Annotated in this window: 44 protein-coding genes, 2 pseudogenes and 1 riboswitch (1 of these 47 running past the window's edge); of the genes and pseudogenes, 26 read left to right on the top strand and 20 right to left on the bottom strand. The window is 69.4% G+C overall.

Translation table 11 applies throughout. The features are described from left to right. From ACIA8E_RS32975 to ACIA8E_RS32995, 5 genes and pseudogenes are all read left to right on the top strand, one after another. Nucleotides 1-149: pseudogene (locus ACIA8E_RS32975) on the top strand (4-hydroxy-3-methylbut-2-en-1-yl diphosphate synthase); the annotation flags it as partial. A 26-nt stretch (nucleotides 150-175) separates the two neighbouring features. Next, entirely contained in the window at nucleotides 176-2,077 is a 1,902-nt protein-coding gene (dxs, locus tag ACIA8E_RS32980) for a 1-deoxy-D-xylulose-5-phosphate synthase (RefSeq protein ID WP_399303648.1), read from the top strand. Further along, nucleotides 2,074-3,471: an aspartate aminotransferase family protein gene (locus ACIA8E_RS32985; protein ID WP_399303650.1), complete on the top strand. Its 1,398-nt coding sequence runs from the start codon at nucleotides 2,074-2,076 to the stop codon at nucleotides 3,469-3,471. The genes dxs and ACIA8E_RS32985 overlap by 4 nt, the downstream gene beginning before the upstream one ends. Nucleotides 3,472-3,538: 67 nt before the next feature. After that, nucleotides 3,539-4,147, top strand: a complete 609-nt coding sequence (locus ACIA8E_RS32990) for a helix-turn-helix domain-containing protein (protein WP_399303652.1) — start codon at nucleotides 3,539-3,541, stop codon at nucleotides 4,145-4,147. Nucleotides 4,148-4,180: 33 nt separating this feature from the next. Beyond that, nucleotides 4,181-4,354 carry a DUF6126 family protein gene (locus ACIA8E_RS32995; protein ID WP_356330748.1) on the top strand — a complete coding sequence of 58 codons (174 nt, stop codon included), beginning with the start codon at nucleotides 4,181-4,183 and terminating at the stop codon, nucleotides 4,352-4,354. 25 nt (nucleotides 4,355-4,379) lie between these two features. On the opposite strand, the gene ACIA8E_RS33000 is transcribed toward ACIA8E_RS32995, so the two are convergent. Further along, on the bottom strand, nucleotides 4,380-5,192 hold the full coding sequence (locus tag ACIA8E_RS33000) for a tyrosine-protein phosphatase (protein WP_399303654.1): 813 nt from the start codon (nucleotides 5,190-5,192) through the stop codon (nucleotides 4,380-4,382). 194 nt (nucleotides 5,193-5,386) lie between these two features. Here ACIA8E_RS33000 and ACIA8E_RS33005 point away from each other — a divergent pair, with 194 nt between their 5' ends. The 3 genes from ACIA8E_RS33005 (at nucleotide 5,387) to ACIA8E_RS33015 (ending at nucleotide 9,829) form a co-directional block, all read left to right on the top strand. After that, a complete protein-coding gene (locus tag ACIA8E_RS33005) occupies nucleotides 5,387-7,483 on the top strand; it encodes an alpha-galactosidase (RefSeq protein ID WP_399303656.1) in 2,097 nt (698 codons plus the stop codon). Nucleotides 7,484-7,774: 291 nt separating this feature from the next. Beyond that, nucleotides 7,775-7,935, top strand: a riboswitch (cyclic di-AMP (ydaO/yuaA leader). Between the two features lie 3 nt (nucleotides 7,936-7,938). Beyond that, nucleotides 7,939-8,799, top strand: a complete 861-nt coding sequence (locus tag ACIA8E_RS33010) for a M23 family metallopeptidase (RefSeq protein ID WP_399303658.1) — start codon at nucleotides 7,939-7,941, stop codon at nucleotides 8,797-8,799. Nucleotides 8,800-8,974: 175 nt separating this feature from the next. Further along, nucleotides 8,975-9,829: an SGNH/GDSL hydrolase family protein gene (locus ACIA8E_RS33015; RefSeq protein WP_399303660.1), complete on the top strand. Its 855-nt coding sequence runs from the start codon at nucleotides 8,975-8,977 to the stop codon at nucleotides 9,827-9,829. 195 nt (nucleotides 9,830-10,024) lie between these two features. Here ACIA8E_RS33015 and ACIA8E_RS33020 read toward each other — a convergent pair whose 3' ends face one another. The 4 genes from ACIA8E_RS33020 to ACIA8E_RS33035 form a co-directional block, all read right to left on the bottom strand. Further along, nucleotides 10,025-10,615: a TetR/AcrR family transcriptional regulator gene (locus tag ACIA8E_RS33020; protein ID WP_399303662.1), complete on the bottom strand. Its 591-nt coding sequence runs from the start codon at nucleotides 10,613-10,615 to the stop codon at nucleotides 10,025-10,027. Nucleotides 10,616-10,730: 115 nt separating this feature from the next. Beyond that, nucleotides 10,731-11,132, bottom strand: coding sequence for a hypothetical protein (locus ACIA8E_RS33025; RefSeq protein ID WP_399303664.1), 402 nt, complete (start codon nucleotides 11,130-11,132; stop codon nucleotides 10,731-10,733). A gap of 221 nt (nucleotides 11,133-11,353) precedes the next feature. After that, the gene (locus ACIA8E_RS33030) at nucleotides 11,354-12,589 is read right to left on the bottom strand and encodes a Glu/Leu/Phe/Val dehydrogenase dimerization domain-containing protein (protein ID WP_399303666.1); all 1,236 of its coding nucleotides are present in this window, start codon (nucleotides 12,587-12,589) and stop codon (nucleotides 11,354-11,356) included. Nucleotides 12,590-12,765: 176 nt separating this feature from the next. Then, on the bottom strand, nucleotides 12,766-12,969 hold the full coding sequence (locus ACIA8E_RS33035; RefSeq protein ID WP_399303668.1) for a hypothetical protein: 204 nt from the start codon (nucleotides 12,967-12,969) through the stop codon (nucleotides 12,766-12,768). Nucleotides 12,970-13,117: 148 nt separating this feature from the next. Here ACIA8E_RS33035 and ACIA8E_RS33040 point away from each other — a divergent pair, with 148 nt between their 5' ends. The 4 genes from ACIA8E_RS33040 (at nucleotide 13,118) to ACIA8E_RS33055 (ending at nucleotide 16,211) form a co-directional block, all read left to right on the top strand. Continuing rightward, a complete protein-coding gene (locus tag ACIA8E_RS33040; RefSeq protein ID WP_399303670.1) occupies nucleotides 13,118-13,558 on the top strand; it encodes a PPOX class F420-dependent oxidoreductase in 441 nt (146 codons plus the stop codon). A 99-nt stretch (nucleotides 13,559-13,657) separates the two neighbouring features. Next, complete coding sequence (locus ACIA8E_RS33045; protein WP_399303672.1) at nucleotides 13,658-14,899, top strand: MBL fold metallo-hydrolase; 1,242 nt, start codon at nucleotides 13,658-13,660, stop codon at nucleotides 14,897-14,899. A gap of 29 nt (nucleotides 14,900-14,928) precedes the next feature. After that, entirely contained in the window at nucleotides 14,929-15,108 is a 180-nt protein-coding gene (locus ACIA8E_RS33050; protein ID WP_399303674.1) for a hypothetical protein, read from the top strand. A gap of 209 nt (nucleotides 15,109-15,317) precedes the next feature. Then, nucleotides 15,318-16,211: a dihydrodipicolinate synthase family protein gene (locus tag ACIA8E_RS33055; protein ID WP_399303676.1), complete on the top strand. Its 894-nt coding sequence runs from the start codon at nucleotides 15,318-15,320 to the stop codon at nucleotides 16,209-16,211. A 391-nt stretch (nucleotides 16,212-16,602) separates the two neighbouring features. On the opposite strand, the pseudogene ACIA8E_RS33060 reads toward ACIA8E_RS33055, so the two are convergent. Then, nucleotides 16,603-17,064: pseudogene (locus tag ACIA8E_RS33060) on the bottom strand (mycothiol conjugate amidase Mca); the annotation flags it as partial. 516 nt (nucleotides 17,065-17,580) lie between these two features. On the opposite strand from ACIA8E_RS33060, the gene ACIA8E_RS33065 reads away from it, so the two are divergent. After that, nucleotides 17,581-21,771, top strand: a complete 4,191-nt coding sequence (locus tag ACIA8E_RS33065; protein WP_399303678.1) for a carboxypeptidase regulatory-like domain-containing protein — start codon at nucleotides 17,581-17,583, stop codon at nucleotides 21,769-21,771. 297 nt (nucleotides 21,772-22,068) lie between these two features. On the opposite strand, the gene ACIA8E_RS33070 is transcribed toward ACIA8E_RS33065, so the two are convergent. The 9 genes from ACIA8E_RS33070 to mtnA all read right to left on the bottom strand — a co-directional run bounded on the left by ACIA8E_RS33070 (nucleotide 22,069) and on the right by mtnA (nucleotide 31,402). Then, nucleotides 22,069-22,236 carry a hypothetical protein gene (locus ACIA8E_RS33070; RefSeq protein WP_399303680.1) on the bottom strand — a complete coding sequence of 56 codons (168 nt, stop codon included), beginning with the start codon at nucleotides 22,234-22,236 and terminating at the stop codon, nucleotides 22,069-22,071. Then, the gene (locus tag ACIA8E_RS33075) at nucleotides 22,233-23,027 is read right to left on the bottom strand and encodes a class I SAM-dependent methyltransferase (protein WP_399303681.1); all 795 of its coding nucleotides are present in this window, start codon (nucleotides 23,025-23,027) and stop codon (nucleotides 22,233-22,235) included. Before ACIA8E_RS33075 ends, ACIA8E_RS33070 begins: the two co-directional genes overlap by 4 nt. 651 nt (nucleotides 23,028-23,678) lie before the next feature. Then, entirely contained in the window at nucleotides 23,679-25,265 is a 1,587-nt protein-coding gene (locus ACIA8E_RS33080) for a condensation domain-containing protein (RefSeq protein WP_399303683.1), read from the bottom strand. Continuing rightward, complete coding sequence (locus ACIA8E_RS33085; protein ID WP_399303685.1) at nucleotides 25,265-25,993, bottom strand: alpha/beta fold hydrolase; 729 nt, start codon at nucleotides 25,991-25,993, stop codon at nucleotides 25,265-25,267. The genes ACIA8E_RS33080 and ACIA8E_RS33085 overlap by 1 nt, the downstream gene beginning before the upstream one ends. After that, nucleotides 25,986-27,575 carry an amino acid adenylation domain-containing protein gene (locus ACIA8E_RS33090; RefSeq protein WP_399303687.1) on the bottom strand — a complete coding sequence of 530 codons (1,590 nt, stop codon included), beginning with the start codon at nucleotides 27,573-27,575 and terminating at the stop codon, nucleotides 25,986-25,988. Before ACIA8E_RS33090 ends, ACIA8E_RS33085 begins: the two co-directional genes overlap by 8 nt. A gap of 26 nt (nucleotides 27,576-27,601) precedes the next feature. After that, nucleotides 27,602-28,405, bottom strand: coding sequence for an S-methyl-5'-thioadenosine phosphorylase (locus ACIA8E_RS33095; RefSeq protein WP_399303689.1), 804 nt, complete (start codon nucleotides 28,403-28,405; stop codon nucleotides 27,602-27,604). Beyond that, entirely contained in the window at nucleotides 28,402-29,124 is a 723-nt protein-coding gene (mtnC, locus tag ACIA8E_RS33100; RefSeq protein WP_399303691.1) for an acireductone synthase, read from the bottom strand. The genes ACIA8E_RS33095 and mtnC overlap by 4 nt, the downstream gene beginning before the upstream one ends. Next, nucleotides 29,121-29,699, bottom strand: a complete 579-nt coding sequence (locus ACIA8E_RS33105; RefSeq protein ID WP_399303693.1) for a 1,2-dihydroxy-3-keto-5-methylthiopentene dioxygenase — start codon at nucleotides 29,697-29,699, stop codon at nucleotides 29,121-29,123. The genes mtnC and ACIA8E_RS33105 overlap by 4 nt, the downstream gene beginning before the upstream one ends. Further along, nucleotides 29,696-31,402 (bottom strand): S-methyl-5-thioribose-1-phosphate isomerase, encoded by a 1,707-nt coding sequence (mtnA, locus tag ACIA8E_RS33110; protein ID WP_399303695.1) that lies wholly within the window; start codon nucleotides 31,400-31,402, stop codon nucleotides 29,696-29,698. The genes ACIA8E_RS33105 and mtnA overlap by 4 nt, the downstream gene beginning before the upstream one ends. A gap of 681 nt (nucleotides 31,403-32,083) precedes the next feature. Here mtnA and ACIA8E_RS33115 point away from each other — a divergent pair. The 6 genes from ACIA8E_RS33115 (at nucleotide 32,084) to acnA (ending at nucleotide 40,807) form a co-directional block, all read left to right on the top strand. After that, nucleotides 32,084-33,058, top strand: coding sequence for a TauD/TfdA family dioxygenase (locus tag ACIA8E_RS33115; protein WP_399303697.1), 975 nt, complete (start codon nucleotides 32,084-32,086; stop codon nucleotides 33,056-33,058). Between the two features lie 255 nt (nucleotides 33,059-33,313). Next, entirely contained in the window at nucleotides 33,314-34,045 is a 732-nt protein-coding gene (locus tag ACIA8E_RS33120) for a phytanoyl-CoA dioxygenase family protein (RefSeq protein WP_399303699.1), read from the top strand. A gap of 46 nt (nucleotides 34,046-34,091) precedes the next feature. Further along, nucleotides 34,092-35,474 carry a hypothetical protein gene (locus tag ACIA8E_RS33125; protein WP_399303700.1) on the top strand — a complete coding sequence of 461 codons (1,383 nt, stop codon included), beginning with the start codon at nucleotides 34,092-34,094 and terminating at the stop codon, nucleotides 35,472-35,474. Then, nucleotides 35,471-36,265, top strand: a complete 795-nt coding sequence (locus ACIA8E_RS33130; RefSeq protein ID WP_399303702.1) for a hypothetical protein — start codon at nucleotides 35,471-35,473, stop codon at nucleotides 36,263-36,265. Before ACIA8E_RS33125 ends, ACIA8E_RS33130 begins: the two co-directional genes overlap by 4 nt. Before the next feature lie 3 nt (nucleotides 36,266-36,268). After that, nucleotides 36,269-38,023: an asparagine synthetase B family protein gene (locus ACIA8E_RS33135; RefSeq protein WP_399303704.1), complete on the top strand. Its 1,755-nt coding sequence runs from the start codon at nucleotides 36,269-36,271 to the stop codon at nucleotides 38,021-38,023. A 48-nt stretch (nucleotides 38,024-38,071) separates the two neighbouring features. After that, a complete protein-coding gene (acnA, locus tag ACIA8E_RS33140; RefSeq protein ID WP_399303706.1) occupies nucleotides 38,072-40,807 on the top strand; it encodes an aconitate hydratase AcnA in 2,736 nt (911 codons plus the stop codon). A gap of 30 nt (nucleotides 40,808-40,837) precedes the next feature. Here the strand turns inward: acnA and ACIA8E_RS33145 are convergent, their stop codons facing one another. Then, nucleotides 40,838-42,082 (bottom strand): acetyl-CoA carboxylase biotin carboxylase subunit family protein, encoded by a 1,245-nt coding sequence (locus tag ACIA8E_RS33145; RefSeq protein WP_399303708.1) that lies wholly within the window; start codon nucleotides 42,080-42,082, stop codon nucleotides 40,838-40,840. A gap of 197 nt (nucleotides 42,083-42,279) precedes the next feature. On the opposite strand from ACIA8E_RS33145, the gene ACIA8E_RS33150 reads away from it, so the two are divergent. Further along, entirely contained in the window at nucleotides 42,280-43,500 is a 1,221-nt protein-coding gene (locus tag ACIA8E_RS33150; protein WP_399303710.1) for an MFS transporter, read from the top strand. 276 nt (nucleotides 43,501-43,776) lie between these two features. Here the strand turns inward: ACIA8E_RS33150 and ACIA8E_RS33155 are convergent, their stop codons facing one another. Continuing rightward, nucleotides 43,777-45,165, bottom strand: a complete 1,389-nt coding sequence (locus ACIA8E_RS33155) for an MATE family efflux transporter (protein WP_399303712.1) — start codon at nucleotides 45,163-45,165, stop codon at nucleotides 43,777-43,779. A gap of 109 nt (nucleotides 45,166-45,274) precedes the next feature. Between ACIA8E_RS33155 and ACIA8E_RS33160 the strand changes: the two genes are divergently transcribed. From ACIA8E_RS33160 to ACIA8E_RS33175, 4 genes are all read left to right on the top strand, one after another. Further along, nucleotides 45,275-45,799, top strand: coding sequence for a PadR family transcriptional regulator (locus ACIA8E_RS33160; RefSeq protein WP_399303714.1), 525 nt, complete (start codon nucleotides 45,275-45,277; stop codon nucleotides 45,797-45,799). A 395-nt stretch (nucleotides 45,800-46,194) separates the two neighbouring features. Beyond that, entirely contained in the window at nucleotides 46,195-46,689 is a 495-nt protein-coding gene (locus tag ACIA8E_RS33165; protein ID WP_399303716.1) for a winged helix-turn-helix transcriptional regulator, read from the top strand. A gap of 296 nt (nucleotides 46,690-46,985) precedes the next feature. Further along, nucleotides 46,986-48,011, top strand: a complete 1,026-nt coding sequence (locus ACIA8E_RS33170; protein WP_399303718.1) for a DNA alkylation repair protein — start codon at nucleotides 46,986-46,988, stop codon at nucleotides 48,009-48,011. Nucleotides 48,012-48,796: 785 nt separating this feature from the next. After that, nucleotides 48,797-50,038 carry a PP2C family protein-serine/threonine phosphatase gene (locus ACIA8E_RS33175; RefSeq protein ID WP_399303720.1) on the top strand — a complete coding sequence of 414 codons (1,242 nt, stop codon included), beginning with the start codon at nucleotides 48,797-48,799 and terminating at the stop codon, nucleotides 50,036-50,038. Here the strand turns inward: ACIA8E_RS33175 and ACIA8E_RS33180 are convergent. The 3 genes from ACIA8E_RS33180 to ACIA8E_RS33190 all read right to left on the bottom strand — a co-directional run bounded on the left by ACIA8E_RS33180 (nucleotide 49,989) and on the right by ACIA8E_RS33190 (nucleotide 54,473). Continuing rightward, complete coding sequence (locus tag ACIA8E_RS33180) at nucleotides 49,989-50,303, bottom strand: transposase (RefSeq protein WP_399303805.1); 315 nt, start codon at nucleotides 50,301-50,303, stop codon at nucleotides 49,989-49,991. The genes ACIA8E_RS33175 and ACIA8E_RS33180 overlap by 50 nt on opposite strands. A gap of 28 nt (nucleotides 50,304-50,331) precedes the next feature. After that, nucleotides 50,332-52,401 (bottom strand): glycosyl hydrolase family 28-related protein, encoded by a 2,070-nt coding sequence (locus ACIA8E_RS33185; RefSeq protein WP_399303722.1) that lies wholly within the window; start codon nucleotides 52,399-52,401, stop codon nucleotides 50,332-50,334. A 98-nt stretch (nucleotides 52,402-52,499) separates the two neighbouring features. Continuing rightward, the gene (locus ACIA8E_RS33190; protein WP_399303724.1) at nucleotides 52,500-54,473 is read right to left on the bottom strand and encodes a discoidin domain-containing protein; all 1,974 of its coding nucleotides are present in this window, start codon (nucleotides 54,471-54,473) and stop codon (nucleotides 52,500-52,502) included. Between the two features lie 448 nt (nucleotides 54,474-54,921). Between ACIA8E_RS33190 and ACIA8E_RS33195 the strand changes: the two genes are divergently transcribed. Further along, nucleotides 54,922-55,614 carry an IS66 family transposase zinc-finger binding domain-containing protein gene (locus ACIA8E_RS33195; RefSeq protein WP_399303726.1) on the top strand — a complete coding sequence of 231 codons (693 nt, stop codon included), beginning with the start codon at nucleotides 54,922-54,924 and terminating at the stop codon, nucleotides 55,612-55,614. 623 nt (nucleotides 55,615-56,237) lie between these two features. Then, a protein-coding gene (locus ACIA8E_RS33200; RefSeq protein ID WP_399303728.1) for an FAD-dependent oxidoreductase crosses the window boundary here: on the top strand, nucleotides 56,238-57,671 show its 5' portion. The gene runs 180 nt beyond the window's last position; 1,434 of the gene's 1,614 nt are visible here — the first part of the coding sequence; its start codon is at nucleotides 56,238-56,240; its stop codon lies off the right edge, out of view.

Here is a 57,671-nt window from a genome sequence, read left to right on the forward strand (position 1 = left end):
AGGGGCAGATCTTCGTCAAGGGCGAGATCATCAAGACGGTTCCCGAGTCGAAGATCGTCGAGACGCTCATCGAGGAAGCCCTGAAGATCGCCGAGGGCATGGAAGACGCGGGGACACCATCAGGGGTTCCCGCCGTCACCGTGAGCTGAAACAGGACCGGAGAGGGGGCCCGAGCGTGACCATTCTGGAGACCATTCGGGGGCCGCACGACCTGAAGGCACTGAGCGGACCGGAACTCGGCGAACTCGCCGAGGACATCAGGAAGTTCCTGATCGAGGCGGTGGCCAGGACCGGCGGCCATCTGGGGCCCAACCTGGGGGTGGTGGAGCTGTCCATCGCCCTGCACCGGGCCTTCGACTCACCCGTGGACCGCATCCTGTGGGACACCGGGCACCAGAGCTACGTGCACAAACTGCTCACCGGGCGGCAGGACTTCTCCAAGCTGCGTGGGAAGGGAGGCCTGTCCGGCTACCCGTCGCGCGAGGAGTCCGCGCACGACGTCATCGAGAACTCGCACGCCTCGACCGTGCTCGGCTGGGCGGACGGCCTGGCCAAGGCGAACGAGGTACTCGGCAGCCCCCACCATGTCGTCGCCGTCATCGGGGACGGGGCGCTCACCGGCGGCATGGCGTGGGAGGCGCTCAACAACATCGCGGCGGCCAGGGACCGGCCGCTGATCATCGTGGTGAACGACAACGAGCGCTCGTACGGCCCGACCATAGGCGGCCTCGCCAACCACCTGGCCACCCTCCGTACCACCGACGGATACGAGCGCTTCCTGTCATGGGGCAAGGACGTCCTCCAGCGCACACCCGTCGTCGGACAGCCGCTGTACGAGTCGCTGCACGGAGCGAAGAAGGGGTTCAAGGACGCCTTCGCCCCCCAGGGCATGTTCGAGGACCTGGGGCTCAAGTACGTCGGGCCGGTCGACGGGCACGACATCGAGGCCGTCGAGTCCGCGCTCAGCCGGGCAAAACGGTTCCACGGCCCGGTGCTGGTGCACTGCCTCACCGAGAAGGGCCGCGGGTACGCACCCGCGCTGGAGAACGAGGCAGACCGGTTCCACACCGTCGGTGCGATGGACCCGCTGACCTGTGCCCCGCTCGCACCGCTCGGCAGCCCGTCGTGGACCTCTGTGTTCGGGGACGAGATCGCCGAGATCGGTGCGGAGCGGCCGGACGTCGTCGCGATCACGGCGGCGATGCTGCACCCCGTCGGGCTGACGAAGTTCGCCGAGGCGTTCCCCGACCGGGTCTGGGACGTCGGGATCGCCGAGCAGCATGCGGTGGTCTCCGCGGCGGGGCTCGCCACGGGCGGGCTGCATCCGGTCGTCGCCGTCTACGCCACGTTCCTCAACCGCGCCTTCGACCAGCTCTTGATGGACGTCGCGCTGCACAGGTGCGGTGTGACGTTCGTCCTCGACCGGGCGGGTGTCACCGGCCCGGACGGTCCTTCGCACAACGGTATGTGGGACCTGTCCGTGCTCCAGGTCGTACCCGGGCTCCGGATCGCGGCCCCGCGCGACGCCGACCGGCTGCGGGAGGAGCTGCGCGAAGCCGTCACCGTCGACGACGCGCCGACCGTGCTGCGCTTCCCGAAGGAGTCGGTGGGGGAGCCCGTCCCGGCGATCGGCCGGGTCGGTGAAATGGACGTACTGCACCGCGCCGACGACCCCCAGGTGCTCATCGTGGCGGTGGGCGTGCTCGCCTCCGTCTGTCTGCAGGCCGCCGACCTCCTTGCGGGCGGGGGAATCCGCTGCACGGTCGTCGACCCCCGCTGGGTCAAACCGGTCGACGAACAGCTCGCCCCGCTCGCCGGACGGCACCGGCTGGTCGCCGTCGTCGAGGACAACAGCCGGGCGGGAGGCGTCGGTTCGGCGGTCGGACAGGCGTTGCGCGATGCCGGTGTCGACGTACCGCTGCGCGCGTTCGGCATCCCTGAGCAGTTCCTCGCGCACGGCAAGCGCGCCGAGGTGCTGGCCGATATCGGGCTCACACCGGTCGAGATCGCCGGCCGGATCAGTGCCGCGCTGGCCGCCAAGGCCGCAGTCGAGGGGATTGAGGAGAGCGGGGAATGAAGGACGGCGGCCCCAAGGGCTTCGATCTGGCGCAACTCCTCGCGGAACGCGGCGCCGAACGCTATGAGCTGCACACGAAATACCTCAACCACCAGCTGCCGCGGATGCTGCACACCATCGGCTTCGACAACGTCTACGAACGGGCCGAGGGCGCGTACTTCTGGGACGCGGACGGCAACGACTACCTCGACATGCTCGCCGGCTTCGGCGTGATGGGTCTGGGTCGCCACCACCCCGTCGTCCGCAAGGCACTGCACGACGTCCTGGACGCCTCGCTCGCCGACCTCACCCGCTTCGACTGCCAGCCGCTGCCCGGACTGCTGGCCGAGAAACTGCTCGCGCACAGCCCGCACCTGGACCGGGTCTTCTTCGGCAACAGCGGCACCGAGGCCGTCGAGACCGCGCTGAAGTTCGCCCGGTACGCCACCGGGAAGCCGCGCGTGCTCTACTGCACCCACGCCTTCCACGGCCTGACGACCGGCTCGCTCTCGGTCAACGGCGAGTCCGGCTTCCGGGACGGGTTCGCCCCGCTGTTGCCCGACACCGCCATCGAACTCGGCGACCTCGACGCGCTGCTGCGTGAACTGAGACGCGGAGATGTGGCGGCGCTCGTCGTCGAGCCGATCCAGGGCAAGGGCGTCCACGAGGCGCCGCCCGGCTTCCTGCGCGCCGCGCAGGAGCTGCTGCACCGGCACAAGGCGCTCCTCATCGCCGACGAGGTGCAGACCGGCCTCGGCAGGACCGGTGACTTCTACGCGTACCAGCACGAGGAAGGTGTCGACCCCGATCTGGTCTGTGTCGCCAAGGCACTCTCCGGCGGCTATGTGCCGGTGGGAGCGACCCTCGGGAAGGACTGGATCTTCAGACGCGTCTATTCGTCGATGGACCGGGTTCTGGTCCACTCGGCGAGCTTCGGCTCCAACGCCCAGGCGATGGCGGCGGGGCTCGCTGTCCTCGCGGTGATGGAGGACGAGGAGACCGTCGCCAACGCCCGCCGCACCGGCGATCTGCTGCGCGAGCGGCTCGCCGCGCTCGTCGGGCGGTACGAGCTGCTGCACGAGGTCCGCGGCCGCGGGCTGATGATCGGCATCGAGTTCGGCCGGCCTACCTCGCTGAAGCTGCGCAGCCGCTGGACCGTGCTCCAGGCGGCCCGCAAGGGTCTGTTCGCGCAGATGGTGGTCGTACCGCTGCTGCAGAAGCACCGGATCCTCACCCAGGTCTCCGGCGACCATCTGGAAGTGATCAAGCTTATTCCGCCGCTGGTCATCGGTGAGCCGGAGGTGGACCGGTTCGTGACCGCGTTCACGGCGGTGATGGACGACGCGCACAGTGGCGGCGGCCTGATGTGGGACTTCGGCAGGACACTGGTCAAACAGGCGGTCGCGCACCGCTGAGCCTCACGGGATTTGCCTCAGAGGCAAGAAAATTGCCTCTGAGGCAGAATCCTGGCCCAATGGACATATGAATCCTCCCGATGGAGGGGTGGCCGACGAGCTGCCCGGGGTCGCGCCACGCCTGCGCGATCTGCGCCGCCGCCGTGGTCTCACCCTCGAGAGCGCCGCGCAGCGCGCGGGGCTTTCCCCCGCCCATCTCTCCCGGCTCGAAACGGGCCGACGGCAGCCCTCGCTGCCGATGCTCCTCGGACTTGCCAGGATCTACGGTACGACGGTCTCCGAGCTGCTCGGCGAGACTCCGCCGGAACGTGACGCGATCGTCCGCGCCGGCAGGTTCGAGGGCGCCGAGGCCGACGGCTGGATGTACCAGCAGGCCGGTGGATCCGGCCGGGCGATGCAGGCGCTGCGCGTCCGCGTGCCGTACGGCGCGCAGGGCGATCTCGTACGCGTTCATCCGGGCGAGGAGTGGCTGTACGTCCTCGCCGGGCGGCTACGGGTGACCCTCGGCGACACCGTGCACGATCTCGACCCCGGGGACAGCGCCCACTTCGACTCGCTCACCCCGCACCGGATCGCCGCCGTCGACCACGACGGATCCGAGCTCCTCTTCGTCCACACCCTGCTCCAGAGCCCTGCCGCCGAGCTGTGCCTCGGCAGCGGGATCCACCGCCGCTGAGACCGGTCCGTCCGGTCGCCAGAGAGGACTGTCATGTCCGATTCAGAGAACTTCGATCCGCTCACCCCGGCCAGGTCGAAGAACGACGGACCGCAGGAGGGGAAGTTTCCGCGCGGCGTGGTGATCCGGCTGGTCGCCTATCTCGTCGCCGGACACGTCTTCGCGGCCTTCCTCTACCTCCTCTTCGCCGTGGCCGGCAAGGGCTGACCGCCACCGCCGCCGGGAGGTCCGGTTACGCCTCGTCGAGCAGTCGTCCGCGCAGCTGCTCCAGCGTCTGCGGAGTGAGCTTCAGTCCATCGGCGAGATAGCGGTCGGTGCTGCCCCAGGTCTCCTCGATGGTGGTGAAGGCCTGGGCGAGATATTCGGCGCGGGCGTCGAAGAGCGGGCTGAGCAGCTCCATCACCTCGGGCGACATCCCGGTCGCCGAGGTGTCGCTGCGGCGCACCTTGTACCGGCGGTGCAGCTCGTTGGACTTGAGGTAGTCGGCCTCGATGGCCTCGCGCTCGACCCCGACGGCGAGCAGCGACACCGCGATCGAGATCCCGGCCCGGTCCTTGCCCGCCGCGCAGTGCATCAGCGCGGGGACACTGTCCTCGGCCAGGGCGTGCAGCACCCGGCTGTGCTCGGCGGTGCGGTCCCTGACGATCGCCCGGTACGAGGCGGTCATCCGGGCCGCCCCCTTGCCGTCGGCGAGGATGTCGCGCAGCTGCTCGATGTCGCCGTCGCGGACCATCCGCCAGAACTCGGCGCCGTCGGCCGGGTCGGAGAGCGGGATGCTCACATTCCGCACACCCGGCAGCTCCACGTCCAGGCCGTCGAGCTTGTGATCGGCCGCATTCCGGAAGTCGAAGATCGTGCGCAGCCCGAGACCGCCGAGGAACGCCGCGTCCTCGGAGGTGGCGTGCGCGAGGTGACCGCTGCGGAAGAGCCGTCCGTACCGCACCCGGCGTCCGTCGACGGTGGGCAGCCCGCCCACGTCGCGGAAGTTGCGCACGCCCGACAGCTCGGGTTCCGTCGACGAGATCTGCGGCACCTGCTGCGTCACGGTGTCTCCTGGAATGTCTGGCGTCGGCGCGGCTCGCCGGCGAGGTCTCTCCCGCGACGATACGACATCGGTGCCTCGGACAATCATCTCGGCCGTTCTCGCCCCGACCGTCGGTGAATTCCCCCTGCGCGGGCGTTGCCCGGCCAGCCGTCGGAGCTTGATGATGTGCGGAACTGTGTGAATGTGGGGATGACATGATCGAGACTGGTGACAGGGGTCGGACCTGGCTGCTGACCGGGGCGACCGGCAGCTACGCGCTGCATCTCACGGACCGGGACGAACTGCTGCATCTGCACTGGGGGCCGCGCATCTCCCTCGCGGCCACCGAGACCCTCGCCGCCGCACCGGAACTGCCCTTCCGCGGCTTCGAATCGCAGCTGGACGGCCGCGAGGAGTACCCGGTGGAGGGCGGCCCCCGGTTCGTCCGGCCCGCGCTCTCGGTACGCACCCCCGAGGCCCGCGGCACCGAATGGACCTACGCCGAGGCAGCGGTGGAGGGCGACGAACTGCTCATCGCGTTCTCCGACTCCGTACAACAGCTCGCGCTCACGCTGCACTACCGGATGCGGGACGACTCCGATGTGATCGAGCGCTGGGCCACCGTCAGCCACGCCGGCCCCGACGGACCGCCGCTGGAGCTGCTGCGAGCCGACGCGGCCGCCTGGGCACTGCCCGCCCGCGACGGCTGGCGCCTCAGTCACCTGCACGGGCGGTGGGCGGCGGAGACGCAGCTCGTGCGGTCGGAGCTGACGTACGGTGAGATGGTCCTCTCCAGCAGGCGCGGTCACACCGGGCACCAGTTTCTGCCCTGGGTCGCGCTCGACGCGGACGGAGCCGCCACCGAGGAGGACGGCGAGGTGTACGGCTGCGCGCTCGCCTGGTCCGGATCGTGGCGGATCGCCGTGCAGCAGCTTCCCGACGGGCTCGTACAGATCACCGGCGGGGCCGGCTACGACGACTCGGGGCTGCTGCGGCTCGCATCGGGGGAGACGTACACCACACCGGTGTTCGCCGGACTGTGGAGCGCCGAAGGGTTCGGCGGGGCGAGCCGGGCCTGGCACGCCTGGCAGCTGGCCCACGTCGTTCCGGACGCCGAAAGCCTGCGGCCGGTGCTCTACAACTCCTGGGAGGCCACCGGCTTCGACGTCGCGGAGGACCAGCAGCGCGCCCTGGCCGTGCGCGCCGCAGCGATGGGCGTCGAACTGTTCGTGGTGGACGACGCGTGGTTCGGGCAGCGCACCAGCGACCGGGCGGGACTCGGCGACTGGACCCCGAACCCCGAGCGCTTCCCCGGCGGGCTGAAACCGCTCGCCGACGAAGTGCACGCGCTCGGCATGCAGTTCGGCATCTGGGTCGAACCGGAGATGGTGAACGCCGACAGCGACCTGTACCGCGCGCACCCTGACTGGGTGCAGCACTTTCCCGGGCGGACCTGCACGGAGTTCCGTAATCAGCTGGTGCTCAATCTGGCCCGGACCGATGTGCAGAACCATCTGTGGGAACAGCTCGACTCACTGCTCTCCAGCGCCCCGATCGACTATGTGAAATGGGACTTCAACCGCTGCTTCACCGATGCGGGCTGGCCGGGCGAGGAGTATCCGCAGAAGCTCTGGATCGAGCATGTGGATGCGCTGTACGCGCTGATCGACCGGCTGCGGGCGGCTCACCCCGGTGTCGCCTTCGAGTCCTGCTCGGGCGGCGGCGGCAGGATCGATCTGGGCATCCTCGCCCGTACCGACCAGGTGTGGACCTCCGACAACACCGACCCGCTGGACCGGCTCGCCATCCAGGAGGGCTTCGGGCAGATCCATCCGGCTCGAGTGATGGCCGCCTGGGTCACCGACAGCCCGAACGTCCAGCTCAACAGCAGGGTGAGCTCGCTGCGCTTCCGCTTCGTGAGCGCGATGGCCGGGGTGCTCGGGGTCGGCGGAGACCTTACCGAGTGGAGCGACGAAGAGCTCGCCGAGGCCCGGGGCTGGGTGGACCTGTACAAGGAGATCCGCCCGGTGGTGCAGCACGGGGCGCTGTACCGGCTGCGTGCGCCGCGCGGCGGGCTCAGCGCCGTGCAGTACACGCACGGTGACGAAACCGTGGTGCTCGTGTGGCTGGAGGCACAGAGGTACGGGGAGCTGCCGCCGGTCCTGCGGCTGCGCGGACTCGACCCCACGGCGACCTACACCTGTTTGGACACCGGGGCCGTCCACCACGGTTCCGTGCTGCTGCATCACGGCCTGCGCACCGGCCTGCGGGGGGACCTGGACGCGAAGGTGCTGAGGCTCCGCCGCGAATGATGTTCATGACATGTCCGCATTGAGGCATTTAGTAGAACATGTCCTGCTTATGCGGGAGATGAGGGGCCTCTCGTGAGCGGGATCATATCCGTGACGGTGCGTGGTGGCGCGGCGGCCGGGTAATCCGTACACCGCGCCGAAAGCCAAGATCCGTAATCCACGGAGTGTGACCGGAATTCCGCGCCGATTTCCCGGCGCGGATTCCGGCACGCAACCGATGGCTTGTTCTGCTCGTCCTCACTCGTTTACGGTCACCGTCAATCCGGACGGACCGCCTAATCCTGCCGCCGACCGGAATTCGCACCCACTCATCGTGTGGCAGGAGCGGGGGAACCAGGTAAGCCGCCGACCGGAGAAATCCGGCCGGCTCGGGGTGAAGTCGCACTTCATGCGACCGGGCATCTCCAGCCCGAACCCGACAGCTCACCTCGTAGGCGCCGGAGAGGAAATTCTTCATGCCCATATCGGGTAAGCACCGTCGTCCGAAGTCCAGCACCATCGCTCGTGGCGTTGCCGCCGCCGGCGCCGGCGGGGCCGTCATCGCCCTCCCGCTGCTCGGTGCCACCGGTGCCCACGCCGCGGAGCAGGCCGCCCCCGCCGCGCACTCTGCCGCCGCCCCGGCCGCCCCGGTCGCGAAGAAGCAGGCCGAGACCCGGACGTACTCCGTCGTCGCCGGCGACTACCTGGCGAAGATCGCCACCGACAACAAGGTCGAGGGTGGCTGGGAGAAGCTGTACCAGGACAACCGCGAGGTCATCGGCGGCAACCCGAGCCTGATCGTCCCGGGCATGAAGCTGACCCTCGGCGGCTCCGCCGCGGCCACCGGCAACACGCAGGCCGTCCCGGCTCCGTCGAAGGCTCCGGTGGCCACCAAGCCCGCGGCCGCCCCTTCGGCCGCCCCGAGCAGCAGCTCCGGCTACGTCTCCCCGGTCCCGGGCAAGCACACCACCAACTACCGCGCCTCCGGTGCCAACTGGTCCAGTGGCAGCCACACCGGCATCGACTTCCCGGTCTTCACAGGCACCAGCGTGAAGGTGATCACCTCCGGCACCGTCGTCACCGCCGGCTGGGGTGGCGCGTACGGCAACGAGGTCGTCGTCAAGCACGCCGACGGCCACTACTCGCAGTACGGCCACCTGTCCGCGCTCTCCGTCTCGGTGGGCCAGACCGTCTCCGTCGGCCAGCAGATCGGCCTCTCCGGTGCCACCGGCAACGTCACCGGCCCGCACCTCCACTTCGAGGTCCGCACCGGCCCCGCGTACGGCTCGGACATCGACCCGGTCGCCTTCCTGGCTTCACACGGAATCTCCGTCTGATCGGATCCGGTCAGGCCTGATCCGAACGGCTTGTTGATGGGGCGGTGCGCGGCGGCGCACCGCCCCTTCACTTATTCCCTCTTTACTAAAACCTGACCGGGTGGTCTATCTCACCTCCCGTCAACCCCTTATTACGGTCGCGTAGGTCACATTCGTCAGTGCAGGATGTGCCCTTGTGGCAGACGATTCGAGAAAAAATCAACGTGGCGTCAACAACCGGCATGGCGCCATCGGGTCGTACGCAGCGATTGGCGACAGCTTCACCGAGGGGGTCGGTGACCCGGGCCCGGACGGAACCTTCGTCGGCTGGGCAGACCGTTTCGCTGTACTCCTCGCGGACCAGCTCCCCGACCCCGACGCAGCGACGAACACCGATGGTTCCGCCGGTTCGGCTCACGGGAACTTCCGGTACGCCAATCTCGCCGTACGCGGACGCCTCCTCGACCAGATAGTCGAGGAACAGGTGCCGCGCGCCAAGCAGCTCGCCCCCGACCTGGTGAGCTTCTGCGCGGGCGGCAATGACATCATCCGGCCCGGCACCGACCCCGACGACGTGGCCGAACGCTTCGAGCGCGCGGTCGCCGACCTGACCCGGTCGGTCGGCACCGTCATGGTCACGACCGGCTTCGACACCCGCGGCGTGCCCGTGCTGCGCCATCTGCGCGGCAAGATCGCCACCTACACCGCCCATGTGCGGTCCATCGCCGACCGCTACGACTGCCCGGTCCTCGACCTGTGGTCGCTGCGGTCCGTGCAGGACCGGCGCGCCTGGGACGACGACCGGCTCCATCTGTCGCCCGAGGGACACACCCGGGTCGCGCTGCGCGCCGCCCAGGTCCTCGCCCTCGATGTGCCGGCCGACCCCGACCAGGAGTGGCCCCCACAGGCGCAGCGCGGCACGCTCGAGGTGCGGCGCGACGACATCCACTGGGCACGCGAATATCTGGTGCCGTGGATCGGACGGCGGCTGCGCGGCGAGTCCTCCGGTGACCACGTCGAGGCGAAGCGGCCCGACCTGCTGCCGCTGTAACCGGCGCGGTGTCCACTTCGGCCGGACGGGCCTGTTCGCCGAGGCCCGTCACCTCGGGCGGAATGACTCTGTACCTGATCATCATCTGGGTTACCTGTCCGAGCGTAGTGGCGGTCGCAGGCATGGGAAGGCACCTGGGGAGACGGGGAGAAGACGCGAGACGTCAGGGGCTGACGGAAGCGGAGCGACTGCCGGTCAGGCTGTCAGTGTCTCCTGGTCGATGCCCAGCTCGCGGGCGAGCGCCTCGTCGGTCCACGCCAGCATCGTGGCCCGGGAGAGCGGGCCGGCGTACGACGTCATCTGGACGGCCAGACCGTCCAGCAGCGCGGTCAGCCGCCAGGCCACGGACATCGGATCGTCGCAGTGGAACTCCCCCGCGGCGGCCCCTTCTTCGAGGACCTCGGCCAGTTCGGCCTTCCACTGCTGGTCGAGATCGCCGGCCACATTGCGCAGCGCCGGATCGCGCAACGAAGCCGCCCAGCCCTCGATCCACAGCCGCCACCCCTTGGCCTGCCCGGTCGGCGCGTACCAGCGGACGGCGGCGCGCAGCCTCCGTACCGCACTGGTGCGGCGGCTGAGGAGCTTGCGCAGATGGGCCAGGTCGGCCTCGGCCGCATGCGCGAAGGCGGCCGCGACCAGCTTCTCCTTCGTCGAGAAGTGGTAGAGCACGAGTGCGTTGCTCACCCCGAGGACGGACGCCACATCGGCGATCCGTACCGCGGCGACGCCCCGCACCTCGATCTGCTCGACGGCAGCACGCAGCAACTCCTCGCGTCGTTCCGCCACGCTCAACCGCACTCTTGCCACGGCGTCACCCTAACCAATGCCCGGGTCCCCGACAGGTCGGGGGCGGGACCGCAAGGGGGCCGCCCCCGACTTGCTTCCAGCTGTCAGGCCTCGGTCAGCACCAGATGTCGGCGCAGCCCGAGTTGTACGCGTCGATCAGGGTTTCCGTCAGCGACGCACCGGTGGTGTCCGTGACGGTTGTCCGCAAGTCGACCTTGGCGGTGCCCGCGGCAGGCACCGTGACCTTCCACCGGCCGTCGGCCCCGCGCGCAGCCGTGGCCTGCTTCCAGTCGGTGCCGTCCGTCGCGTACCAGACCTTCAACGACGCGATGGGAAGCGCCCGCTGACCTCCCTGTGCGGTCAGGCCGACCGTGTAGTCGAGCGGCTTGCCCGCATCCGCCGCGTTCTCGCCGGTCAGCGGCAGCGAGTAGTCGAGGTCCAGCAGCCGGGCCGCGGCAGCGGGCTTCTCGTGGCCGGAGGGGAACCGCCACTCGCTGGTCACCTGTGCCCCGAGCATCCATGTCACCGGATCCGGTGACATGCGAGTGGCATCGACGGTCAGCCGGTACCAGTTGTCCTTGCGCGGCAGGTCGAATGCCAGGTCGTGCAGGCGTACATGCCCCTGGGGTCGGACGGGTAGCCGTGCGTGCGCTGGACCGTCTTCACCTTGGCGAGGCGGGACCGGTTGGGTGGCCCGCAGAGGTCCGGCGGCTCAGCGGACCCGGCGGCTTGACGGGTTCATCGGTACCAGCCGAACCGCTCGGCCATCACCGGAAGCCGCTCGGCGACGAGGGCATGGGCCGCCGCCCGGGGAGTGGAGCCGTCGGCCTCGGCACGGGCCAGCATCCGGCCGATCAGCGCCCGCATCGAGCGACGGGTGTGCCCGAACGCTTCCTCGGCATCGGCCCCGATGTCGCCGAACAGCGTCCACCACCACCATGCGTTCGTGCCGGAGTTGACGACCACGTCGGGCAGTACGGTGATGCCGCGCTCGGCGAGCAGCGCCTCCGCTTCCGGCAGCACCGGCATGTTCGCCGCCTCGACGATCCAACGGGCGCTGATCCGGGCCTGGTTCGTGGCGTCGACGGCGTACGAGACCGCTGCCGGTACGAGCACCTCCGCCTCCTGCGTCAGCCACGCGTCGGCGGACAACTCCCGGTCTCCGTCCCGTAGCGCACCGCGGTCCACCGTTCCGTAGGCGTCCCGGGCAGCGAGCAGCGCCTCGACATCCAGGCCCGCCGGGTTGGCGATCGTCCCCTTGATGTCGGCGACGGCGACGACCCTCAGTCCGGCCCGGGCGAGGAACCGTGCCGTCGCGCCGCCCATGGTGCCGAGCCCCTGTACGGAGACCCTGGCCTCCGTGTACGCGACGCCTGCCCGGTCCAGCGCGGCGAGCGCCGACTCGGCTACCCCGCAGCCGCCGACCAGCTCGTCGAGCCCGATGCCGTCCACCTCGACGGTGAACGCGTCGGCGAGCCGCTGCCGGGCCACCGTCTCGTCGTCGAGGAGCGGATAGACCGCCTGGATCGAGGAGACGAGCCCGGCCTCGGCCGCCGCCCGGTCGACGATGTCCTGGGTGAGTCCGAGATCCTCGCCGGTCGTCCAGACGTTCTCTATATACGGACGCACGGCCCGCAGATAGCGCACGAGCACCCCGTACGCCTCCGGGTCGCGCGGGTCGCAGTCGATGCCGCCCTTGGCGCCGCCGAGCGGTATGTAGCGCGCCTGTGTGTCATCGGCATCGAAGTGGAGGGCCTCCTTCATCGTCATGCCCCGGGCAAGTCCTGCCACCTCGTCGAGCGTGCAGCCCGCCCGCATCCGCAGCCCGCCACTCGACACGCCGCGCACCAGTCGGTCGACGACCAGATGGCCCTGGCGTCCGGTGACGTGGTCCGTCCAGGTCAGCGAGATCAGCGGGGCGGGCGGAACGGCCGGGGACACCGTCGGCGCCGTCGGATTCGTCGGTGTCGTCATCGGGGTGTCTCCTCGGTATCAGTGATCAGGATGGGCCCCGGAGCGGTCCGGGCCAGGGCACAGCGAGCGCCTCCGGCGATCCGGGGTGGCCGCCGCGGTCAACGACTTACTGAATCGTCGGTCAGTATCGGGAGGCGGGGACGTCCCTGTCAACGTGGCCCTTGCTGAATCGTTGTTCAGCGGCTGGTGTGAGCCGTGCCCCGGGCGGCGGCCCTCGGCGCCTTGCACTCCTTGAAGCCCTGGCTGGTCAGGCCACGTGCGGAATCGGTGCGGGAGCGCAGGTCCTCCATGGCGACCATGGTCGTCGGCTCGATCAGGGGCTTCTCGCCGAGCACGGTCCTGAGCCGGTCCACCGGGGTGCGGCGCGGGTCGGGCGGCATGCGGGCGGTCGGGGCCGGTTTCCTTGTCCGGTGTCCAGCGGTGTCGGCGGGCTGCTGTCACGGATGCGGCGGGCGGCGGCCGCCGGATGTGACATGAGCGAGTGGCGGAACGCGGAATCCTGCGGTGGGTATGCACGTTGGATTCGTCATGACGGGAATCGACGCGCAGCAGGACGCGCTCCTTCGGCTGGTCGCCGAAGAGAGCGGCGGGGTGCTCGTGACGCTGAAGCGGGACGGCCGGCCCCAGCTGTCCAATGTCAATCACTTCTACTATCCCGCGGAGCGCATCATCCGCGTCTCGATCACCGATGGCCGGGCGAAGACGCGGAATCTGCGGCGCGATCCGCGGGCGAGCTACCACGTCACCAGCGAGGACCGCTGGGCCTGGACGGTCGCGGACGGCACGGCCGAGCTGTCGCCGGTCGCCGCCGATCCGTCCGACGCGACCGTCGAGGAGCTGATCACGCTCTACCGGGATGTGCAGGGCGAGCACCCCGACTGGGACGATTACCGCAGTGCGATGGTCCGCGACCGGCGTATCGTGCTGCGGCTACATGTCGAACACGCGTACGGGCAGCCGCGTGGCTGAGACGGCGGAGTCCCGCCGTCATTCCATCGGCCGCCCCGTACTCGCACTGTCTTACCCCCTGCTCATAATGAAACGACACCGACTCCCTCAGGAGATGTTGTGACCGGCGCTGACTCCTTGCATTCGCTCCGTACCCGGCTGCGTTCGCTGCGACCCGCCGCATTCGGCGCCGACCCGGGGGACGCCCGCATGGAGCGCATCCGGAACTCGCCCAATTTCGCCGAGGGAGTCTTCCAGAACCCGGTGGGGGCGCGTACCAGGCCGTCCGGCTCGACGCTGGAGTTCGCGAAGGTCTACTTCCACAAGGAGGAGCGGGTACGCAGGTCGCCGAACGGCATGGTGCCCGTCCATGCGACCACCCTCGCCGACCTTGCCCGGCCGCCGGTCTCAGGGCTGCGGCTCACCTGGATGGGCCACTCGAGCGTGCTCGCCGAGATCGACGGCCGACGGGTGCTCTTCGACCCGGTGTGGGGCGAACGCTGTTCGCCCTTCGCGTTCGCCGGACCCAAGCGGCTGCACCCGGTGCCGTTGCCGCTCGCGACGCTCGGCCCGCTCGACGCGGTCGTGATCTCGCACGACCACTACGATCACCTCGACCTGCCGACCATCCGCGCCCTGGCGGGCACGGACACGGTCTTCGCGGTGCCGCTCGGTGTCGGCGCCCACCTGGAGCGCTGGGGCGTGTCCACCGACCGGATGCGTGAGCTCGACTGGAACGAGACCACGAACATCGCCGGGATCAGCCTCACCGCGACTCCGGCCCGGCACTTCTGCGGACGCGGCCTGCGCAACCAGCAGCAGACGCTCTGGGCGTCCTGGGCCGTCGCGGGCCCCGAGCACCGGATCTACCACTCCGGGGACACCGGCTACTTCCCCGGTTTCAAGGACATCGGCGCCGAGCACGGCCCGTTCGACGCGACGATGATCCAGATCGGCGCGTATTCGGAGTACTGGCCCAAGAATCACACGGACTCCACGCCTCTCCCTGGTGGGTGGCCAGACATTCATATGACGCCGGCTCAGGGGGTCCAGGCGCACCTTGACCTGCAAGGGGGCAAGCCGCATGGCGTCATGATGCCCATCCACTGGGGCACCTTCACGCTCTCCATGCACGCGTGGGCAGAGCCCGGCGAGTGGACCAAGGATGCCGCCGAGGTAGCTGAGCAGCCGGCCGCATTCCCCCAGCCGGGCGAGCCCTTCGAGCCCGCGGGAACGCTTCCCGTCGATGCCTGGTGGCGGGCCGTGTCTGCCCCGATTGCACACCCCTGGCGCCGTACCGAAGCACCGGACGTTGCTCAGGGTCAGGACAGCCGCGATCTTGATCTCGCGGGTGAACGGTGACTCGGGGCAGGGGCGAAAGCCTGAATACAATGACGCAGGTGTTCGCCAAGATGGCGGAGGCCGAAAAGAAGCAGGCGATCCAGGTGCTCGACGGTCCCGCCCATCTGGGACGGGCCGAGGACGAGGGGCACAACGCGTGTGCCGACCGCGGACAGCACCACAGCCTCCCGCTGGAAGGCGCCGTGACCCTGGCGTCGAGAGCCGGCTGAGAGCAGTGATCGAAGATCGTACGAGAAGGAGGGACAGACGCCCATCTCGAGCAGCCGGCGGCAGAGACGCCACAGATCCAGGACCGCTGCCTGCGCACGCGTCGCGATCATCCTGACCGTCGCCTTCCTCGCCTACGGGTACCACGCCGACGGCGACGCATAACGGCGAACCGAGCATCACCCCATACTCCTCGCTTCCGGGAGCCAGCATGTTCCGCGGCCTCAGTGCCTTCCCTCTCACGCCCACCGACGAGCAGGGAATCGATTACACGGCGTACGCCGCGCTCGTCGCCCGCCTCGCGGCCGCCGGCGTGGACTCCATCGGCGCACTCGGTTCCACCGGCGGCTACGCCTACCTCACCCGCGAGCAGCGTGCCCACGCCACGAAGATCGCCGTCGACGCCGCCGATGGTGTCCCCGTCCTGGTCGGTATCGGCGCGTTGCGCACGGCACACGTCCTGGCGCTGGCCGAGGACGCCCAGAAGGCCGGAGCTCATGGAGTGCTGCTCGCCCCGGTGTCGTACCAGCCGCTGACGGACGACGAGGTGTTCGGCCTGTACGAGGATGTCACCCGCGAGCTGTCCGTGCCTCTGTGCGTGTACGACAACCCTCGCACCACCCAGGTGCGCTTCACCGACGAACTGCACGGCCGTGTCGCACAGTTGCCGAATGTCGCCTCGATCAAGATCCCCGCAGTGTCCGGCGACGCCGCACAGGCAAGAGCCCGCATCGACACGCTGCGGGCGGTGATCCCGGACACGGTCACCATCGGTGTGAGCGGTGATTGGGCGGCCGTCCGCGGCCTGAACGGCGGGTGTGACGCCTGGTACTCGGCCTTCGGCGGGATGTTCCCGCAGGCCGCGCTTGGCATCGCCTGTGCTGCCCAGGCCGGCCAGACGGCATGGGCGACGGAGTTGTCCGATGCGCTGGAGCCGCTGTGGTCACTGCTCCGCCGCCATGGCAGCCTGCGCGCCATGTCCGCTATTGCGTCCCACCTCGGCCTGACGAAGGAGCCGAACCTGCCGCGTCCTCTGCGGGGGCTGGACGACGCGGCGCGCCGGGATGTTGTCGCGGTTCTGAACGTCCTCGGACTCACCGCCTGAGCACGAGCGCGCCGGAGTCCCCCTGCAAGGCCGGGTGCCGTCCACGGTGAGGGGATTCCGACCTCCATGACCGGCGAACGCGTACAGCCTGGTCGAGCCCACGGTGTCAACGTGGAAGAAGTCTGCGGCGAGCGCACCGGACGCCTGGGCGCGCACGAACTCGCGCCAGGCCGCAGGACCAGAAATTCGATGGTCTTGTCCCGTTCGCTCATCGGCAGCAGGCGGAGCAGCGCGAGCGCGTTGCTGACGCCGGGGTAGCAGCACGAGTGATCACGTTGCCGTGCTGATCAGCGTCAACGCAAGCATCGTGGCGTGAGATCGGCCGTGAAGCTCCGCGGAGGGGAGATACCGCCTCCCACCGGAGCGGATGGGGTGTTCGGCAAGGACAGGGTCAGACGGTGATGTCGGCGGTGACGCCGGCGAACAAGTCGTCCTCAGGGAGCGAGGTGTCGACCAGCGAGCGGGCCGGCTCGTACCCCTCGGTCGGCCAGATCTCGCGCTGGACTTCGAGCGGCACCCGGAACCACGGGCCGTCCGGGTCGATCTGGGTGGCGTGGGCGATCAGCGCCCGGTCGCGCACGACGAACCAGTCGGCGCACTGCACCCGGGTGGTGAACTCGCCATCCCTGCGGCCCTCTTTCTCCCGGTCGGCGATCCACTCGCCGAAGCGGGACTCGTGGCCGTGCTCCACCAGGTAGGCGTGGAGGGCGCGGATCCGGGCCATCGAGAGGCCGTGGTTGCAGTACACCTTCAGCGGCTGCCAGGGCTCACCGGACTCCGGGTAGGCGTCGAGGTCCCCGGCAGCGTCGAAGGCGGCCATCGTGATCGTGTGGGTCATGATGTGGTCGGGGTGCAGGTCTCCCGGGCTTGGCAGACAGACCGGGAAACGTCCGGACGGGACCGGTCCGCCGTGTCAGGCGGGGGCAGCCGTTCGCGGCCGCACGTGAACCGGACCGCGGGTCCCACTCTGCTCCGGGTCCTCCAGGCTGCGACCGTTCGCGCCGGCATGCGTCGGCATGTCCGCTCGGGCATCGCCGTCACCTTCTGTGTTGTCGTGATGTCGGCGGAGGGCCGGAAGCGTCCGTCGTCCCGGCCTGTCATGGGGCGGGGACGACGGCTGCGTCTCATACGAAGGTGCTTTCGGCCGGCACGCCCCGTGAACGCCCACACCTGAGACGCCGGGGCCACTTCCGTTCCGAACGGCGAAAGCCGAGCCTGTCGTGAAAAGGACATGTCATCTTTGTGACAGTCGCCGGGGGTTCCAAGTGATGCGGGTGCGGCAATTGAATACGCCAGCGGTCCTGATCGGTCCGCGATCGGGCGAGGACGCCGTCGTCCCCCGACCACCTCCGCTTCCAGGAGAAACTCCTTGCGTACAGCCCGTCTCAGACCGAGCGGTGGACGTGCGGGGCGAGCCGTCGCCGCGGTCGCCGGCCTCATGTCGGCAGCGCTCGCCGTTGTCGGACTCCAACTGCCCACCGCAGCACCGGCGGTCGGCGCGCCAACCGCCAAGGCCGCGGCGACAGCCGTCCGGCAGTGCGGTGACCCCAAGCCCGGGCAGTTCGCCTGCATGGCGATGCGCCGCACCGACGTGGCCGCTCGCAGGGGTGTGCAGCCGCTCTCGGCCATCCCGGCCGGCTTCGGCGCCGACGACCTGGCGAGCGCCTACGCGCTGCCCGCCGACGGCGGCGCCGGCCAGACCATCGCGATCGTGGACGCATTCGACGATCCGACCGTCGAAGCCGACCTGGCGGTCTACCGTCAGCAGTACGGCTTGCCCGCGTGTACCACGGCCAACGGCTGCTTCACCAAGGTCGACCAGCGCGGCGGCACGAATTACCCGTCCGCCGACCCGGGATGGGCCGGCGAGATATCCCTCGACGTGGACATGGTGTCCGCCGCCGCCCCCAACGCCCACATACTGCTGATCGAGGCGGACAGCCCCGGCTTCGCCGACCTCGGTGCCGCGGTCGACCAGGCGGTCGCGCTCGGCGCGAAGTACGTCTCCAACTCCTACGGCACCCAGTACGACAGCACTCCGGGCAGCGGCGAGGACCCGTCGGAACTCACCGCCATGGACCCCTACTACAACCACCCCGGCGTGGCAGTCGTCGCGTCCTCCGGTGACAGCAGCTACGGCGTCGCCTATCCGGCGGCCTCGCAGTACGTCACCTCCGTCGGCGGCACCGCTCTGGTCAAGAACTCCGGTGCCGGCCGCGGCTGGAGCGAGTCGGCGTGGCACGGCCCCAGCGGCGGCGGCCCCGGTTCCGGCTGCTCGCTCTACGAGCCCAAGCCCGCGTTCCAGACCGACACCGCGTGCGCGAACCGCACCGTCGCCGACGTCTCCGCGGTCGCCGACCCAGCGACCGGTGTGTCGGTCTACCAGACCTACGGTGCCGGCGGCTGGGAGGTGTTCGGCGGAACGAGCGCATCCGCTCCGCTCATCGCGGGCGTCTACGCCGATGCAGGCACCCCGGCCGCGGGGACGTACCCCAACGCCTACCCGTACGCCCAGGCCGACTCGCTCAACGACGTGACCACCGGCAGCAACGGCACCTGCACTCCGGCGCTGCTGTGCACCGCGGGTCCCGGCTATGACGGCCCCACCGGGCTCGGCACCCCCCACGGCATCAACGCCTTCCGCACCGGTCCGCACGGGGTGATCAGCGGCACGGTCACCGACCGTGCCACCGGAAAGCCGATCGCCGGAGTGACCGTCAAGGCCGGTGACAACACCGCCATCTCGAACGCGTCCGGCACCTACCGGCTGGACATCCCGGCGGGCACCTACGACATGACCGCGAGTGTGTACGGCTACGCCACCGGCCGTGCCGCCGGCGTCGTCCTGGCCGACGGCGGTACCGTCGCCGAGTCCTTCAGCCTCGACGCCCTGCCCACGCAGACTGTCTCCGGCAAGGTCACGGACGGCTCCGGCCACGGCTGGCCGCTCTACGCGAAGATCACCGCCGACCGTGTTCCCGGCGGACCGGTCTTCACCGACCCCGCCACCGGCGCATACTCCCTGAAGCTCCCGCAGGGCGCCTCGTACACCCTGCACGTCACCGCCAACTACCCCGGCTACCAGGCGGTCGACAAGACCGTCCAGGTCGCGACCGCCGACCAGAGGCTGAACATCCCCGTACCCGTGGACTCGGCCGCCGCCCAGGCGCCGGGCTACGCCGTGCACCTGCACGGGCCGACCGAGGCCTTCGACTCCGCCTCCGGCCCCACCGACGGCTGGAGCGTGGCCAACGCCGACGGCAAGGACGGCGGCTGGACCTTCGACGACCCGGGTAGCCGGGACAACCACACCGGTGGCAGCGGCGGCTTCGCGACCGTGGACAGCGACTCCAACGGCGTCCAGGTGCAGGACTCCTCACTGGTCTCGCCGTCGTACGACCTCAGCTCGGCGACCACTCCCATCCTGGCCTTCGACACCGACTACGCCGGCTGGGCGGGCAACACGGCGGACGTGGACATCTCGTCCGACGGCGGCACCACCTGGACCACCGTGTGGCAGAAGAGCTCGATCTGGGTGCCCGGTCCGGCCCATATCGAACTCCCGCTCGGCGCCTATGCGGGCAAGAGCGACGTCCGGGTGCGCTTCCACTACACCACCTTCGACTGGGGGATGTGGTGGCAGCTCGACGACGTCTTCCTCGGGCAGCGCACCTACGACCCGGTGCCCGGCGCGCTCCTCGTCGGCCACGTGACGGACGCCAACACCCGCGCGGGCGTCAACGGCGCCACCGTCACCAGCAACGACGCGTCGGGTGACCACACCACCAGCACTGCCACGCCCGACGACCCGCAGGTCGGCGACGGCTTCTACTGGATGTTCTCGCATCTGACGGGCAATCACCCGGTGGCCGCTGTGCTGTCCCACTACTCCACGACCACCGACACCGTGAACATCACCCCGGACGCCACGGTCAAGCACAACCTTCCGCTCAAGGCCGGTCGGCTCAAGCTGACACCGGCGTCCATCGCCAAGAACGTGGCCTGGGGCAAGAGCGCCGGACAGACCGTGACCGTCACCAACGATGGCACCTCGCCGGCCACCCTCGACCTCACCGAGAAGGCCGGAGGATTCATCGTCCAGCGGGCAACCGCCGCGCGGCAGCGGGCCGGTGCCCCGCTGCACCTGGTCAAGGGCTCCTACTCGGCACTGCGGCTCACCTCGCCCGCGGCCGCCTCCGAGGCAGGCCAGGACCACGCGACGACCCGCGCCCTGGGCACCCCGGGCACCGCCTGGCAGCCCGTCGCCGACCTGCCCACCGCCACCGGCGACAACGCGGTCGACACCTACCAGGGCACCGTCTACTCCGCGTTCGGCTCCACCGGAGGTCACGGCACCAAGGACCTGTACGCGTACAACGGCGGCTGGACCAAGCTCGCCTCCGCCGCCGACACCCGCGACGCCCCGGCCCACGGCATGATCAACGGCAAGATCTACGCGGTCGGCGGCTGGGGCGCCAGCGGCAGCCCCGACGGCAAGCTGGAGATCTATGACATCGCGACCAACGCCTGGAGCACGGGCGCGATGATGCCCAAGCCGTACGCCGGCGCGGGCAGCGCGGTACTCGACGGCAAGCTGTACTCCGTCGGCGGCTGCTTCACCATCGGCTGCGGTTCCACGGACGTCTCCGTCTACGACCCGGACACCGACACCTGGTCGATGGCGGCCCCCTACCCGCAGCCCGTGTCCTGGGAGTCCTGCGGCGCCATCGCGGACAAGCTCTACTGCTCCGGCGGCGAGGCCCAGCACGTGACCACCAAGCACGCCTACGTGTACGACCCCGCCACCGACACCTGGTCGCCAGTGGCGGACCAGCCGACCGACGCCTGGGGCGCGTCCTACGCCTCGGCCAACGGCCTGCTGCTGATCCGGGGCGGCTCGGTCGACAACGGCACCGCGCTGACCAACCAGGTGTGGGCCTACGAGCCGAACGAGAACACCTGGACCGCCCTGCCCAACGCCAACACCTCGGTCTACCGCGGCGGCGGCAGCCTGGGCTTCTACGCGATCGGCGGTCTCACCAGCGGGGGCACTCCGGTCAAGACCTCCGAGGTCCTGCCCGGCTACGACCAGGAGCACGCCGCCGACGTCACCTGGCTGGCCGAGAGCGCGGACACGGTGACCGTCCAGCCGGGCGCCTCCAAGACGGTCACGGTCACGCTCGACGCCTCCGTCCCCGAGATCACCCAGCCGGGCACCCATACCGCCGCGCTGATCCCGCGCAGCGACACCCCGTACCGGCTCGACCCGCTCGGCGTGTCACTGACCGTGAAGCCGCCCACCACCTGGGGCAAAATCGCCGGCACGGTGACGGCGGCCGGTGGCAGCACTATCGCCGGCGCGACCGTGCAGGTCTCCACCTGGGCCACGCACTACACGCTCAAGACCGCCGCGGACGGCAGCTACGCACTGTGGCTCGACGCCCGCAACAACCCGCTCCAGGTCATCGCGGCCAAGGACGGCTACCAGCCGCTCGCGGTCACGGTGAAGGTCAAGAAGGGAGCTACGACGGTCCACGACTTCACCCTGCTGACGAGCTGACCCCGTCGGCGCTCCGGCATATACCCGAGACGTCCCCGTCGCCGGTGCTCTCCGGCGGCGGGGACGTCTCCTTCCCGCCGCCGGAACACACCTGAGCGCGGTCCGCAAGGCGGTCGCCGGCTCCGCGCGCGGCGTCGCGCCGGGCAGAACGACCGCGACAGCGCGAGCCGCGATGGCGGCCGGGAGATCGATGCCCTTGCAGCGAAGCTCGCTGAGGGCGAGCGGCCCTACGCCGCCGTACTCGCTCTCGCCGACCGGCTGGAGCTTGAGGTGGGTGAGGTAAGGAAGCTCGGAGCCCTAACTCGGCCAGCCGCCGGCGGCGTTCGCGGGTCCCGGAGTCGGGGGCCCGGCCGGGCGGAAGGCGCCGATCGCCTCGCCGATCGTGGGGCCGGCCGGTGCCGACCGTGCCGGTGCGGCGCCGGGCCGCGCCGGGCCGGGGGCGACGGTCAGGCGCATACCGGTCAAAGCCCCGCCTCCTCAGCCGACTTGACCGCGACCGCAGCCCAGGTGCGGTGCGGGACGCGCAGGACGTCACCGGGGAAGCGGTCACGCAGGATGCCGTCCAGATCGGCTGAGAACGCCTCGACCCGCTCAGGGGTGAGACTCGCGCCCACGCCGGCGCTGGCCCGGATCCGCCCGGTCCATGCCTGCGGGGTGTACGGCACGTCGAGATCGAAGGAGAACGTCTCGATGGCGCCGAAGCCGGCGGTGGCCAGATCGGTCAGCCAGCGCGGGTACAGCCCGGTGCCGCCCCCCATGGTCCAGGCGGGGTTGTACGCGGTGATCAACTGCTCGGTCACGGCGACGACGTTGCCGGGGAGCGGAAGCCAGTCGAAGTGCGCGATGACGGCCCGCCCGCCCGGGCGGAGCAGTCGCCACACCTCGGCGGCGGCCTTGGGGGCGTCGAACCAGTGCCAGCACTGGCCCGCCGACACCACGTCGAAGGAGGCATCGGGAAGCCCGGTGTCCTCGGCCGTGGCCACCTCGTACGCGATCTCGACGGCGGCTTCCCGGTCGAGCCCCCTGGCCTGTTCGAGCAGTGCGGCGGCGGGGTCGATACCTGTGACCCGCGCCCCGGCCCGGGCGAAGAGCCGGGCGAGGCTGCCGGTCCCGGTGCCGAGGTCCAGCACATCCCGGTCCCGCACCTCCGCTCCGAGGCGGTCGAGCCGCTCGACGATCTCCGGCGGGAAGCCGGCGCGGTGGCGGGTGTAGTCCTCGGCCGTCAGTCCGAAGTCCGGGTTCAATTCAGTGGACACGCAGCCCTCCGCTTTTTGTGCGTACGGAACCGATGTACGGGAAATAGAATTGATCAACGGATGTGAAACTACCCGGAGTTCATCACCAAGGCAACGAGTCGAAAGTGAATCACGTCACATGGGCGCCGTGCGGTCCGGTCGACAGGTTCGCGAGCGATAAAAAGACGCATTCACGATAATTCTTCACAGGAGTAATCCAGGCAGAAGCCCGCTGCCGTTCTTCACGTCGGATGGATGCCCAAGGCCGTCGGCGCGAACGTGACCTGCGCGGCCGCCCCTGCTGATGCCGCCGCCGCCCGGGCGGCCGGCGCGGCGACGGTTGTGGTGCCGCAGCCCTCGCAGGTGGAGGATGCACGGCCCTGACCGCTGTCGGCGGGGAAGGGCCATGCCTGCTGGAAGGAATACATCGACGGAACCGAGTTCCAGGTGGATGGGCTTGTCCGGAACGGCGAAATAAAGGGTCCTCTCCGTCTGCCGTTATCTACTGAATCTCATCGAGGCGCACAAGGGAGGAATCGTCGCCCACGTGGCGCTGCCGCCCGCCGAATACCCTCCGTTGTACGCGGAAATTCGGGCCGTCGCGGAAACCTCCGGCCCGGATGCGTGACCGCGCCGACTGGTTCGCCGGGAACGTCGAGGTTGCGCCCGCCGTCAAGGAGTGAGCAACAGTTCCGACATCGGCCGGTCCGGCTGCCCGGTGAGCAGGCCCAGCGCTGCCACCAGGCGGCCGGCGAAGTCGCGTACGTACGCCGCCGGGTACTCGGACTCGTAGTGCAGGATCTGCAGACGCAGCGTCTCGCCCTCCCGCTGCAGCCACATGTGCAGGCCGGGGGAGTCCGCGTCCTCGACGAGGTGGTACGGGGTCACCTCGACGCCGTCGCCGAAGCCGAGGCCGGCTCCCCACACGTCGTTGTACATGAAGTACACCCCGGGGTCCTTGCGGAAGCCGGCGGGCAGTTGGGGCCAGATCCCGCGCCGGACGAACATGGCGGGCATGTCGCCGTGCGCGGTAGCGCCCAGGATGCTCTGCCGTACGGCGCCGACCAGGTCCCGGAAGGAGCCGGAGAGGTCCACGTCGGTCGTGGGGAAGACGCCGTTGGCGAACCAGCCGACGGTGTCCTGGTACGCGCCGTCCAGGCGGTTCGCATTGGTGGTCAGGAGGGTGACGCGCGGTCGTCCCGTGACGTGAGCGACCAGCGCATTCACCACGGCCATCGAGACACAGTAGGGCGTGGCCCGCAGTGCCTGGGATGCCTCCCGCAGCGCGCGGGCGGTCTCCGGTGCGATGTCCAGTACCAGCGAGGACGGCTTCGTCAGCTCTCCGGCGCCCTGGTGGCCGGGCAGTCGCAGACCGAAGTCGGCGGCATCCGCAGGTAGTTGGCTCTGCCAGTACGAGGTCAGCTCCTGCTGCCGGCCGCTCTCCCAGCGTTGCCACTGCCCGGCGGCCCACTCCGCGTAGACGCCGGAGCCGCCGGTAGGAGCGGGGAGTTCACCACTCGTATAGGCGGCCGACAGGTCTCTGACGAAGGTGTCGAGCGACCAGCCGTCCGCGATCATGTGGTCGAAGACGAAGACCAGCATGTGGACAGCGGCTTCGCGGCGCACGGCGAGGGTCCGCCACAGCGGGGCCCGCGAACGGTCGAAGGGCTGCCGTACGTAACCGCGCAGGAACTCGTCGAGTTCCGCGTTCGGTACCCCCTCGTAATCCATCGTCTCCAGGCTGACCTCAGGACAGGGCTCCACCGTCAGTGCCGCCCTGTCCCGCTCCGCCCGGAACGAGGTGCGCAGCGACTCGTTCCGCTGTGCCACCTGGCGCAGGGCCGCGCCCAGCCGGCCGGTGTCGAGCGGGCCCGTGACCCGGTACACGACGTGGAACTGCAGGATGGGCGCCTGCGGATCGCGCAACGCGGACAGCAGCGCCCACTCCTGGGCCATGGAGGCCCGGCCGCGGTGGGCGGTGTCCTGACCGGTCGCCGCCGCGGTGTCGAGGGACTGCTCCGCCGCGACCCGCTCGGCCACGTCGCCGATGCTCTCCGCGGTGAAGAACGCCTGGGCGGGCACCTTCACGCCGAGCTCGCGCTCGATGCGTCCCAGCACCTGGAGGGCGAGGAGACTGTCGCCACCCATGTCGTAGAAGTTGTCCTCGGCCAGGACCGAATCGTCCTCCAGGACGTCGCGGTGGATGCCGAGCACGGCGTCATGGAGCGCCGCGTGGTCGGGTTCGGCTGCGAGGGACATCAGCTCTCCTTGAGAGGGACCGGGCAGTACTGCGCGTAGAAATCCTCGATGAGCGAGGTGACGGGGCCGTCGGGGCGCACGACATCGGCGTGTACGCCGTCCATCAGGACGCAGGAGAAGAGGGGATCGCGACGCGCGCGGAGCGCGGCTCGTTCGGTCTCCGGGATCACATGGCTGTCCCGCGGGACAACCATCAGTACGGGGATCCCGGCAGCGGTCAGCATGCCGAGCAGGTGGGTGTAGTCGTACTCCCATTTGAGGAAGCTCGACTCCGCCCATTCGCCGCCCTCGATCCGCTGCGGCCGCCGTTCCAGGGACTGGTCGAGCAGGACGAGGCTGCGGACCCGGGCCGGTCCCATGGCCACCGCGTGGACCAAGCCGACCAGGGCGCCGTACGAATAGCCGATCACATGGGCGGGCGAGGGCAGCACGTCGCTGACGCGGTGCACGTCGGCCGCGTAGTCCAGGGGTGAGTAACCCCAGGCGGGGGCGGGGCTCGACGGGTGGTCGCGCAGGGTTGGCAGCAGCGCGATCTCGCCCTCGGAGCACAGGGCGTCACTCAGGAAGCGCAGCTGGGCCCTGTCGTCCCCCAGCCCGTGGAGCAGCAGAAGCGGGGAGCCCGTCCCCCGGACGCCGGGGCGACCGGGCACGATGTCGTGGGCGAGCAGGGTCACCCCGTCGACCGCGGCCAGGTACGGCGTGGGCGGAAAGAGGTCCGGCTCAGTCATGGTTTTCCTCCCACTCCTTCACCAGGGCGTCCCGGTCGATCTTTCCGTTGACCGTGCGGGGCAGTTCGGTGACCACCTGGTACCGGGCCGGCTGCATGTACGAGGGGAGTTTTGCCGCCACGTGTCTCCGCAGCTCGCGGACGTCCGGCAGCTCCCCCTCGCGGGCGAGGAGGACGCAGAACAGGCGCTGCGCCCCGCCGGCCGAAGCGCGGGGCCAGGCGATCGCCTCCACGACGCAGGGGTGTGAGCGCACCGCGTTCTCGATGTCGCCCAGCTCCACGCGGTGTCCACGGAGTTTGACCTGGAGGTCGGCGCGCCCGTGGTAGGCGAGTTCGCCGTCCTCGGTAGTGCTGACCAGGTCGCCCGACCGGTAGTAGCGGCCCCCGTCCGGGCCCGGGGGGAACACGGCGAAGCGCTCCGCATTCAGCTCCGGCCGGTTCAGGTATCCCTCCGTCACCTGTGGTCCCGCCAGCCAGAGTTCACCGGGCGTGCCGGGGTCCTTCACCTCGGCTCCGTTCCGGTCGACGATGCGTACCGTGAAACCGGGCAGGGGCGCGCCGATGACGGACGTACTGCCGTCGGCATCGGAGCGGGTGACGCGGTGAAAGGTGGCGTGGACGGTGACCTCGGTGATGCCGTACATGTTGACCAGCTTCGGTCGGTCGAGGCCGTGGGCGTCCGCCCAGTCGCGCAGGACCGCGGGGGTGAGCTTCTCGCCGCCGAAGACGACGTACCGCAGGTCGGGCAGGTCACGGCCGTCGGAGCCGCGGGTGCGCAGCAACATGGCGAACGCGGTCGGCGTCTGGTTGAGGACGGTGATCCGTTCGTCGGCGAGCAGCTCCAGGAGCTGCTCGGGCGCGCGGGTGACCCACTGCGGTGGGACGACCAGGGTTGCGGCCGTGGAGAGCGCTCCCCACACCTCCCACACGGAGAAGTCGAAGGCGAGGGAGTGGAACAGCAGCCATCGGTCCGACGGCCCGAAGTCGAACAGCCCGTGGGTGGTGTCGAGCAGGGTGACGACACTGCCGTGGCGGACCGGTACTCCCTTGGGAACGCCGGTGGTTCCCGAGGTGTAGATGACGTACGCGGGACTGTCCGCGGTGGGCGCTGCCTGTGGCGGTACGGGTTCGGTCTCCGGCGGCCCGGACACGGGACCGGAACGCAGAGAGGCCACCTCATCGGTGGTGGTGCAGGCGAGCCGGGCACCCCACGAGGGGGCCGGCTCACCGACGAGGTGACGGGCACCGCTGTCGGCGACGACGAACTCGTTGCGCTCGGCGGGATTACGCAGGTCGAGCGGGACGTAGGCGGCTCCCGAGCGCAGGATGCCGAGGATCGCGGCGACTGCGTCGCAGCCGGCCTCCATGCGCAGCGCGACCCGGTCGCCGGGGGCCACGCCACGCTCCCGCAGCCGCCGGGCGATGCGCCGACTCCACGTGTCCAGTTGGCGATAGGTGAGCTGTGCGGTCCCGTCGGAGACGGCTATTCCGTCGGGACGCCGGACCACGCTGTCGGCGAACACGTCGACGAGGGTGCTTCGGGTCTCCTGCTCCGGTACGGGCACCGGCGATGTGGATTTCATTTCAACCTCTGGTCCCGGAGGGTGTGTCAGCGCGGGTCGATGCCGTCGAGGGCGCGGGGGCACATGCAGCCACGGTCCTCCGGAAGCTGGCGCACGGTCTCCAGCATCAGGCGGCGCAGTCGTTCGGCGTTCTTCGCGAACACCCGCATGACCTCGGTCTGTTCCACGCTCTCCTCGGCGTCGATACCGGCGTCGATGTCGGTGACCAGAGCCACTGACGTGTAGCAGAGGGCCAGTTCGCGGGCGAGGGCCGCCTCGGGCTGGCCTGTCATGTTGACCAGGGACCAGCCGGCCGACGCGAACCACTGGGATTCGGCGCGGGTGGAGAAACGAGGGCCTTCGACGACGACCATCGTTCCGCCGTCGTGGACGTCGTCGCCGGTGACAACGGCGGCCTTGAGCACGGCGCTCCTTCCGGACGCGCAGTACGGGTCGGCGAAGGAGACATGAACGGCTCCGTCGTCGCAGTACGTCCCCACACGTCCGTTGGTGCGGTCCACGAGTTGGTCCGGTACGACGACGGAGCCCGGACCGAGCTCGCGTCGGAGCGAGCCGACGGCGCAGGGCGCGAGCACCCGCGCGACACCGAGTGAACGCAGCGCCCACAGGTTCGCCCGGTAGTTGATCCGGTGCGGCGGGAACCGGTGGTCGGCCCCGTGCCGGGGCAGGAACGCCACCCGGCGGCCGCCGACCGTGCCCAGGGAGATCGCGTCGGACGGCTCGCCGTACGGTGTGCCGACGGTGAGCTGTTGGGCGTCCTCGAGCAGTTCGTAGAAGCCGCTGCCTCCGATGATCCCGATTTCTGCCGCCGGCGGTCGCTGCTCGGTCATGACGTCCCCCGTGTCTGCCAGGACTCGCCGAGGACCTCGTGGTCCAGCGAGCCGATGGTCGTGTGCCCGGGGAGCGTGTCTCCCCGGGGATCGTCGCCGCGTCGTACGGCGACGGTGCGCCAGCCGGCGACCGCGGCAGCCGTCAGTTCCTCTTCGGTATCGCTCAGGAACAGCAGCGACTGCGGTACGGCACCGAGAGCGCGGGCGATGGTCCGGTACGAGCCCGGCTCCTTCTTGCTCCCGGCGTTGCCGAGGTCGAAGTACCTCGTGAGCAGGCCGGTGAGGTCTCCGTGCGCGGTGTGCGCGAACCAGTCTCGCTGGGCGGCCACCGAGCCGGAGGAGTAGATGTGTACGGGGACTCGCGCTGTGCGCCACCGTTCGAGCGCCCCGGGCACGTCGTCGTACACGTGGCCGTTCAGTGAACCGTCGGCGTAACCCACCGCCCAGATCTCTCCTTGGAGAGACTTCAGGACCGGTACCTTCACATCGGCGTCCGTCCAGGCACTCAGGGCGGCCACCGCCTCGTCCTCGCCGGGGTCCGCGATCCCGGTCCGGCGTCCGATCGCCTCCAGGGCCGCCGCCGCTTCGGGAGTGCCCCTGTGATCGGCGAACCACCGGGCGAACCGCTCGCAGGCGAAAGGGAAGAGCACATCGCGTACATGCGACGAGGACCCCACGGTCCCTTCGATATCGAGGACGACTGCTGCGACGAGGTTCACGGGCCCGGCTCCAGCAGTGCGTCGAGGCGCGGGAAGACGCTCGCGATCCGATCGCCGGTGAAGTCACCCACCCAGCCGTCGGCCTCCTTGAAGAAGCGGATGGCGCAGAAGTCGGGGACCGGACCCATGTCGAACCAGTGGCGGGTCCCGGCCGGTACCGAGAGCAGGTCGCCCGCCTCGCAGATCACCGCGTACACCCGCTCCTTGAGGTGGAGGTAGAAGCACCCCGTGCCGTGGGCGAAGTAGCGCACCTCGTCCTCTGCGTGCCGGTGTTCCTCCAGGAAGGCGGTGCGCGCCTCGGCGGCGCGCTCCTGCCATGCGGGTCCCGGTTCGGGGATGAGCTGGGCCACATCGACCACGGTCATGCCGGCGCGGGCGGAGAGTTCAGCCACCTCGTGCCGGTAGTGGTCGAGCAGCTCCTGGGAGGTGGTCTGCGACGTGACGGCGGTCCGTACCTCCCAGCGCCCGAATTCCACTCCCAGCGCGGCGAGTTCCTCGGCGATTCGCCGTTCGTCGCGGGTGCGCAGCAGCACCTCGGCCGGGTTGCGGTCGGACATCACCTGGAGCTGCGTCATGAGGTGCCTCCGAGGGGCGAGGATGCGGCGGGGGATATCGGCGGGCGGGTCCCGTCGAGTACCAGCAGTTGGAAGACCGCCTCGAAGCATTCGAGCCGGTTGCGGGCCTGTGCCAGGTCCGCACCCCAGACGGTGATGCCGTGATGGGCGATGAGCAGACCGGGTGGGGCGTCGGGGTGCGCCTCGAGATGGGCGGCAACCTCGTCGGCGATCCGTGTCACCTCCGGCCAGTTGGCGAAGACAGGAACCGCGGTGTGCGCAGGCTCGGCCAGGCCGAGACCCTTGAGCAGCTCGAAGTGCTGCAGGAGCAGCGAGGCAGATCCGCCCTCACGCTCGGCTGCGAGGACGGCGGCCGCCGTGGCGTAGGGGGAGTGGACGTGGACGACGGCGCGGGCGTCGGTCGTGCGGTAGACGGCGGCGTGGATGCAGGTCTCGGCAGAGGCGCGCGGGCCGTCCGGATCCAGTTCCCGGCCGGTGGCCGCGTCGATCGGGACCATGTCGGCGCCGGACATGGCGCCTTTGTCTCGGCCACTGGCAGTGATCAGGGCGGAATCACCGGAGCCCCAGGAGCCGCGTACGGAGAGATTGCCCGAGGTGCCGGGCATCCAGCCGCGTTCGTACAGGGTCCGCGAGAGGGCGGCGAGTTCGCCTGCCGTCCGGGCGTGCGGAGCCTCGGCCCGGGGAGCGGGCGCGCCGGCCTCGTCGGTGCTCACGGCCGGCCGGAAGACCCGGCGTTCCGTGACGATCGCGGTGATCAGTTCGGCGGGGGTCACATCGAAAGCCGGGTTGTACGCGGTGGCACCCGCCGGAGCGGTCGAGTGGCCCGCGAGCGAGGTGACCTCCGAGTCCGCGCGTTCCTCGATCACGATGCCGTTGCCGTCCGGCAGTTCGGGATCCCAGGTGGATTCGGGAGCCACGACGATGAACGGAATGCGGTGCCGGGCCGCGGCCACCGCCAGGGCGTAAGTGCCGATCTTGTTGGCGGTGTCGCCATTGCCGGCGATCCGGTCGGCGCCGACGAGCACGCAGTCGACCAGCCCCTGAGCCATCGCGGCCGGGCCCGCCGCGTCCACGCAGAGCCGATACGGTACGCCCGCCTCGGCCAACTCCCAGGCGGTGAGCCGGGCGCCCTGCAGAAGCGGACGAGTCTCGTCGGCGAGCACCTCGACGACCCGGCCTCGGGCGGCGAGGCCGAGGATGGTGCCGAGGGCGGTACCGACGGCTCCGGTGGCGAGGCGGCCGGTGTTGCAGTGGGTGAGCAGCCGCAGCGGCCGGTCCGGGGCCAGTTCCTCGACGAGGTTCGCGGCCCGCTGGGCCGCGGCCGTGTTGACCACCTCGTCCTCGGCGATCATGGCCAGGGCTTCGTCCAAGACGGCCTCGGCACCGTCCGGCAGGCGTTCAAGCACCCGGCGTACCGCCCAGGCGAGGTTGACAGCCGTCGGCCGGGCGTCCATGAGGCGCGCGGCATCGGCTCGCACGGACGCGAAGTCCAGGACGCCGTCGCGGAGATGGACGTGGGCCGAGAGTGCGACCCCGAGGGCGCCGGTGAGTCCGATGGCGGGCGCGCCACGGACGGCGAGCGTCCGGATCGCATCGATGACCTCGTTCACCGTGTGCAGCCGGAGAACCAGGTACTCGTGAGGGAGGGCGCGCTGGTCGGTGACGACGACGATGCCGGCCTCCCAGCCGAGGGACGTCTTCATCGAGGGCTCGCGACGGGCCGGGCGGAGGTGAACGGTCGACGGGACATGGCTCTCCAGGGTGTGACACAGGTCAGACGGCCGGGTTCATGTGACTGCCGAGATATCCGGGCGGGAGCGGATCGCCCGGGGCGGGCGCGAGAAGGCGACGGGCTGCCTCGTGGGCTCAGCCGGTGAGGCCGCGGAACCCCTCTCGGGGTGGGCATCATCTGCGGCTGCCGGCCCGCCACCGCTGCACCATACCCTTGATCAAATACGCCACCAGTGTGATGCATGTCACGTTTGCTGGCCGGGATTGATGATTGGTCAAAAATCTCCCCGCGAATCCTGAAATGGGTGCGAAATGGCCCTGTCGAAAACGTCTCGGCCGTAATGTGTGCGGTCATGCCGCCATCAGCTCAATAGTCAAGTAGAGGTATGGTAATTTCCCTCGGAGGGGAGTGTGATCTACATCACGTCGACACATTCCGGCGGCCGCGCTTAGGGTTTGGATCATGCTTTTCAGCTGTAGTCAATTGAGCGCTAATTAACCGACCCGCCTGATATAGCCAATTGAGTGGGGAGAAAATTGTGCCTTCTCCTGTTCGGGCAGAGGCCCCTCCAGAAGAACCGCGGATTTCTCGAGTGGGAAAGGGTTGGCTGGGGGCATCACTGGTCAATGAGGAACAGCAATGGCGCATCGCGATGGCTCCGGAAGTCGCGGCCGAGCTGACTGCCGCCGCACGGGCCGCCGTGGGCGCAGGACGCCGGCCCGACCTCACCTCCCGCAGGCCTGCGGGGCTCGGCCTCACCAAGGAGTTCGCCGCCGGACTGCGGCGTCGCCTTGCCGGCCAACCGGGCTTCGCGGTCGTCACGGAATTCCCCGTGGGCGCGGACGACCCGCTGGAGACCGAGATGGCCTACTGGCTCTTCGGACTACTGGTGGGGCGTCCGGTCTCGCAGAGCCACAAGGGCGATCTGCTCGGCCGCGTCGAGGACCGCGGCGCGGACATCGCCAGCCCCGTCCAGCGAGGCTATGAGAGCTCCGCCGCGCTCCCGTTCCACGTGGACCGCACCGATGTCATCGGCCTGCTGTGCATACGCCCGGCGGCGTCCGGCGGACTGAGCCGGATCGTGTCCTCCAAGACCGTGCACGACCTGCTGCTGGAGGAGTCCCCGGATGCGCTGGCCGAGCTGTACCGGCCGTATCCGAATGACCGGCGCGGAGAGGAACAGCCCGGGGAGTGCCCCTGGTCGGGGATTCCGGTCTTCAGCCGCACCGGCGATTCGTTCGCGGTCCGCTATGTCCGGCGGTTCATCAATGGTTCGCAGCGCCATGACCGTGCACCGCGGCTCACCGAACGCCAGACCGCCGCGATGGACGCGCTCGACCGGATTCTTGAGCGGCCGGGGGTCTCCCTCGACATGGAGCTGCGCCAGGGCGATCTCCAGCTCATCAACAATTTCCACACCCTGCACGCGCGGTCCGCGTTCGAGGACGGTGGCGGCCGGGGCCGGCTGCTGCTGCGCCTGTGGCTCGCCTTCGAGGGCAGCCCCGAGCTGCCTGAGCACTACTCCTCTCTGTACGGCGCGGTGGCCGCGGGCAGCTACCGGGGTGGCGTCTGGCCCGTCGGTGCGACGCCCGGGACATTCGGCCGTCCGGTCGCGGAGCTCAGCTGAATTTCACTGACCGGCAACCTGGGGGAAACGCTCGGTTCGCTCCTGTCGGCCGTGAAATTCCCATTTTCGCCCTGCTCGACCTTTCGGTCTTGATCTCGTACGGTCTTTTCAATTTTGTCGTGCCGCTTTTCTTGCTGGCGGCCTCGCAGTTCGATCCGGACTGGGGACTGTCAGCCGGTCGTCGCTGCCCGCTCGCATTCCGTCTCCGATGCACGCGAACTCGGTACCGACTTTTAACCAGAAAGCAGGTTTCGCATGCCTGACATCGACCTCGATATTTATCAACGGGACGGCTATCAGCTGTTGCCGGGCCTCCTTGCCGAGGAGGACATCGGCCGTGCCGTGGACTTCTTCGACCACCTCGACGGGGCCTCGGAGATCACCCCGTCCTACGAGGCCGAGTACGACGAGGCCGACGGCGTCCGCCGGCTGCGTAAGCTCCGCCGACTGCTGTGGAACGACCCGCAGGTGTGGGGGCCGATGCTGAACCGCGCAGGCGTCCCGGACCTGGCCCGCAAGGTCGTCGGCGACGGGGCCGCGGTCGTCTTCCACGCGGCATTCCTCAAGCCCGCCCTGGTGGGCACCGACGTGGCCCTGCATCAGGACCAGGCACTGTGGACCTACCAGTACCCGAAGGCGTTCAGCGTCTGGTGCGCGCTGACCAAGGTGTCGCCGGTGAACGGCGGCCTCTTCGGCAGCCCCGGTTCACACGGCGGGGGTCATGTCCCGCACCGGGACCGGCCTGCCTACCGCTGGCACGCCAGCCTGGACGCCGCCGAGGACGGTCTGCGCGAGCCGGTCCAGTTCGAACTCGCCCCCGGTGACGGGGTCATGTGGGACCGGTACTTCGCCCACGGCAGCGCCACCAACGTCTCCCCGCACGACCGGCGTGGCATGGTCGTCGTCTTCGCCGACGCATCAGCGCCCGACTTCCACGCGAGGGACAGCTTCCCGCTGGCCGATCTGCTCGCCCTCGGGGTCGGGTGACATGACCACAACACACACCACGAATCCGCTGGCCGGTGGAGGACAGATGACCCGCATCATCGACAGCACGCTCCGCGAGGGCATGCAGTCGGCGCACGGCCGCTTCACCCTCGAACAGAGCGTGGAAATAGCCACCTTGCTGGTCCGCTCCGGGGCGGACATGATCGAGTGCGGCCACCCGGCCGTCGACGAAGAGGAACTCCTGCGGGTGGCGGCCGTCGTCGAGGCGGTCCGCGACACCCCCGTACTCGCCCACGCCCGCGCCCACTTCGGGGACATCGAGGCCGTCGCCAAGACCGGCGCGTCCTGGGTCGGTATCTTCCTCGGCGTCAACGACGTCTCCCGGCGCTCCCGGCTGCCGGGACGCACTCTGTCGCACCTGTACGAGACCATCCGGGAGTCCGTGACACACGCCCGGGAGCTGGGCCTGCGGGTCCGGTTCACGGTGGAGGACAGCAGCCGCACCGAGCCCGACGAACTCGTCGAGGCGTACCTCATCGCGGCCGAGGCGGGAGCCGAGCGCATCTGCTTCGCGGACACCCTCGGCATCCTGGAGCCCCAGGAGACCGCCGCCCGGATCAGGACGCTGCGCAAACGATGTCCTGGCACCGACATCGAAGTGCACCTCCACGACGACCGCGGCCTCGCCATGGCCAACGCCCTGACAGCCATCGACGCCGGCGCCGACTGGATCTCCACCTCGGTCAACGGCCTCGGCGAGCGCGCCGGCATCACCGACTACGCGGCCCTGCTGGTGAACCTGCACCATCGGGGCACCCGCACACTGGCCGACGGGGCGCTGCTCAGCGACCTCAGCCTGCGCGTCGGCGCCTACTCCCGCTCCATGCCGGACCACCGCAGGCCCGTGGTCGGGCGTGATGTCTTCCACCACGTCTCCAAGCTCCATGTGAAGGCCGTCGAGCGCGAGCCGGGATCGTACGAGTGGCTGGACCCGGCCACGGTCGGCCAGAGCGGCAGCGTGACCCGTCCCGCTCTCCCGGCCGACCCCACGGACTGGATCGTCAGCCCGCAGATCATCTCCGCGACCGAACTGCGCTACCACCGGGCCGGCCCCGGCGAGCGTTTCGTGCTGGTCGACAACCGGTTCGTCCCGGGCGCCGACCAGTACTGCATCGCCCGGCGCATTCCGCAGATGGACGACTACGGCGCGGGCCACGTCGATACGCACGTGCACCACTGCGACAGCCTGTTCATGTTCCTCGGCGAGGAGACCGGCTACGCCGGACTGACCGTCGAAGTGACGCTGGGCGAGCGGGTGTTCCCGGTGCAGAGCCCCGCAGCCGTCTTCATCCCCGCGGGCGTCGCCCACGGCTACCGGGTGGTCGGCGGCGCCGGCACCTACCTCAACCACGTCCTGGCGGGCGAGTACAACTCCAGCCTTCTCGACCCGATTGGGAGCAACCGATGACGATCCAGACCGAGAACGCCAAGGCCGCCGCCTGGGACCTGATCGGTTCCCTCTTCTGGGAATCGGGGCGCACCACCGCCAAGCCCAGCGACGAGGAGATCGGCCTCTTCCTCCACGGGATCACCGCCGGCGCCCGCTGTACCGTCGTGGGCGCCTCCACCAAGGATCTCGTCGAGGCTCTGCTCGCCCTCGGAGCCGAGGTCACGGTCGTCGACTTCTCGGAGCGGATGTGCGAGGACCTGCGGGCGGCGCTGCCCGACGGCTCGTGCCGCATCCTGCGCCACGACATCACCCAGCGGGCGCCCGAGGAGCTGCGCGGCACCCAGCAGTTCGTCCTGAACGACCGTCTGGTCAACCGATTCAGTGAGGTCGAGGCCCGCAAGGGCCTGGAAGGCATGCTCGATCTGCTCACCGACGGCGGGCAGGTGCGCGCCTCCATCAAGCTCGGCCTGTACCCGATGGACGAGCGGATGATCGCCAACGGCACGGAGCGCGGCACCCTCGAGAGCTTCTACGACGCAGGGACGAAGGTCATCGACTTCGCCGCGGCCGGCGATGTCCTCAGCGACTCGCTGCTCCCCCACGGCGGCATCGACTCCGAGCTGCTGCTCCGGTGGTACCGCGGGCGAGGCCGGGAGCAGCGCTTCGACCACGAGGACATCGCGGCGCTGCTGACCACGGTCGACGTCGAGGGCCGCGGCCTGCATCTGGCCACGGCCACCGAGTTCGGCCAGGCGCCGAAGACCAAGATGTACACCGCGACCGCCGTCCGCTCCGGCCAGGACGCCTGACCCATGTGCGGGGTCGTCGCAGTGAGCCTGGTCCCGGCCGCGGCCGGGACCAGGCCGGTGCCGGACGCGGCGGGTCTGGCCCGGCGCGCCGTCGGTCGGCTCGTGCACCGCGGACCGGACGGATTCGGGGTGGCAGGGGACACACGGTCGGCGGTGGCCATGTGCAGGCTGCGGGTACGCAGCCTGCCGGCCGACCGGGTCCCCTTCCCGGCCCACTCCGGCAGCACCTGCTACGCGTACAACGGTGAGGTGTACGCGGTCGGCCCCGGGGCGCTGGACGGCGCCACCGGGGTGACCGTGCCCCGAGGCGGTCTTGACGAGGCGCAGGCTGTCGAGGATCACGGCGCGGAGGCCCTCGACGGGATGTACGCGCTGGCACGCCGGGCCCCCGACGGCGGTGTGGAGATCACTCGCGACCCGCTCGGCATCAAGCCCCTGTATCTGCGACGCCATCGCCACGGCGTCGCGGTGGCCTCCGAAATACCCGCTCTGCTCGGTCCGTTCGGCCCGGCGCGGATCAGGCCGGCCGCGATCGCCCAGTTTCTGCTGCTGGGACGCGTGGTGGACGGCGGTACCTGTTACGAGGACATCGAGCCGGTACCGCCGGGTGCCCGGCTCGTGCTGAAAGAGGGACGCGCCGAGATCGTATCGGTCGCCCCCATCCCGTCGGCCCGCTCCGGCCCGGCCGGGTGGCCGACCACTTCCGAGGGCATCCGGGCCGCGGTATCCCGCGCCGTGGACCGGGTGCTCGTTTCGGACCGGCCGCTCGGGCTGGCCCTGAGCGGGGGCCTGGACTCGACAGTGGTGGCGCTGGAACTGGCCCGCCGGGGCATCGAGGACCTCGCCACCGTCAGCGTCGTACCGCAGGGCAACGGCGACGGTATACGCGAGGTCGCGGATCTGGCGCTGCCCGGCACCGCCTGGCGCGGCTGGCGGCACCGCTGGACCGGATTCGGCCCCGCCGATCTGCTCGCGGGCGTGGCCCACGCGGTCGCCGTCCTGGGCGAACCGACGGCGATGACCAGCGTTCCGATGTACGCGGCCCTCGCCCGGCTGGCCCGCGATACCGGCATCGTCGTGCTGCTGCTGGGCGAGGGCGCGGACGAGGTCTTCGGCGGCTACCGGAGCTACCTCGGCCTTGACGGACTGGGCAGCGCGGAGGAGTTCTACGTCGCGCCGCGCCGCGCCGAGCTGGCCCGGGCCCTGCTGGGGCCGGACGCCTGCGCCGAGGCGCTCGCCGCGTTGCGGGCCGCACTGCCCGCAGAGCGGGACCGGTCGGCGGCCGAGGTGGTGCGGGACTTCGAGTACGAACACAGCCTGGAGCCCCTGCTGCGCCGTGCCGACCATCTGCTGATGGCCCAGGGCGTCGAGGGCCGCACCCCTTTCCTGCACGGCGGACTCCCGGCGCTCGGGCGTGCCTACCCCATGACGGAACTGGTACGGGGCGGCCAGACGAAACTGCCGCTGCGTCACGCGTACGCGAGCGAACTGCCGCGTTGGCGGGCAGAGGTCAAGAAGCCCTTCCGCGCACCGGTGGACGACTGGCTGACCGGGTCCCGGCGGACGGCTGCGATGGGCGAACTGGAGCTACGGCGCGACCTGTTCGCCGCCGCGGGGCTGCGCCCCGAGGGCGTCGAGAGGATGCTCCGGGAGGTGGACGCCGGCGACGCCGCCGCCACCGGTCTGGTCTTCCCCCTGCTGAGCCTGGGCGCATGGCTGGAGCAGGCCGATTCCGAGGCCCTGCGCGGCGGGCAGTGACCACGCAGGACATCGAGCACACCGAAAACTTGAGGAGACGGTTCCTTCGTGAACGAGCGAGACAACTCCGTTCTCCCGGCAGCCGCCGGGCCCGCACCGCTGGATGCGCTGGGGCCCGACGTACTGCACTATCCGCTACCTGACATCGCGGCGGACGCAGGCGCCGACCTGGACACATTGCCGTACACCGTGCGGCTGCTGCTGGAGAACGCCGCCCATCTGGTGGCGACCGGGAAGGCGGGCCCCGAGGGGCTGCGCGCGCTCACCCACCCCGGGTCGGCGGGGGCGGGCGGCACGGCCGTGGCGTTCCAGCCCGCCCGGGTGGTGCTGCAGGACTTCTCGGGCGTTCCAGTGGTCCTCGACCTTGCCGCACTGCGGGCCTCGGCCGTACGAAGCGGCCTCGACGCCCGCGCGGTGGGCCCCGTGATCCCCGCCGACCTCGTCGTGGACCATTCGGTACGGGTCGACCGGTCGGGCACCGCCGATGCGCTGCAGATCAACATGGACCTCGAATTCGCCCGCAACCACGAGCGATACGCACTGCTGCGCTGGGCGGAACAGGCCTTCGAGGGGTTCCGTGTGGTCCCGCCGGGCGCCGGCATCGTGCACCAGGTCAACCTGGAGCGGCTGGCCCGCGTGGTGACCCTGACCGAGGGACAGGGCCCCCGGCTGGCCCGCCCGGACACCGTGCTCGGCACGGACTCGCACACACCGATGGTCGGTGCCCTCGGGGTACTCGGCTGGGGCGTCGGCGGCATCGAGGCGAGTTCGGTGCTGCTCGGGGAGCCCGTACTGCTCACCACACCGCGGGTGGTGGGCGTCCGGCTGACCGGTCGGCTGCCGGCCGGGAGCACCGCCACCGATCTGGTGCTGACGCTCACCGAGCGGCTGCGCCGGCACGGCGTGGTCGGCGCCTTCGTGGAGTTCTTCGGGGACGGCTGCGCGCGGCTGACGGTGCCGGACCGGGCGACCGTCGCCAACATGGCGCCCGACTACGGGGCGACCACCGCGCTCTTCCCGGTGGACGAGGAGACGCTGCGATACCTGCGCGCCACCGGCCGGACCGCGGAACACGTGGAGCTGGTGGAGCGCTTTCTGCGAGCGCAAGGGCTCTTCCGTGCGGAGGGCTCGGACGCGAAGGTGCGCTATGCCGAGGAAGTGACACTCGATCTCGGTGAGGTGGAGCCGTGCGTGGCGGGGCCGGGCAGACCCGATCAACGGTTGCCGCTGCACGCGGTGGCGCGCAGCCTGGAGGCGGTACGCGCAAGCGGGCCGGCCGAGCAGCGCGTCCCGCAGCCGGGCGACGGTTCGGTGTTCATCGCGGCCCTGACGAGTTGTACGAACACCTCACATCCCGGCGCGATGCTGACGGCGGGCCTGGTGGCGGAGCGTGCCGTGCGGTACGGGCTCGAGGTGCCGCCGTGGGTCAAGACGAGTCTGGCGCCGGGCAGCCGTGCCGTGCCCGCGTATCTGGACCGGGCAGGCGTGCTGCCCGCCCTGGAGAAGCTCGGCTTCCAGGTGGTTGCCTTCGGCTGCACCACCTGCCACGGGATGAGCGGGGAGCTGCTGCCGGAGGCGGCCCGTGCGGTTGCGGCCGACGGGGTGCTGGGGGCCGCCGTGCTCAGCGGCAACCGGAACTTCGAGGGACGGGTGCATCCCCAGGTGAAGGCCGCGTACCTGGCATCGCCAGGGCTGGTCGTCGCCTATGCCCTCGCCGGAACCGTCACGCGGGATCTGACGAAGGAGCCGGTCGGCGTCACGCCCGACGGGCAGGAGGTGTACCTCGCCGATCTGTGGCCTTCGCCCGAGGAGGTCGAGGCGGCGGTCCGTACGGCGGTGGGCCCCGAGCTGTACGAGGAGGCCTACGCGGATCTGTACGGGGGCGGCGAACGCTGGCGAGCCCTCGACGCACCGGACGGGGATCTGTACGCCTGGCCGGACGGCTCGGACTACATCCTGGAACCGCCGTACATCGAGCCGGTGAGCGGGGTCGCCGGGGTGACCGCGCCGAGCGGACCGGGCGGGGCGGATACGGACTCGGCACAGGGGGACCTGGTGGGCGCCCGGATCCTCGCGCTGCTGGGAGACGCCGTCTCGACGGACCACATCTCACCCGTCGGCCCGATCCAGCCCGACAGCGACCCGGGCCGTTATCTGTCCGGACTCGGCCTGAACACGGCGGAGTTCAACAGCTTCGGGGCGCGGCGCGGCAATCACCACGTGATGGTCCGGGGCACGTTCGGCAATCCGCGGCTGCGCAACGCGCTGGCGGGTGGCCGCGAGGGCCCGTGGACCCGGAGGTGGCCGGAGGGCGAGCTGGAGTCGATCCACGACGCGGCGGAGCGCTACCGCGCGGACGGGGTGCCGCTGATCGTGGTCGCCGGCCGCGAGTACGGCTGCGGCAGCGCCCGTGACTGGGCCGCCAAGGGCACCGCTCTGCTGGGGGTGAGAGCGGTCCTCGCCGAAAGCTTCGAACGCATCCACCGCAGCAACCTGGTGGGCATGGGAGTCCTGCCACTGCTGTTCCCGGCCGGCACGGACCTCGATTCCCTGAGGCTCGACGGGACGGAGGAGATCGATCTGCTCGGTGCTGCCGGACTGTCCCCGGGCGGGGAGATCCTTGTTCGCGTCCGGCGGGCAAGTGGTTCCGTCACGGCCTTCGCGGCGGTAGCAGCGGTGGAAACCGACCGTGAGGTGGCCTACTTCGCCGCGGGCGGGGTCCTGCCGTACACCGCCGCGCGCCTGCTGCGGGAGCGCGGGCGTACGGCGGCGGACTCCGCCTGACCGTATCGCCCGCGTGTTCCCGGGCGGGCCTCAGCGCCCGCCCGGCTCCCCGGCGGACGCGACGACAACGTGGCGGGCGTACCAGTCGGCCAGATCCCGCATGCGCGCCTCGACCTCCCGGTCGTCGGTGCCGGAGACCACGACGACGCCGGCGCGCAGATGGGAGGCGGCGGTGACATCGGGCATGGTCCAGCCCGGCACGCAGTGCAGCTCGGCGTGGACGACGCCGGGACGGGCGAGCACTTCGTCGTGGGCGGGCGCCTGCAGTACCGGTCCGTGGGGGGCGTGCAGGTTCATCCCGCCGTGGACGACGCCGGCGGTGTGCTCGGGGGGCAGGGATACGGCCGAGGGCCGGCCGAGCAGAACACGCACCCACTCGTCGTGCAGATCGATTCCGAAGGAGCGCCGGACCACTTCGTCGGTCCGGCCTCCGCCCACCCGGCCGCAGCATTCGCCGAACACAATCTCGTCGCCACGCCGGAACACCTCCAGATGGAAAACACCGTCGTGGTGCTCGAGGGCCTTCAGGGAGGAATGGGCCAGAAGCCGGATCCTCTCGTACAGATCCGGGTTCGATTCCGGGGGGAGGGCGATATGTGCGACCAGCCCGCCGTCGTGAATATCGATGAGGTTTTCCAGATACCGAGAGACCGAAAGAAGGGTTATTTCTCCGTTGCGGACGACTCCGTCCACCTGGAATTCCTTACCGGATATGTAATCCTCGACCAGCCACGGCCCCTTTCCGGCCTCGGCTTCGAGGTGTGCATCCAGGCTATCCGGCCGTTCGAGGCGGTAGGTGCTCTGCGCACCGCTGCCGTTCAGTGGCTTGATGACGACCGGGAACCTGTCCGCCTGGCGGGACACCTCGTTCAGGGTGTCGACGGTGACGCAGTCTGCGGTTGCCACTCCCGCGGCGCGGACCAGCGCTTTCTGTACTGCCTTGTCGCGCATGGCGATGGCTCGGCGAGTGGCCGAAGTAGTCAGCCGACCCAGATCCGAGAGGACCGCCGCAGCCGCCAGGCAGAACTCGAGCCCGCTGCAGACCGCGTCGAATTCACCGATTCTCAACGACTCGCGGGCCAGTCCGGCGAGAATTCCCTCGACGTTCGTCTGATCCGGCACGACGACGGTCCGCATACGCGGATGCGCGCCGCGCGCGTCTTTCAGGTCGGCTGGGGTGAGTACGCAGGTGACATCGGCTCCGGCACGTGTCAGGGCGGCGACCGCACGAGACATCCAACCGATGTGCAGCACTGCGGTGTTTTCCTGCGGCATGCAACCCCCTCATTAATTGTCGAGGTCCGACAATTTAATTCACACCCCCGAAGAATATCTATGTGAGGAAGATCACAGGACCCCTCCGAGGATCCAGTTGATCACCCGAATCGGCTCTGGTGAAATCATTCCCCATCGTTCGGAAACGCAAGGGGTACATAATGGAATGGAATAAAAAAGGACATTTTATCCGCTCCTTGCTGCCGCAGTCGAGGCCGGTGTGGGTGCTGGCGCTGAGCACGCTGGCGCGGAGTACCGGCAACGGTGTCGTCGTCTCGATCGTCGTCCTCTACCTCACCCGTTCCGTGAAGATCGATTCGGCAGATGTGGGTCTGGGGCTGACCGTCGCCGGTGTCGCCGGCATGCTTGCCAGCATCCCGGCCGGTCATGCGGCCGATGTCATCGGAGCGCGCTCCGCCGCGCTCGGGTCCGTGATCCTGCACGGCGTGGCGATCTGCGGCTACGTCCTCGTCGGCGGGTTCGGTGGACTGCTGGTCGCGGCCGGGCTGGTGGCCGTCGCGGAAGCCGCGTCGAACGCCTCACGGGGAGCGCTCGTCGCGCTCGCCGTGCCACAGCGGGACCGGGTGCGCACGCGCGCCTATCTGCGCTCGGTCACCAACGTCGGCTTCTCCCTCGGAGCGCTCTTCGGAGGCCTGGCGCTCAGCCGCGACACGGCGGGTGGCTACGCCACCGCGCTGGTCACCTCCGGGGCTCTCTTCGTCGTCGCGGGCCTGGCCTTCCTCGCCCTGGACCGGACGCCGCCGGTACCCCGGCCCGACGGTGCCTCCCCCTGGCAGGTCCTGCGCGACGGCCCGTTCGTCGCGGTCGGCGCGATCAACGCCGTGCTGATGATGAACGCCGGCATCCTCAATGTCGCCCTGCCTCTCTGGATCGCCGAGAACACCGACGCCCCGATATCGGTTTTCGCGCCTCTGCTGCTGGTCAACACCGTCATGGTGGTGTTCCTCCAAGTCCCCGTCAGCAAGGGTGCCGAGGACATCCGCGGTGGTGCCCGCGCGCTGGCCAGGTCCGGACTGTGGCTGGCCGCCTGCTGTGCAGTGATCGCCCTGGCCGCCGGCCGTGCGCCCTGGGTGGCCGTGGCGTTCCTCGCTGCCGGTGTCGTCCTTCATACGGTGGGCGAACTGCTCTACAGTGCGGGCTCCTGGGCTCTTTCGTACGAACTGGCCCCGGAACACGCCCAGGGCCAGTACCAGGGCCTGTTCGGCCTGACCACCCAGCTCGGCACCGCCATCACCCCCGCGGTCACCGCGCTGCTCATCGTCCGGCAGGGCTGGATCGGCTGGCTGGTGATGGGCGCGCTGCTGGCCTCCGCCGGCCTGGCGGCGCCGGCTGTGGCCCGCTGGGCCGAGCGTACCCGGCCCGAACCCGCGGAGCCGATTGCCACGGCAAGCGCCTGATGCGCCATCAGTTTTCTCCGGCGTCCCCGGCCGTCGATTCCGGCGGCCACGGTGGGCAGGGATGCACTGATGCGCCATACCGTGTGCCGATGCCCAACCTCCCCTTCTCGCCGTGGTGTACGACCGAGGGTCCGCCGGAGCCGTCCAGATTCTCGCCTCGGCCAGGAAGCTGTGTTCCGTCGTCTTCGTCTGCGACGAGGATCTGCCATTACGCCTGGCGCCGGCGCGCGCCGCGCATCTGTCGCAGTGACTTTGATGGCACGCCATGGCCGTTCATCAGGCAAGTCGATTGTCGGGTGAAGGGCTGTCGGGCTCTGTGACGGAGATCTTCAGCCGACTGTTGTCGCAGTCAGTGGCTGTCGGATATTCCGTGCGCCGATACATCCTGGCGATGGCTGCGCACTGAAGTGCCATGGACAGCGCCATGGCCAGGCAGATGCCGGGCAGCCCCGAACCCGACAGGCTGTATGCAAGCGCGAGTTGGAGTGCCACGCCGCATGAGGTGATCCGCGCGAGGGCCGGGCTGCCGCCGCTGCCCTCGAACACCCCGCCCAGCGCGATGAAGCAAGCGAGAAGCACCAAGTACGGCCCCAGGCAGCGCAGATAGAGTGCCCCCGCCTCGGCCACCTCTCCCTCACTACCGAAGGCCCGCATGATCCACGGCCCGGCGGCGAGCAGTGTCAGGAGAGCCGTGAACCCTAGCGATCCGGCGAGGAGCAACACCTGTCGTCCGATTGCCCGCCGTTCGTCGCGTCCGGCACCGAGCAGATGGGCGGTGTGGATGGCGGCAGCCTGGCGTATCGCGTAGAAGCCCATGGTCGCGACGTACATCGCCTTTGTCGCGATCCCATACGCGGCGACCTCGCTGACGCCGATCCGGGCGACGATCGCGACGAGTGCAAGCGCCCCCGCCATCCGTACGACGAAGTCGGCCGACATGGGAAGCCCGGTCGCAGCCGTCCTGCGCGCATCTGAACTGAGCGAACCGGCCCGGTTCGGGGCCGCCCGGGCCGCCTGTCGCAGTACGCCGTTGCGGTGCAGCGCCACGAAACCGCACATGAGCGCGGCCGTCCGGCCCAGCACCGTGGCGATCGCCGCCCCACGCACCCCGAGGTCGAATCCCAGGATGAACAAGGGATCCAGCCCGAGAATCAGTCCGTTCGCGAGGATCGCGAGCTTCATCGGGGTGCGGGTATCGCCCGCACCTTTGAGGATGCCGTCGACGACGTTGATGGCGAAGAACACCGCGATTCCTGGCAGTGCGATCGAGAAGTAGCCAGTGGTGAGGGGCAGCGAGTCGCCGCCACTGCCGCCGAGTACGAGGTGGGCGAGCGGTTCGCGGCACAGGTATCCACCGATGGCGACCAAGGGTGTGACGAGCGCCCACAGGACCCATCCGCCGCGCACGGCGGAGCGCATCGCTGCAGGATCCTCCGCTCCTCCGGCTCGTGCGACGAGCACAGTCGTGCCCGAGCCGGCGACGAGGATGACGCCGAGCAGCAGGTTCTCGACATTCGTGGCGACAGCCACCGCGGCGACGGCGCCACCACCGAGCCGCGCCACCCAGACCATGTCGATGATCCCGGCCGTGACCCCCGCGAGAAGCTCGAAGTAGACCGGATACGCGAGCGACACCAGCCTGTGCCGGTGTTCTGCTGCCCCCATGACTGCACCCCTCTTTTCGCTGTACCTCTAATCGAGGTACAGCGAAAAGAGATAGCATGGCGGAACGGGACGGGCAAGTGCGCCGACAAGCGCAGGAAGGAGCTTGGGCATGCTGGAGCTGTCGATTCTGGGTTTCCTCTTCGAGGAGTCCCTGCACGGATACGAGGTGAAAGCCCGTATCCAGGGCCTCAGTGGCCACATCCGCCCGGTAAGTGACGGGGCGCTCTATCCAGCTATCTCCCGGCTCGTGAAAGCGGGTCTGGTCGAGCAGCGCACCGAACCTGGAAGCGGTGCCCCGCCCCGCCGGATCCTGTCTCTCACCGAGGCGGGCCGCACCGAGCTGCTGTCCCGATTGCGGCACCCCAAGGAGGCCGAAATCACCGATGGGCAGCGCTTCTTTACTCTGCTTGCCTTCCTGCACCATCTCCCGGACCGTGCCGAGCAGGCTGCGGTGCTGCGTCGTCGACAGACCTTCCTCGACATCCCGGCGAGCTTCTTCTACCGCGATGGCGAGCCCGTGCGAGCCGAGGAGGCGCCCGGCCTTTTCCGACAGGGCATGCTGCGCATCGCTCGCGCCACCGGCACCGAGGAGAAGAAGTGGCTGGCCGAAGCCATCTGCAGCCTGGAGGGCTGAGCGCGGACCGGTGGCGGCGCCCATCCCGCTAGGGGATGGTCAACGACGAGATGTCCGCCGGCGCGGGGCAGGAAGACGGGTCCCAAAGGCTCGCCGGCAGGCAGAAGTGCTGGACTCGTCGTTCCGGCGGTTCCGTTCCGCCGTTGAAACCAGCCGGGGCCGAGCCTGATGAGGCGGGACCCCGGCCGGACGTCCCGGCGGTCCGGCCGGGATGACTTGAGCACTGCATCGGCTGTAGCGGAGGTCTCCCGCGCATGTTCGCCGTCCGCGCCACTCACGCAGACGCCGACGATCCGCATCCCGAGGGAAGGGGCGCGAGAAGGTCCGCCTCGCGTAGCTGCTAAAATAGAAGTAGTAACTTGTGCTTTGGCGCCTATGCGCGTGAGGTGGTCAACGTGGCGAGCCGAATCAGACTGGAAGACAGAGAGTGTCCGCTGTCGACGACCGTGGGGCACGTCGGTGAATGGTGGACCCTGCTGATCCTGCACGACGCGTTCGACGGCTACACCCGCTTCGATCAGTTCCAGGAAAACCTCGGCATCTCCTCGAGCATGCTCACCACCCGCCTCAAGTCCCTGGTTGCCGAAGGAGTGCTCGAGCGCCGCCCCTACCAGGACAATCCGACCCGCTACGAGTACGTCCTCACCGATCTCGGCCGCTCGATCCGCCCGGTCATCGTCGCCCTCGCCGCCTGGGGCAACTCACGGTTGGCGCCGGAGGAACGCAGCATGATCCTGGTTGACGCCAAGACCGGGGAAGAGGTCGACCCGGTCGTCGTCGACGCCGCTACTGGTAGGAGACTGGACGACAGCGAAGCCTTCGTCTACACCGCGGGACCCGCCGCCAGCGACGCCATGCGCGCCCGCTACGTAGAAACCGGCCCCACGTAACCGAAGGCACGGAGCCGCTGCTGCTGAACGCCGATTCCCGCCCTGCCGAAGGCAAATCAACCCGCGCGGCGGCGCGCATCACCTCCAGCACCTGGCTGCCCGTCGGCCGGCACCGGGGTCCGGCACCCAGGGACGTGACAAGTCAAACTCGCCTTGCCACACCGATGGACCGCACGCGCGGACGTGCGGCACGACACGATGAGGAAGAGGCACCTGTGCCGACTGCGGATGAACTGCTCGGCGCGGACACAGTGCACGCTCTGGCCGACTGCTGGCAGAAGGCGGACCAGCACTCCGTGGCGGCCGCGGTGCGCGAATGCGCGCCGCGCCTGGCGGGCCTGGGCCTGCGCGAACGCAGCGACCTGCTGTGCGACGCCCTGCTGTACGCCGGACCGACACCGTACGCAGCCTTCGCCTCCGCCGTGCACACCGCGCTCGACGACCCCGCTTTCAGCGGCTGGATGATCTGGCCAGTCTCCGAAGCCGTTGCCGCCAAGGCCACCACTGCGCCTCAGGGAACGTGCTTCGAGGACGCCCTGTGCCTCCTGTCGGATCTCACCCCTCGCCTGACGGCCGAATTTGCCATCCGGCGGTTGCTGAACACAGACCTGGACCGCGCACTGGCCGTGATCAAGAAGTGGACTGCTCATCCGGATGAACATGTGCGCCGCTTGGCCAGCGAAGGCACGCGGCCACGCCTGCCCTGGGCGGTCCGCGTACCCGCCATCCAGGAACGCCCCGAGACCACGCTTCCCATCCTCAACGCCCTGTACAAAGACCCTTCGGAGTACGTGCGCCGGTCGGTCGCCAACCATCTCAACGACATCAGTCACACACAGCCCGAACTGGCCGTCGACATGGCCGCCGCCTGGGCCGACAAACCAGACACCCACACCCCCCGGCTGATCCGCCACGCGCTGCGAACCGCAGTCAAAAAAGGGGACCAGCGAGCCCTGGCACTGCTGGGTTTCGAGCTCCCTGCCGACCTCACCGTCACCGGTCCGAACGTGGCGCGGGACATTGTCGCGGTGGGCGAACGGCTCCGCTTCGACTTCACCCTGGAAAACCGCGGAGACACACCCCAACGCCTGGCCGTCGACTACATCGTCCACTATCGCAAGGCTAACGCGACCACCTCCCCGAAGGTCTTCAAACTGACTGTCCGAACGATCCAGGCCGGGGAACGAGCCGCACTAAGCGCCTCCCGATCCTTCGCACCGGTCAGCACACGCGTCTTGCACCCCGGCACACACTTCCTGGAGCTGCAGGTCAACGGGCAGCCGCACGGCAAGGTGCCCTTCGAGGTCGTGCCTGCCCGGTAGGGCTCGTAAAGTCATCGCTGCTGGTCAGCGCCCGCCTTCAGGCTCGTTGGTGGGGACTTGTAATGCTGCCGTGATGATCGTGTCCCCTGCTCTACCGGACCGCCGCGCGCTGTTGTCCGTCCCCGCGGTCCTACTGGCCGAGAGGAGTAACTCACCTGCACATTCTTCGTCTGCTGAGGGAGCAGCACATCATCGCCGATCAGGCCCCCCGCGCCGCGGTACTTCAGTGCCGGCTGATCTGCCTGGTCCACAGCAACCACCCCAACATCCGGTTCGAGCCCGTCGGCGCCACGCCACGTCACGTGGAACAGCGACGAATGGGCGGACAGCAATTGCGGCTGAGGACCTGGCACGCCCGGAAGATCACCAGCGCCGCGAGCTCCCGGCTGCACTTCACTCCGCAACGGCTACCGGGGAGGCCGCCACGCTCTCCGGGTGCGACATGCCGCCACTGGCGTAATCGGCTCGTTGGGGCGGTTGGCGGTGCCAGGCTGGACGGGTTGATCGCTGTCGTGTGCGGAGCCCCGTGTGTGCGAGGTGACGAGCGCCATCCAGCGGATCGCCCTTGAATTTCCGATGGATTCGGGTGTGTCGGGGTGTGTGTTGGGCTGGGGACACGGTGAGCCGAAATGCGTGGCCGGGGTGTTGAAGACGCGGACGCCGAGGGCGCTGTGCCGGCGCCCGGCCACCGAAGTCGAGCACCGGCCTACCTGGCGGACAGCTCGGGGAGACAGCCGCCCGGTGAGTTCCCCCGAGCCAGCGGGACGAAGGGAATGCAGGCAGCGATGATCGAAGGCGCGAGGAAGCCGAGCAGATCTGAGGTGGACCGGTCGGAGGGGTTCGGCGAGCGGTTGCTGGGTGTGCTGATCGACCGGGCTCACGAGATGCCGCCGCAGCTGATCGCCCCGCTCGTTGCGGAAGAGGTGGCCAGGGTCGGTGGCCGGGACCTCTCGATCCTCTTGCAGGACTACGAACAAATGCTGCTGGTGCCGCTGCCGGGCCGGCGGCTGACAGTCGGTAACCCCGAACCGGTCGAGGACTCTCCCGCCGGCGAGGCGTTCTTGAGCCGCAAAACAGTAGAGGTGCCGCAGCACGGCAGTGTGCGGATGTATCTGCCGCTGCTGGACGGCAGCGACCAGATCGGCGCGATGGCCGTCACCCTGGACAGCGTCGATGATGACGACCGGCGGCTGCTGCGCAGACTCGCCGGCCTGGTCGCAGACATGATCGTCACCAAGGACGCCTACACCGACCTGTTCTTCCAGGCCCGACGCAGCGCCCCGATGAGCGTGGCCGCGGAGATCCAGTGGTCGTTGCTGCCCCCGCTGTCGATGACTGTTCCGCAGGTTGAGGTGGCAGGAATTCTCGAGCCCGCGTACGACGTGGCCGGCGACAGTTTCGACTACGCCCTCAACGGCGACATCCTTCATGTGGCCATGATCGACGCGATGGGCCACGGCCTGGACGCGGCGACCATGGCGACCGTGGCCATCGGCGCCTATCGCCACACACGACGCGCCAACACCGATCTGTCCCAGGTGTACGCGTTCATGGACAAGGCCATCAATGAGCAGTTCGGCCCCGACCACTTCGTCACCGCACAGATGATGTCTCTGAACATCGAAACGGGCCGGATGCAATGGGTCAACGCCGGCCATCCTGCACCGCTGCTGATCCGTGACCGCGCCGTGGCGGACCGACTGGAGAGCCCCACCACATTGCCGGTCGGCTTCGGCGGTGAGCAGCCGACAGTCAGCGAGCGGATCCTGGAACCCGGGGACCGGTTGCTGTGCTTCACCGACGGCCTGATCGAGGAGCACCAAGCCGGCGGAGAACAGTTCGGTGAGGAACAACTCATCGCGTGCACCAACCGGATCCTCCGTGACCGCACCGCGGTCAGGTCGGTGGTGCGTGGGCTCTCCCACGCCCTCAAACAAGAACGAGGCGACGTCACCAGCGACGACGCGACCATCTTCCTCATCGAGTGGCGGGGCGGCGACGCCGATCACCTCGCCACCCTCGATTGATCCGACAACCACCCGCGCCGTGCCCGGTGCAGGGCGACCGGCTGGAAAACCAGGGGCAGACCCGGACCCGACCCGGGGTTTTCCGGGTGGCGCTGCGATCCGAGGGAACTGACATCTGCCGGGCAAGATCCGGTTTGGTCGCGAACACATTCGGCTCGGGCCGGCCGGCTGCCCGGCAGCCGTCGGGATCGTCCGTCCAGGAACGTGGAACGCACAGCTCCCGGTCCGCGGCGGCGTGCCCTCGTTGGCGCGCACCGCCGATCAGCGACTTCCCTTACTCGCCCCGGTGGGTATCACCACGCGGACGGCGCCGGCGGTGTGACCACCGGCGGACGGTCGTCGCAGGTGATGGTGTTCGGCAGCTCCCACGGGGCGAGCCAGGGACCGGTGGTGCCGCCCCCGTCGTTGCCGCCGAGATCCGTCAGCGAGAACTCCGAGCCGGTAGCCGTGAAGTTGAACGACCCGCAGTTGTTGACGCCGACTGCCCCGACGTTGCGAGCGTCCACGTTCTCGAAGGACGCGGATCCCGCCACCCGTGCGCTGACGACCGAAGTGCCCGTACCGTCGACCTTGATGTCCTTGAAACGCACGTTCGTGATCGAGTACAGATCCTTCACCGGCCAGTCGCTGACCAGCATGATCGCGTTGTAGGTGTTGTCGAGAAAGTGATCTCCCGTCACCTGGATGTCGGCGTCGATGTCCTTCTCCAGCGCGTAGAACCAGATGGCACCCAGGCCGATGTTCCAGTTCAGCTCGTACGTGCCGGCGCGGACCGTGGTGTTGTCGGCGATCCGCAGGTACCCGGTGAACGCCTCGGCGCCGAAGCGCGACCCGACCTGGATGGCGCTGCCCTCCCGGATCGGGTCGGCGATGAGGTTGTTCGAGACGGTGTTGTCCTTGCCGCCGTAAATGGCGATGCCGTTCGCGAGTACCGGCGTCTGTACGGTGTTGTGGTCGAACGTGTTATTGGCATTGGCGGTCTTTTCGGACCACATGGCGAGGCCGTCGTCACCCGAGTTGCGGATGAAGTTGTTCGACACGACCGAGTCCGTCACGCCGGTGTGGAAGTTGAGGCCGTCGGCGATCTGGTCGACGATGACGTTGTTCGTGATCCGCAGGTTCGACATCGGTCCGTCGAACCACAGGCCCACCTTGGTGTGGCGGATGTAGAGGCCGTCGATGGTCGAGTCGCTCATCGCCCCCCCGACGCCGTTCACCTGGTCGGTGTCGATGCGCTCGCGGACGTCACCCTCGATCGCGAAGCCGGAGAGACGGACGTTGGTACTGCCACCGTCCGCCGCGTCCTTGCCGTAGAAGCCGACGCCGGTGTGGACCGAGCCGTCAGGCGCCGGGGTGTCGAGGTCGACCTGGCGCCCCTTGATGATCGTGTACCAGTTGCCGGCGCCCACGATCGTCACGTTGTCGACGACGATGTGGCGGTTCACCTGGTACGTGCCCGGCGGTATGTACAACTTGAGCTGCTTGCGCTTCGTGAACGCGATCGCCTTCTCGAACGCAGTGGCGGAGTCGCGCCGGCCGAACGGATCGGCGCCAAAGGCCAGTACATTCGCGGCGGAGACGTCGACGTACGGCAGGCCGACGAGTTGTGAATCGAGCAGGTCGATGACCGTCCACGCGGCTCTGCTCCCGACGGGAACCGTCAGCCGCACCTTGTCACCCGCGCGGTACTTCGTGCCGAGCAAGAGGCGCTGCTCGTCGTAGAAGTGGTTCGGCCGGAACGGCTTGGTGATCGTCGGGGCCGGCGTCGTGGCGCTCGGTACACAGGAGCACTCGGTGATCCACCAGTCGGGGTGCAACAGGCCGGCGTTCGGGTCGTTCGAGAACGGATACTGGTTGTACAGCCACGCGTACTGCGATGTGAGCGTCATGGTGGACCGGTTCTTGCCGTTCACCGTGACATCGAGCGGCGCGGTGATCCCGCCGCCGTTCGGCGCGTCCGGAATGCTGTAGCGCACGGTGATCGCGTTGGCCGCGCTCGGCAGCGTGAATTCGACGTACTGTCTCGGTGTCAGTTTGACCGCCATACGGCCGGACGCCTCCGCCTGCAGCGTATACGCGGTACGGTCCGGGCCGATGACCGCGCCGTTCGTCACGGCGTTCTCCGCCTCCTGCTCGACGAAGTCGACGCTCGCGCCCCTGCCCGCGACGAGCGACGGATCGAGGGCGGCGCGCGTCGCAACAGGGGTCGACGCCCTGTCAGTGCCTGTGCCGGCGAGGGCCGTACCGCCGGCCAGAACACTGAGACCGACAGCGGCCGCAGCCACCGCTACGACCGCCGCGGCGGCCCTGCGCGATGCTCTGCCGGACCGTCTCGCTGCGGCTCCTGTGATGCTCCATGACATCGCGTGCTCGTTTCTGTCGGAAGGATGAACGCCTGCGACGCTCGGCGGAGCGGAGGGCCCGGCGCGGTGGCGCCGGGTCATGCGGGTCGTGGGGCCGGTCAGGTGCTGAAGATCTGCATCCCCGAGCACTGGCCGGCCGGCCAGCCGGTGTTGGCGGTGAAGTTCAGCCGCACATAGCGGGTGGTGACCGAGGAGGGCAGGGTGAGGGTCGCGGTGTTGCCCGTCGCCGGGTCGAAGGTGCAGTTGGCCGAGGACAGCAGGGTGGTGAAGGTGCCGGCTTCGGTGCCGCCCAGCACCGACAGGGTCTGGGTGCGGGTGCCCCAGGCTGTGGACGGCGGCAGGTTCAGGACCAGCCGGCGGATGCCGGCAGCGGCCTGGAGGTCCACCTGGAGCCACTGCGGGAAGGCGTTGCCCCCGCTCTCCCAGTAGCTGTTGGGGTCGCCGTCGGTGGTGTTCCCCGACCCGTAGACCTGGGTGTGGCTGCTCTCCGACGTGGGCTTGTGCAGCGCCAGATCGGTGGTGCCTGAGCCGGCGTCGGTGGTGACGGAGACCTGGTTCGAGGGCTGGGAGAGGTTCCCGGCCGTGTCGGTCGCCACCGCCTCGAAAGTGTAGGCGGTGGACGGGCTCAGGCCCGTGACGGTGAAGGAGGTCCCGGTGGCGGTCCCGGCCTGGGTGCTGGTGGAGCCGCTGACCCGCATGATCCGGTATCCGGTGACCCCGACGTTGTCGCCGGCGGCGTTCCAGGCCAGCGCGACCGTGGTGTCGCTGTGGCCGGTGACCTGCAGCGACCCCGGCGCGGAGGGCGGGGTGATGTCGCCGCCGCCGGCCACCGGCGGGGTGGGCCGGATCGCGGTCAGGGCGATCTGGCCCTTGAGCATCCGGCCGCCGTCGCCGGTCAGCCGCAGGTAGTAGTCCGAGGAGCAGAAGGTGCCGTCCTCGTCGAGGGCGAGGAACCCGGAGTCGGTGGGCACCGAGGCCTGTGTCTCTGCGGTCTTGGCGATCTGGTTGCCCTCGTTGTACTCGTCGAACATCGAGATGTAGATACCCTGCACCCCGGCCCGGCACATGTTGTAGAACTGCCGCCACATGAAGTCGCCGTGCGCCCGCTGCCGGCCCGAGACGTCGCCGGGCAGCACGCACGGCTGGTAGTCCACGCCGTGCGCGACACAGTCCGCCTCGTCGCCGACGGTGTAGGTGTTGTAGGCGTTGTCGGACTCCGCGGCACTGCCGATCGCACCCACCATCCACGGCGAGATCATGTTGAAGGCGTGGTACACGTCCATGTACCCGGTCTTGGTGCCCGCGCCGCCGGTCCGCCACTCGCGCGGCACCCCGCCGATGACGTAACAGCCCTGCCCCTTGAACCAGTTGATCACGTCCAGGCAGGCATCGACCGAGAACGGGTGGTTGTCGTCGTTGAAGCCGAAGCCCCAGATGCACACCACCGGCTTGCCGTTCTGGCGGGCGTATGCCGACGAGGAGGTGTGCGCCGACATCTTGGCGGTCCAGTCCGCCTTGATCTCGGACTGCATCTCCCACCAGTTGGAGACGTCATACATGATGTAGAACTTCACGCCGTGCGACTCGGCGGAGCTGCGGACCTTCGCCGCCATCCCGTCGCGCGTGGGCCCCTCCTGGCCGCTGGGGTCGAACCGCTGCAGTGCCGCGGTGTCGATGGCGTTCTGCTGCATCCAGGAGAAGTGCAGGTCCACTGTCTGCTGGTCGTACGAGGAGAACAGCGTGGCCGGCTGGCCGTTGCCCAGGTTCGCGTACGCCGTCCGGTAACCGTGAGCGTACTCGCGCATGTCCGGCCAGCACGTGATGCCGGTGTTGGACCGGGACGGCGGCTGGCCCCAGTTCTGACTCCAGTGCCACCAGCCGTTGATCGGGGCGCTGTCGCCGATACAGGCGAACCAGCCCTGGTAGCCCACGGTGACCTTGCCGACCACGTCGCCGGGTGGACTGGCGGCGGCACCGGCCGGCGACGCCAGCGCGGTCTCTGCGGCCCCGATCCCGCCCGCGGCGGTGGCCGCGATCGCGGCCTGCAGGAAGACCCTGCGTGTGACACCCATCTGGACTCCTCCGGTCGGCTGTCAACTACCGCCGCTCCGCGGCTGATCGGCCATCCGTAGCGACTGGAAGCCTGGTGCCGGGGAGCGTAACGACACGGTTATGGTTCCGCAATACATGGTGCATCGAACGAAATAATTGACGGGATGTACGCAAGACACGACTTGCGCGGGTCCTGGCAAGTCCAACGTAAGCATTCAGCAGGTCGTGATCGGGTCCCTGTCTGACGGTGTGACAGGCCGTGGGTGGGCGCGGCAGGGTCCGTGGTCATGTTGTCGGGGCTGGAGTCTGCGTCGCGTGAGGATCTCCTCGCGGTGATCGGGCTGCTTCAGCGACAGGTGGCGGCCGGGGAGGCTCGGGCGGCGGAACTGGCCACGGCCGACGAGCGGTTGGCGGCGCGGATGGCGGAGTTGGAGGGGTCGCCTGGGGCGTAACTCCGGGAACTCCTCGATGCCGCCGTCCTCGGACACCTTCGGCCGTCCGGAGAAGAAGCCGCAGGTCAAGAGCGGGCGCAAACGGGGCCGTCAGCCCGGTGCCGACGGCAGTGGGCTGACCATGGTCGAGAAGCCCGATGTCACCGAGGACCATGTTCCGGCGGCCTGTACGGGCTGCGGGGAGATGCTGGGCAAGGGTGACAGTGTTGGCTTCGAGCGCCGTCAGGTCCGTGACATCCCGCTGGCCACGGTGAAGGTGACCGAGCACCGGGCCCATCGGTGCCGGTGCGCGTGCGGGACAGTGACCGCCGAGCCGATGCCCGAAGAGATCGCCGGATCTCCCTCCTCCTACGGCCCGAGCCTGCGCGCGCTCGCTGTCGCAGTACACAGCCATGAATCTCCTGGCAGACGGGGTGACGACCAAGATCACCCGCCGACTACCAGGAGTTTCGTCGTGCCTGTCCCCGGGACCGCCTTCAGCCTGTGGACGCCGGACGTGGCTCATAGCCCATCGGCGCGGCCCCATCCACTTCGTGGCCGTGCTTCGGCTGCGGTGCCCGCACCATCACCAACTACGAATCGTCACGCGCCGTTACGGTCCAACCAGCGCTTCTCGACAAGATCGTGTTGTGAGTTCTCAGAGCCAACAGTGGCTTGTGCCCCGCTCTTCCGGCTCGACGGCTGGGTGGGGCCTCTACCGGACCCGTAGCTCGGACCACCCCGGGACTCGCGCTACTCGAACCACGGACCGCCTAAGGCGTGACTAGTTAGTAGTACCCGGGATACACGGGGTACACAGGGTAGACCGGGTACACGGGGTACACGGGATAGGTGGTGGTCCATGGCTGCCATCCGCACTCGCCTGGGTGCCAGTCGCACCAGCCGGCGGGTACGGCCTGTGACGCGGTGGCCTGTGCCGGAACCTGTGGGGCCGCCTGGGCTGTTGGCGCAGCTATTGAGAAGGCAAGCGCTGAGGCCAAGGCGGATGCACACACGAACGCTGGGATTCGTCTACGCACAGTTCTGGTCATGATGAACCTCGTCCTGTGGAGACCCCCGAGTTCTGCTGTTCCCCCGTATTCCCACGCTCCGCCTCTTACCGGCCCCTGGCAACCTCTCCGCGCCTGCCGGCCGAGGCATGTGCGCTTGGCCTGGCTCCCGCAGGTCGGACGGTCGACGGCATCGTGACAGGGAGCCGATACTCCTGCTGAGGCCCGCAGCGGGATGCGGTCCCGGGTGTGCCGTGATCCACTGAGAGAGCAGATGTGACGGCGTCCGTGCGCGGGCGTGGGACGAGACGGCCGATCCGCAGGGTTCGGAAGGGGCGCCCACATGAAGGTCGTCGTGGACCTCACACGGTGCCAGGGATACGCACAGTGCGCTTTCGCCGCACCGGATGTGTTTGCCATCCGGGGGGACGAGGCGCTGCTGTACGACACCGATCCGGACGACGCGCAGCGGGAGAAGGTCGTGCGGGCCGTGGCGGCCTGCCCGGTCCAGGCCATCTTCCTCGACCGTGACGACAGCCGGGTCCGGCAGCCGGAGCCCGTGACTCACGTGGCCGCCCCCGGCGCTGCGGAAGCGTTCGAGCGTACGGGGCGCATCGTCATCGTCGGGGCGTCCCTGGCGGGCCTGCGCGCTGGCCGGACGCTGCGTCGGGAGGGCTTCACCGGCTCGCTGACCGTGATCGGGGACGAGCCTCACGCACCCTATGACCGGCCGCCGTTGTCCAAGCAGGTCCTCATGGGCCAGGTTCCGGCGCGGCGGACCCGACTGCCCCGCCGCGACGAACTCGACGCGCACTGGCGGCTTGGAGTCGCGGCCACGGGGCTTGACCTGAGCGGCAAGCAGGTGCTGCTGGCCGATGGTGCGAAGGTGGGATTCGACCGGTTGCTCATCGCCACCGGGGTGCGGGCGCGCCCGTGGCCGAACGAGGCGGAGGCCGCGCTCGACGGGCTGTTCGCGCTGCATACGCCGGAAGACGCGGAAGGGTTGCGGCAACGACTGGCGGCCGCACCCGGCCGGGTGCTGGTCATCGGTGCCGGGTTCACCGGCTGTGAGGTCGCCTCCGCCTGCCGAGAGTTGGATGTACCGGTGACAGTCGCGGAGCGGGGCCCGGCCCCGCTGGCCGGGGCGCTGGGCGCGGTGATCGGCGGGGTCGCGGCACAGATGCAGCGTGACCACGGGGTCGACCTGCGGTGCGGCGTTCGGGTCGAGTCGCTGGAGGGCGATGACAGCGGGAGGCTGCGGCGCGCCCGTCTGTGCGACGGCAGCACTCTGGACGTCGAAGTGGCGGTGGCCGCGCTCGGCAGCATCCGCAACGTCGAGTGGCTGGAAGGCTCGGGACTGGCGGCAGGTGTCTGGGGTGTGGCGTGCGACGCGGGCTGCCGCGCTGTCGACGTCAACGGGGTCGTCACCGACAGTGTGTTCGTCGCGGGCGACGTGGCCCGCTGCCCGCACCCCGTCTACGACTACCAGTACCTTTCCCTGGAGCACTGGGGCAATGCCGTCGCCCAGGCGGAGATCGCCGCACACAACATGGTCAGCGGCGAGGGCGAACGATGGCCGCACCTGGCGCTGCCGGAGTTCTGGTCGACCCAGTTCGGCACCGAGATCAAGTCCGTCGGCGTCCCGACCCATGCCGACCACGTCGTCATCGCCCAGGGATCGGTGGCCGAGCGCCGCTTCGTCGCCGTCTACGGCTACCACGGGCGCATCACTGCCGCGGTCGGCTTCAACCAGTCCAAGTGGCTGGAGTTCTACGCG

This window comes from Streptomyces sp. NPDC051664 (assembly GCF_044453545.1).
Classification (GTDB): domain Bacteria; phylum Actinomycetota; class Actinomycetes; order Streptomycetales; family Streptomycetaceae; genus Streptomyces.

Bases quoted from the DNA above. Each gene is read 5' to 3' on its own strand.
- ACIA8E_RS32985 (WP_399303650.1), top strand. From the start codon at position 2,074: ATGAAGGACGGCGGCCCCAAGGGCTTCGATCTGGCGCAACTCCTCGCG.
- ACIA8E_RS32990 (WP_399303652.1), top strand. From the start codon at position 3,539: ATGAATCCTCCCGATGGAGGGGTGGCCGACGAGCTGCCCGGGGTCGCG.
- ACIA8E_RS32995 (WP_356330748.1), top strand. From the start codon at position 4,181: ATGTCCGATTCAGAGAACTTCGATCCGCTCACCCCGGCCAGGTCGAAG.
- ACIA8E_RS33005 (WP_399303656.1), top strand. From the start codon at position 5,387: ATGATCGAGACTGGTGACAGGGGTCGGACCTGGCTGCTGACCGGGGCG.
- ACIA8E_RS33010 (WP_399303658.1), top strand. From the start codon at position 7,939: ATGCCCATATCGGGTAAGCACCGTCGTCCGAAGTCCAGCACCATCGCT.
- ACIA8E_RS33025 (WP_399303664.1), bottom strand. From the start codon at position 11,132: ATGCTCGGGGCACAGGTGACCAGCGAGTGGCGGTTCCCCTCCGGCCAC.
- ACIA8E_RS33030 (WP_399303666.1), bottom strand. From the start codon at position 12,589: ATGACGACACCGACGAATCCGACGGCGCCGACGGTGTCCCCGGCCGTT.
- ACIA8E_RS33035 (WP_399303668.1), bottom strand. From the start codon at position 12,969: ATGCCGCCCGACCCGCGCCGCACCCCGGTGGACCGGCTCAGGACCGTG.
- ACIA8E_RS33040 (WP_399303670.1), top strand. From the start codon at position 13,118: ATGACGGGAATCGACGCGCAGCAGGACGCGCTCCTTCGGCTGGTCGCC.
- ACIA8E_RS33050 (WP_399303674.1), top strand. From the start codon at position 14,929: ATGACGCAGGTGTTCGCCAAGATGGCGGAGGCCGAAAAGAAGCAGGCG.
- ACIA8E_RS33055 (WP_399303676.1), top strand. From the start codon at position 15,318: ATGTTCCGCGGCCTCAGTGCCTTCCCTCTCACGCCCACCGACGAGCAG.
- ACIA8E_RS33080 (WP_399303683.1), bottom strand. From the start codon at position 25,265: ATGTCCCTCGCAGCCGAACCCGACCACGCGGCGCTCCATGACGCCGTG.
- ACIA8E_RS33085 (WP_399303685.1), bottom strand. From the start codon at position 25,993: ATGACTGAGCCGGACCTCTTTCCGCCCACGCCGTACCTGGCCGCGGTC.
- ACIA8E_RS33090 (WP_399303687.1), bottom strand. From the start codon at position 27,575: ATGAAATCCACATCGCCGGTGCCCGTACCGGAGCAGGAGACCCGAAGC.
- ACIA8E_RS33095 (WP_399303689.1), bottom strand. From the start codon at position 28,405: ATGACCGAGCAGCGACCGCCGGCGGCAGAAATCGGGATCATCGGAGGC.
- ACIA8E_RS33105 (WP_399303693.1), bottom strand. From the start codon at position 29,699: ATGACGCAGCTCCAGGTGATGTCCGACCGCAACCCGGCCGAGGTGCTG.
- mtnA (WP_399303695.1), bottom strand. From the start codon at position 31,402: ATGAAGACGTCCCTCGGCTGGGAGGCCGGCATCGTCGTCGTCACCGAC.
- ACIA8E_RS33115 (WP_399303697.1), top strand. From the start codon at position 32,084: ATGGCTCCGGAAGTCGCGGCCGAGCTGACTGCCGCCGCACGGGCCGCC.
- ACIA8E_RS33120 (WP_399303699.1), top strand. From the start codon at position 33,314: ATGCCTGACATCGACCTCGATATTTATCAACGGGACGGCTATCAGCTG.
- ACIA8E_RS33125 (WP_399303700.1), top strand. From the start codon at position 34,092: ATGACCCGCATCATCGACAGCACGCTCCGCGAGGGCATGCAGTCGGCG.
- ACIA8E_RS33130 (WP_399303702.1), top strand. From the start codon at position 35,471: ATGACGATCCAGACCGAGAACGCCAAGGCCGCCGCCTGGGACCTGATC.
- ACIA8E_RS33135 (WP_399303704.1), top strand. From the start codon at position 36,269: ATGTGCGGGGTCGTCGCAGTGAGCCTGGTCCCGGCCGCGGCCGGGACC.
- ACIA8E_RS33145 (WP_399303708.1), bottom strand. From the start codon at position 42,082: ATGCCGCAGGAAAACACCGCAGTGCTGCACATCGGTTGGATGTCTCGT.
- ACIA8E_RS33155 (WP_399303712.1), bottom strand. From the start codon at position 45,165: ATGGGGGCAGCAGAACACCGGCACAGGCTGGTGTCGCTCGCGTATCCG.
- ACIA8E_RS33160 (WP_399303714.1), top strand. From the start codon at position 45,275: ATGCTGGAGCTGTCGATTCTGGGTTTCCTCTTCGAGGAGTCCCTGCAC.
- ACIA8E_RS33175 (WP_399303720.1), top strand. From the start codon at position 48,797: ATGATCGAAGGCGCGAGGAAGCCGAGCAGATCTGAGGTGGACCGGTCG.
- ACIA8E_RS33185 (WP_399303722.1), bottom strand. From the start codon at position 52,401: ATGTCATGGAGCATCACAGGAGCCGCAGCGAGACGGTCCGGCAGAGCA.
- ACIA8E_RS33190 (WP_399303724.1), bottom strand. From the start codon at position 54,473: ATGGGTGTCACACGCAGGGTCTTCCTGCAGGCCGCGATCGCGGCCACC.
- ACIA8E_RS33195 (WP_399303726.1), top strand. From the start codon at position 54,922: ATGCCGCCGTCCTCGGACACCTTCGGCCGTCCGGAGAAGAAGCCGCAG.